Source organism: Rhodococcus sp. USK10 (assembly GCF_019378875.1).
GTDB lineage: Bacteria > Actinomycetota > Actinomycetes > Mycobacteriales > Mycobacteriaceae > Rhodococcus_F > Rhodococcus_F pseudokoreensis.
The window spans coordinates 915,076-962,500 of sequence record NZ_CP076048.1 but is presented as its reverse complement, the minus strand read 5'-3'; the positions used below and the strand labels follow the sequence as shown (position 1 = coordinate 962,500).

Here is a 47,425-nt window from a genome sequence, read left to right as displayed (position 1 = left end):
GTTACCCGCACCTGAATATATAGGGTGTGTGGAGGGAACGTGGGGAAGTGAAACATCTCAGTACCCACAGGAAGAGAAAACAATAGTGATTCCGTGAGTAGTGGCGAGCGAAAGCGGAAGAGGCTAAACCATGGATGTGTGATAGCCGGCAGGTGTTGCATTCGTGGGGTTGTGGGGTTCATCTTGTCAATGCTGCCGTGTTGGCCGACAGTAAGAAATCATTGTGTTAGTGGAAGTGGTCTGGAACGGCCTGTCGTAGAGGGTGAGAATCCCGTACACGAAAACATGATGACTGTCGTGATGGAAACCCAAGTAGCACCGGGCCCGTGAAATCTGGTGTGAATCTGTCGGGACCACCCGATAAGCCTGAATACTCCCTGGTGACCGATAGCGGACTAGTACCGTGAGGGAAAGGTGAAAAGTACCCCGGGAGGGGAGTGAAATAGTACCTGAAACCGTGCGCTTACAATCCGTCAAAGCCTTTGCACACTTCGGTGTGGGGGGTGATGGCGTGCCTTTTGAAGAATGAGCCTGCGAGTTAGTGGCATGTCGCGAGGTTAACCCGTGTGGGGTAGCCGTAGCGAAAGCGAGTCCGAATAGGGCGTCCGTAGTGGCATGTTCTAGACCCGAAGCGGAGTGATCTACCCATGGCCAGGTTGAAGCGACGGTAAGACGTCGTGGAGGACCGAACCCACTTAGGTTGAAAACTGAGGGGATGAGCTGTGGGTAGGGGTGAAAGGCCAATCAAACTCCGTGATAGCTGGTTCTCCCCGAAATGCATTTAGGTGCAGCGTCGCGTGTTTCTCACCGGAGGTAGAGCTACTGGATGGTCTAGGGGGCCCACAAGCTTACCGAAATCAGCCAAACTCCGAATGCCGGTGAGTGAGAGCGCGGCAGTGAGACTGCGGGCGATAAGGTTCGTAGTCGAGAGGGAAACAGCCCAGATCGCCAGCTAAGGTCCCTAAGCGTGTACTAAGTGGAAAAGGATGTGGGGTCGCGAAGACAACCAGGAGGTTGGCTTAGAAGCAGCCACCCTTGAAAGAGTGCGTAATAGCTCACTGGTCAAGTGATCCTGCGCCGACAATGTAGCGGGGCTCAAGTACACCACCGAAGCTGCGGCACTCACACAATGCACCCCTTGATTCTGCGGAGTCTTGGGCAGTGGTGTGGGTGGGTAGGGGAGCGTCGTGTGGCCATGGAAGCGGCGGGGTGACCCAGCCGTGGAGGCCACACGAGTGAGAATGCAGGCATGAGTAGCGAAAGACGAGTGAGAAACTCGTCCGCCGAATGACCAAGGGTTCCTGGGCCAGGTTAATCCGCCCAGGGTGAGTCGGGACCTAAGACGAGGCCGACAGGCGTAGCCGATGGACAACGGGTTGATATTCCCGTACCCGTGTGAACGCGCCCCTGGTGAATCAGTGATACTAACCATCCTGAAGCGTCCTTACGTCCCTTCGGGGGCCCTGGATGTGGATGCATGGGACCTGATCTGGTAGTAGCCAAGCGATGGGGTGACGCAGGAAGGTAGCTGAGCCAGTCAGTGGTAATACTGGTGTAAGCCTGTAGGGCGAACGGTAGGCAAATCCGCCGTTCACACAGCCTGAGAGGTGACGCATAGCCGAATGAGGCGAATTCAGTGATCCTATGCTGCCGAGAAAAGCCTCTAGCGAGCTTTCACACGGCCCGTACCCCAAACCGACACAGGTGGTCAGGTAGAGAATACTAAGGCGATCGAGATAACTATGGTTAAGGAACTCGGCAAAATGCCCCCGTAACTTCGGGAGAAGGGGGGCCTCGTCCGGTGATGGAACTTGCTTCCTGAGCTGGGTGGGGCCGCAGAGACCAGTGAGAAGCGACTGTTTACTAAAAACACAGGTCCGTGCGAAGTCGTAAGACGATGTATACGGACTGACGCCTGCCCGGTGCTGGAAGGTTAAGAGGACCGGTTAGCCACTTGTGGCGAAGCTGAGAATTTAAGCCCCAGTAAACGGCGGTGGTAACTATAACCATCCTAAGGTAGCGAAATTCCTTGTCGGGTAAGTTCCGACCTGCACGAATGGCGTAACGACTTCTCAGCTGTCTCAACCATAGACTCGGCGAAATTGCATTACGAGTAAAGATGCTCGTTACGCGCGGCAGGACGAAAAGACCCCGGGACCTTCACTACAGCTTGGTATTGGTGTTCGGTTCGGTTTGTGTAGGATAGGTGGGAGACTGTGAAGCGCTCACGCCAGTGAGTGTGGAGTCGTTGTTGAAATACCACTCTGATCGTATTGGACCTCTAACCTCGGACCATGATCTGGTTCAGGGACAGTGCCTGGTGGGTAGTTTAACTGGGGCGGTTGCCTCCCAAAATGTAACGGAGGCGCCCAAAGGTTCCCTCAGCCTGGTTGGCAATCAGGTGTCGAGTGCAAGTGCACAAGGGAGCTTGACTGTGAGACTGACAGGTCGAGCAGGGACGAAAGTCGGGACTAGTGATCCGGCACCGGCAAGTGGAAGCGGTGTCGCTCAACGGATAAAAGGTACCCCGGGGATAACAGGCTGATCTTCCCCAAGAGTCCATATCGACGGGATGGTTTGGCACCTCGATGTCGGCTCGTCGCATCCTGGGGCTGGAGTAGGTCCCAAGGGTTGGGCTGTTCGCCCATTAAAGCGGCACGCGAGCTGGGTTTAGAACGTCGTGAGACAGTTCGGTCTCTATCCGCCGCGCGCGTTAGAAACTTGAGGAAGGCTGTCCCTAGTACGAGAGGACCGGGACGGACGAACCTCTGGTGTGCCAGTTGTTCCACCAGGAGCACCGCTGGTTAGCTACGTTCGGAAGGGATAACCGCTGAAAGCATCTAAGCGGGAAGCCTGTTCCAAGATGAGGTTTCTCACCCCTCGAGGGGTAAGGCCCCGGCAGACCACCGGGTTGATAGGCCAGAACTGGAAGCCCGGTAACGGGTGCAGGTGACTGGTACTAATAGGCCGAGGACTTACCACAAAGAAGCTACGCGTCCACTGTGCAGTATCTGAAACAACACACACGTTTCGGAACTGAAGAAGAAGAACCACCACCACCATCGGTCCAACGATGTGTGGGTTGTGTCTTCGCTGATGTTCCGTGTGACAGTTTCATAGAGTTACGGCGGCCATAGCGGAGGGGAAACGCCCGGTCCCATTCCGAACCCGGAAGCTAAGCCCTCCAGCGCCGATGGTACTGCACCCGACAGGGTGTGGGAGAGTAGGACACCGCCGAACATCCGTTACCGAAAGGGGACCCAATATACTGGGTCCCCTTTCGTGGTTTGTGTGAAAGGAATGACTGTGTCGGAGAGTGACGACGGACGTCGGTCCTTCCGCGGAGGCGGTGCCTCCCACAACGATCGAGGCGGTGCCTCCCACAACGATCGTGGCGGTGCCTCCGGTGCTAACCGTGGCGGCGCCGGCGGTTCGGGTCGTGGTGGCTCGTCCGGTGGTCCCCGTCGCGATTCGCGCGACAACCGTGGCGGCGCAGGGGGCGATCGTCGCGGTGGCGGACCCCGTCGCGGCGGTGAGGGAGGCTTCGCGCCTCGCGGACGTGAAGGTGACCGTCCGCAGCGGCAGCAGGCCCGTCCGGACGAACCGGATCTGCCCGAGAACGTCGAGGCAGGCGAACTCGATCCGGCCGTCCGCCGAGACCTGCTGAGCTTGGACAAAACGAACGCGAACACGGTTGCGCGTCACCTGGTGATGGCCGGCAAGCTCGTCGACGACGATCCGCGCCTCGCACTCGCACATGCCCGGGCCGCGCGTCAGCGTGCGGGTCGCATTGCCATCGTCCGTGAGGCCGCGGGTATCACCGCGTACCACGCCGGCGAATGGGCGGAGGCGTTGTCGGAGTTGCGCGCTGCTCGTCGCATGGCGGGCGGTCCCGGACTGCTCGCGGTGATGGCGGACTGCGAGCGTGGACTCGGTCGCCCGGAGCGTGCGATCGAACTCGGACGAAGCGAGGAAGCCGCTGCACTCTCGGGTGACGAGGCTGCCGAGCTGCGCATGGTGGTCGCTGGAGCGCGCATGGACCTCGGACAATTCGATCAGGCCGTCGTCACGCTGCAGACTCCCGATCTCGATGCCGCGCGGACCGGTCCCGGTGCCGCTCGCCTGTTCTACGCGTACGCGGATGCCCTGGTTGCGGCCGGTCGTATCGAGGATGGACTCAAGTGGTTCCTCAACTCCGCTGCGGCGGATCTCGAGGGTGACACCGACGCGGAGGAGCGTGTGGCCGAGCTGACCGGAGACGATCAGTGACGACCCTGCGGGCGAATTACGACGCACTGCTGCTCGACCTGGACGGGACCCTGTACCAGGGTCCGCAGGAAATCCCCGGTGCGCGTGAGGCTTTGGCGGCCGGGACACAGTCCTGCTACTACGTGACCAACAACGCCAGTCGCAGTCCCGGCGACGTCGCGGAACACCTGACCGAACTCGGTTTCGACGCCGACGAGTCGACGGTGGTGACGAGTTCGCAGTCCGCGGCAAGGCTGCTCGCGGAGAACGTCGCACCCGACTCACCGGTGCTCGTCGTGGGCACGGAAGCGCTCGCCGACGAGGTCCGGAACGTCGGACTGCGTCCGGTGCGTTCGTTCGAGGATGCACCCGCTGCTGTCGTACAGGGACATTCGCCGACCACGGACTGGGCGATCCTCGCCGAGGCGACCCTTGCGATCCGTGCGGGTGCCGTCTGGGTGGCGGCGAACCTGGACTCGACCCTCCCCACCGAGCGTGGCCTCGTCCTCGGCAACGGTTCGATGGTCGCGGCCCTGCGCGCGGCGACGTCCCGCGAACCACTCGTGGCGGGCAAGCCAGCCGCGCCTCTGATGGAAGATGCGATGCGCCGCAGCGGTTGTGTGCGGCCCCTTGTCATCGGCGACAGGCTGGACACCGACATCGAAGGCGCCAGCAACGTCGGTCTCGACTCGCTGCTGGTGCTCACCGGAGTGAGCACTGCGATCGACGTGCTGCGTGCCGTCCCGGAGCAGCGCCCCACGTACCTGGCATCCGAACTGGACGCGCTCAACCAGCCCGCCGACGAGTCGCTCGTCGGGGAGGACAGCCGGTGGTCCGTCGAGTTCGACGGCACCGATCTGGTGATCGAACCAGCCGCGGATTCGGCCGAACCGGTGGATTCGGCTGCGTTGCTGCGGGCCGTGGCCGTCGGTGCATGGAAATTCCCCGACTTCGCGCGGATCACGTCGACGACGCCCGCGGTGAGCGCGGTCGTGTCCGGCTGGGGTGTCTGAACCCCTGCCGGACCCGCGTTGTTCGTCACGCGATTCGCTGTATGCGTATCGGAACGCGATGGACTAGCGTTGTGCCCGATGAGCACGCCAATACCGCGCCCGGGAGCCCATCTACCTGGGCCTCCTCAGAGTGTCGACCCCGAGAAGATCCACACGGAGGTCGACGGATTGTTGTCGCGGCTCGGAGCCGTCGAACCTGATCCCGACGACGAGCACGGCGTCGGGGTCATCCCACGCAAGGCCCACCTTCTCGAGAAGGCGCACGACGTGCTGGTGGAGGCCCTGGCCACCGTGGACAAGATCTGACGTGGCCCGTCGAGCACGGGTGGATGCCGAACTCGTTCGGCGGGGGCTGGCCCGGTCCCGAGAACATGCGCAAGAACTCATCGCCTCCGGCCGAGTGCTGATCTCGGGTGCGGCAGCGACCAAACCGGCCACCGCCATCGAAGCGGGAACGCCGCTGCGGGTGGTCGAGGTCGACAACGAAGTGTCCTGGGCATCCCGCGGCGCGCATAAACTCCTCGGTGCGCTCGAGGCGTTCGGCCCCCGCGGACTCGAAGTCGACGGCAAGCGTTGCCTCGACGCCGGCGCATCGACCGGCGGCTTCACCGACGTGCTCCTGCACCACGGCGCGCGGGAGGTCGTGGCGGTGGACGTCGGATACGGCCAGTTGGTGTGGCGGCTGCAGTCCGACGACCGCGTCCACGTCGTGGACCGCACCAACGTGCGATCCATCGATGCCGAACAGATCGGCGGCCATGTCGAACTGGTGGTCGCGGACCTGTCGTTCATCTCCCTGAAGCTCGTGCTCCCGGCGTTCGTCGCCTGCGTGGCCGCTGGCGCAGATCTGATACCGATGGTGAAGCCGCAGTTCGAGGTCGGCAAGGATCACGTGGGCTCCGGTGGGGTGGTGCGTGACCCGGAGTTGCGTGTCGCCGCGGTACTGGACGTCGCGGAGACGGCGGCGTCGCTGGGACTGCGTACCGTCGGTGCGGTGGCCAGTCCGCTGCCAGGACCGTCGGGAAACGTCGAATACTTCCTGTGGCTCCGCGCGGATGTCACACCCGGGACGGATGATGTACCGGTCGAGTCGGTAGAAGAGTTGATCCGCACCGCGGTGCAGGAGGGACCACAGTGAGCGGGGGAAGCAGCGGCGCCCAGCAACGCGAGCGGGAGATCCTGCTCGTGGCGCACCCGGGTCGCGCCGAGATCACGGAGACCGCGCGACGCGTCGGCAAGATCTTCGAGCGGGCCGGGATCGGACTGCGTGTGCTCGTCGACGAGGTCGACAGCACCCGCATCGAACCGATGGACGGCATGGCGGCCGACGAATTCCTGGTTCCCGGGCTGGAAGTCACCATCGTGCAGGCGGGCCCCGACGCCGCCCTCGGGTGCGAGATGGTGCTCGTCCTCGGCGGGGACGGCACCTTCCTCCGGGCGGCGGAACTCGCCCAGGCCGCATCCATTCCGGTCCTCGGCATCAACCTGGGCCGGATCGGGTTCCTCGCGGAAACGGAGGCCGAGCACCTCGACGAGGCGCTCGGCCAGGTGGTGCGCCGGGAATACCGCATCGAACACCGCATGACGCTGGACGTGCTGGTCCGTGTCGACGACGAGATCATCGAACGAGGCTGGGCGCTCAACGAGGCGAGCATCGAGAACCGGTCCCGGCTCGGTGTGCTCGAGGTGGTGCTCGAGGTGGACGGGCGGCCGGTGTCGGCGTTCGGCTGCGACGGCGTCCTCATCTCCACACCCACCGGATCGACGGCATACGCGTTCTCCGCGGGCGGCCCCGTGGTGTGGCCGGAGCTCGAGGCGCTGCTGGTGGTCCCGAGCAACGCGCACGCATTGTTCGCGCGCCCCCTCGTGACGAGCCCGGAATCGCTGATCGCGGTGGAGACGGTGGCAGGCAGCCATGACGGCCTGGTGTTCTGCGACGGTCGCCGGACCCTCGAATTGCCCGCGGGCGCCCGCGTCGAAGTGGTGCGTGGCAAGGAACCCGTTCGTTGGGTACGACTGGATTCGGCGCCGTTCGCGGACCGGATGGTGCGAAAGTTCGAGCTGCCCGTCACCGGGTGGCGAGGAAGGAAGCCCTAGACGTGCTGGCAGAGATCAGGATCGACAACCTCGGTGTGATCTCCGAGGCATCGGCGCAATTCCACGAAGGTTTGACGGTGCTCACCGGCGAGACCGGCGCGGGCAAGACGATGGTCGTGACGAGCCTGCACCTGCTCAGCGGTGCGCGGGCAGACGCGGGCCGGGTGCGCCTCGGTGCGCCGCGCGCCGTCGTCGAGGGCCGGTTCATGACGGACGAGGGCTCGGAGCACGTCGAACGCGCCGTGTCCCGGCTGCTCGAATCGACCGGGGCGGAGCGGGACGAGGACGGCACCATCATCGCGGTCCGCACCGTCGGCAGCGACGGTCGGTCCCGCGCCCACCTGGGTGGTCGCAGCGTTCCGGCAGGTGTGCTGTCCGAGTTCACCGATCCGCTGCTCACCGTGCACGGGCAGAACGATCAGCTGCGGTTGCTTCGCCCGGACCAGCAGTGCGCCGCGCTCGACCGATTCGCGGACAAGGCGGTCGGGCCGCTGGTCGCGCGGTACCGCAAGCACCGCGACGAGTGGATGACCGCGCGATCCGAACTGATCGAAAGGACCGGTCGTACCCGGGAACTCGCGCAGGAAGCCGACCAACTGACGTTCGCCCTCAACGAGATCGACGGCGTCGCCCCGACCCCGGGCGAGGACGAGTCGATCGTGTCGGAGGTGCGCAGGCTCAGCGAACTCGACTCGCTGCGGTCGGCGGCGGAGGAAGCACACGCTGCGCTCGCCGGCGGCGACGACATGGACGGCGACGGTGTGGCCGCGCCGGCGCTGGACCTGCTGTCCGAGGCTCGGGCTCGGATCGAATCGGCCACCGACCCCGAACTCGACGGGCTCGGACCCCGCCTCGCCGACGCGATCGCGGTGGTCACCGACGTCTCCGCCGACCTCACCACGTACCTCGCCGGGCTGCCGGCGGACCCCGGGGCGCTGGACTCCCTGCTGTCCCGGCAGGCGGAGCTGAAGAACCTCATCCGCAAGTACGCTGCCGATGTCGACGGCGTCCTGGAATGGGCCGACAACGCCCGTGCGCGGCTCGAGAAGATCGACGTCTCCTCCGATGCGCTGGCCGCCCTGACGAAGCAGGTGGAGGAGTCGGCGGCGTCGACGGCGGAGGCCGCGTCGAAACTGACCGCGGCCCGCGTCAAGGCCGCGACCAAGCTCGCCAAGGCTGTCAGCGCCGAACTCGCGGGTCTGGCAATGGGCCGGGCGGCGCTCGAGGTGACGGTCCGGCCCCGGATCGCCGGACCACAGGACACGGCCCCGCTCACGGTTGACGGTACCGAACTGCACGCGGGATCGTCCGGCGTCGACGAAGTGGAGTTCCGGCTGTCGGCGCACAGCGGCGCGCAGTCGCTGCCGATCAGCAAGAGCGCGTCCGGCGGTGAACTCTCGCGCGTGATGCTCGCCCTCGAGGTGGTGCTCGCCGGGTCCGACTCCGGTGCGACGATGGTGTTCGACGAGGTCGACGCCGGCGTCGGCGGACGGGCCGCGGTCGAGATCGGCCGACGACTGGCCCGGCTGGCCCGCACGCACCAGGTCATCGTCGTCACGCACCTGCCGCAGGTTGCGGCGTTCGCGGACACCCACCTGGTGGTCGACAAGGTCGACGACGAGGACGGCGTCGTCAGCAGTGGCGTGCACACACTCACCGACGACGAACGGGTCGTGGAACTGGCCCGGATGCTCGCCGGCCTCGACGACACGGAGACCGGCCGTGCCCACGCGGAGGAGCTGCTGGCGACTGCCAACGCCGAGCGTTCCGCCTGACCCGGCCCGGCGAGCTTTCGACCGCCGTGGTAATGGTGTGACTGATGTGGTAAACGGTTCGGCGCGCCTCCACAGGTCGGTCCTGCTTCCGGTCCATCATCGAATTCATGAAGATGCCGGCACTGCTGTCACGTAACACCGAAACTTTGCCTGGGGTCAGCGGCATCGCCAGGGTGGATCGCAACACGGCCAAGTTGCTGCGCCGCGTCGGACCCGGTGACATCGTCGTTCTCGACGAGCTCGACCTCGATCGCGGAACCGCGGACGCCCTGGTGAAGGCCGGCGTTCTCGCTGTGATCAACGCGTCGCCCTCGATCTCGGGGCGGTATCCCAACCTCGGCCCGGAGGTGATCGTCGCCAACGGGATCCTCCTGGTGGATTCGGCGGGCGCCGAGGTCTTCAAGAGCATCAAGGACGGCAGCAAGGTCCGGGTGAACGGGGGAGGTGTCTACTCCGGGGAACGGCGCATCGCGAAGGGCGACGAACAGACCGAGGCGGAGATCTCCGACCGGATGATCGAGGCGAAGACCGGACTGGTCGACCACCTCGAGGCATTCTCCGGCAACACCATCGAGTTCATCCGCACCGAGAGCCCGTTGCTGATCGACGGGGTCGGGGTCCCCGACGTCGACGTCGACATGAAGGACCGGCACGTCGTCATCGTGTCCGACGGCCCGGACCACGCGTCCGACCTGAAGAACCTCAAGCCGTTCATCAAGGAGTACTCACCGATCCTCATCGGCGTCGGGGCAGGCGCCGACGTGCTGAAGTCGGCGGGCTATCGCCCGGACCTCATCGTCGGCGACCCCGAGGACATCACGAGCGCGACGTTGAAGTCGGGCGCCGAGGTGGTCCTGCCCGCCGACCAGGACGGCCACGCACCCGGTCTGTCGCGCATCCAGGACCTCGGGATCGGAGCGATGACGTTCCCCGCGTCCGGGTCCCCGTCCGACCTGGCCCTGCTACTGGCCGACCACCACGGCGCGTCGCTGATCGTCACGGTCGGGAGCACCGTCTCCCTCGACGAGTTCTTCGACCGCGGCCGCCGCGACAGCAACCCGTCGGCGTTCATGACTCGCCTGAAGGTCGGGCCGAAACTGGTGGACGCGAAGGCCGTGGCGACCCTGTACCGCAGCCGGGTGTCGGGCGGCGCGATCGCGCTGCTCGTCCTCGCCGCTCTCGTGGCCGTGATCGTGGCCCTGGTCGTGTCCAACGTCGGCGGTGAAGCACTCGACTGGGCAGTCGCGACATGGAACAGCTTCGCGTTGTGGGTCCAGGGGTTCTTCAAGTGATTTCTTTGCGTCAACATGCCATTTCCATAGCGGCGATCTTTCTGGCTCTGGCAATCGGCGTGGTCATGGGCTCCGGCCTGTTGTCGAGCGGTCTCGTATCGGGGCTGCGCGACGACAAGGCCGACCTGCAGACCGACATGGAGAACGCGACCGAACGCAACAACCAACTGACCGAGCAGCTGAACTCGGCCGACGGCTTCGATTCCGCGGTGGGCGGCCGCGTGGTCGCAGGCTCGCTCGCGCAGCGCACCGTGATGGTCGTGACGACCCCCGATGCTGACCCCGCCGACCTCGACGGGGTCAACCGGATGATCGCGCAAGCCGGCGGTTCGGTGACCGGGCGGGTGTCGTTGACCGACTCGTTCGTCGACGCCACGGGCGGCGACCGGTTGCGGACGGTCGTCAACAATGTGATCCCCGCGGGCGTCACGTTGAAGACCGGGGCCGTCGACCAGGGCAGCCTCGCCGGTGACCTGCTGGGCTCGGTCCTCATGCTCGGCAAGGAGACGGGTCAGCCGCAGAGTTCCGCCCAGGAGATGGCGCTTGCCCTCGAGACCCTTCGTGGCGCCGGATTCGTCAGCTACGACGACGGGGCCGTCCAGCCTGCGCAGGTCGCGGTGGTGCTGACCGGCGACCGGGACGTCGAGGACGGCGTCAGCGGCAACCGCGGTGCGGTCGTGGCCCGGTTCGCGGGCGCGCTGGACTCGCGCGGCGCCGGTGCGGTGCTCGCCGGACGTCCGGCTTCCGCCCAGGGCAACGGCGCCGTCGCCGTGGCACGGGCCGACGCCGCCCTCTCGGCGGCCCTCACGACGATCGACAACATCGACCGGGAAGCGGGCAAGATCACCGTTCCGCTCGCACTGCAGGAGCAACTGAACGGCGGCGCAGGCCGGTACGGCACGGGACCCGGCACCACCGGAGTCACCGTGGGGGCCACCCCGGCGTAGCGCGCGTCACATCGGGGCGGGCAATCCCGGCGCGTTGTTTCCGGGACGTCCGCCGAGGTGTTACCGTGAAGTCCCGTGGGTCGGCAGGCCCCAGCATTGCTCGAACAGACCAAGCCCTGCACAGTCGTCACGGGAGCCCCTTTGCCACAGTCACGCACTCATTCGCGTACCGCCACCAAGCACATCTTCGTGAGCGGCGGCGTCGCCTCCTCACTCGGCAAGGGCCTCACAGCCTCGAGCCTCGGGCAATTGCTGACCGCGCGGGGAATGCGCGTGACCATGCAGAAACTGGATCCGTACCTCAACGTCGATCCGGGCACGATGAACCCCTTCCAGCACGGTGAGGTCTTCGTCACCGAGGACGGTGCCGAGACCGACCTCGACGTCGGCCACTACGAGCGCTTCCTCGACCGCGACCTGTCCGGTCAGGCGAATGTGACCACCGGGCAAGTGTATTCGACGGTCATCGCAAAGGAGCGGCGCGGCGAATACCTCGGCGACACCGTCCAGGTCATTCCGCACATCACGGACGAGATCAAGAGCCGCATCCTCGCGATGAGCGGGCCGGATCTGCAGGGGCACCGCCCCGACGTCGTCATCACGGAGATCGGCGGCACCGTGGGCGACATCGAGTCGCAGCCGTTCCTCGAGGCCGCCCGTCAGGTGCGCCACGACGTCGGCCGGGACAACGTCTTCTTCCTCCACGTCTCCCTGGTCCCGTACCTGGCGCCGTCGGGTGAGCTCAAGACGAAGCCCACCCAGCACTCGGTTGCCGCACTGCGGAACATCGGTATCCAGCCCGACGCGCTGATCCTGCGCTGCGACCGCGAGGTTCCCCCGGCGCTGAAAAACAAGATCGCGCTCATGTGCGACGTCGACGTCGACGGCTGCATCTCGACCCCCGACGCGCCGTCGATCTACGACATCCCGAAGGTGCTGCACAGCGAGGGCCTCGACGCGTACGTCGTCCGCCAGCTGGGACTGCCGTTCCGCGACGTGGACTGGACCGTGTGGGGAAACCTGCTCGAGCGTGTCCACCAGCCGCGCGAGACCGTGCGGATCGCCCTCGTCGGGAAATACGTCGACCTGCCGGACGCGTACCTGTCCGTCACCGAGGCGCTGCGTGCCGGCGGGTTCGCGAACCGCTCGAAGGTGGAGATCTCGTGGGTGCCGTCGGACGCGTGTGAGACGGAAGCGGGCGCGCAGGCCGCGCTCGGCGACGTCGACGGCGTGCTGATTCCTGGTGGCTTCGGAATCCGCGGCATCGAGGGCAAGCTCGGCGCGATCCGGTACGCCCGCCACCGGAAGATCCCCCTTCTCGGACTGTGCCTGGGTCTGCAGTGCGTCGTGATCGAGGCCGCGCGCAGCGTGGGTCTGGACGACGCCAACTCCGCCGAGTTCGAGCCCGAGACCACGCACCCTGTGATCTCTACGATGGCCGATCAGGAAGACGTCATCGCCGGCGAGGCCGACCTCGGTGGCACGATGCGCCTCGGCGCGTACCCCGCCGTCCTGGCGAAGGGATCCGTCGTCGCCCGGGCGTACGGCAGCGAAGAGGTGTCCGAACGTCACCGTCACCGCTACGAGGTCAACAACGCGTACCGGGACCGGATCGCCAAGAGCGGACTCCGGTTCAGCGGCACCTCTCCCGACGGTCACCTCGTCGAGTTCGTCGAGTACCCGGCCGACCAGCACCCCTTCTTCGTCGCCACGCAGGCCCACCCTGAGCTGAAGAGCCGTCCGACGCGTCCGCATCCTCTGTTCGCGGCGTTCGTCGACGCGGCGCTGCGGCACAAGCTCGAGGAGCGCCTCCCCGTCGACGTGCACGGTGAGGAGCGTGCGGCCGCCGAGAACGAGATCGCCGATTCCGCCGACCGCGACGAGGTCGCGTCGGTCGACAGCGCAGGATAGGGCGACACAGACCATGCCCGACATCGGCCGGCACGAATTCGAGACTCTCGATTCGCGCGCCGTCTACAGCGGCGCGATCCTCGCGCTGCGCGTGGATCACGTCGCGATGCCGGACGGCAGGACCGCTGAGCGTGAGGTCGTCGAGCACCACGGCGCCGTCGCCGTCGTGGTGCTCGACGACGAAGACCGGGTCGTCCTGATCCACCAGTACCGGCACCCGGTCGGGCGTCGGTTGTGGGAGATCCCGGCGGGCCTGCTGGACGAGCCCGGGGAGGACCCCGTCGACGCCGCCGGACGCGAACTGGCGGAAGAGACCGGCCTCGCGGCCCGGCGCTGGTCCGTCCTGGTGGATGTCGTTCTCTCACCGGGGTTCACGGACGAGTCGGTGCGCGTGTTCCTCGCCGAGGACCTGTACGAGGTGGACCGGCCCGACCCGGAGGACGAGGAAGCCGACCTCGAGATCGAGCGGATTCCGTTCGACGACGTCGTGTCGATGGTGCTGAACGGGACCATCGTCAACGCCACGGCCGCGTCCGGGCTGATGGCGCTCGCCGCCGCCCGGTCCCGGCCGGGCGGTGTCGGCGAACTCCGCGACGTGAGCGCCCCCTGGGTCGATCGTCCCGAGCGGTTCAGCGAGCGGAAGCGCGCACGTGCCGCCGGGGACGAAGCCGCGCGGGCCTGACCGCACACACTCCGCCACTCGTTCGCGACCCACCTGCTCGACGGCGGCGCCGACGTCCGCGTCGTCGAGGAGTTGCTGGGACACGCGTCTGTGACGACCACCAAAATATATACGCTGGTGACAGTGGGTGCGTTGCGCGAAGTGTGGGCGGGAGCGCACCCCCGGGCGCGGTAGCGGAAAGCGTGTCGAGGGGAAAATTCACGGTACGAGGCGGTAGCGTTCGTATAACGATGTGGGATCGGCAGCGATCATCGAGAGAACAGGGGATCATCGGACCGTGGTGACACCGCAGCCGCCAGCGGCGGAGTCAGAGCACTCGCAACCGGAGGGCGACATGTTCGACGTGCGGCAAACTGAAACCGCAGACTTGTTCGAGGACGCTGCCGTGGTGGTGGAGGAGGAACTCGGCCCCACGGGACGGCCGACGCGTGACGTGCCGGAACCCGCCCCGTTGCCCTCGCACGGACCGGCCAAGATCGTCGCGATGTGCAACCAGAAGGGCGGCGTCGGCAAGACGACGTCGACGATCAACCTGGGTGCGTCGCTGGCCGAGTACGGCAGGCGGGTCCTGCTCGTCGACCTCGATCCCCAGGGGGCGCTGTCCGCAGGCCTCGGCGTCGCGCACAACGACCTCGAACTGACCGTCCACAATCTGCTCGTCGAACCGCGCGTCTCGATCGACGACGTCCTGATGCGGACACGTGTCGAGGGCCTCGACCTGTTGCCGAGCAACATCGACCTGTCGGCGGCGGAGATCCAGCTCGTCACCGAGGTGGGGCGGGAGCAGACGCTCGGACGTGTGCTGCATCCCGTGCTCGACCGCTACGACTACGTCCTCATCGACTGCCAGCCGTCCCTCGGTCTGCTCACGGTCAACGCGCTGGCCTGCGCGGACTCGGTGATCATCCCGATGGAGTGCGAGTACTTCAGCCTGCGCGGCCTGGCGCTGCTCAACGACACGGTCGAGAAGGTCCACGACAGGCTCAACCCGCGGCTGGTACTCGCCGGCATCGTCGTGACGATGTTCGACTCGCGGACCCTGCACGCGCGCGAGGTGATGGCCCGCGTGGTGGAGGTGTTCGGGGATCTGGTCTACGACACCGTGATCAACCGGACCGTGCGATTCCCCGAGACCTCCGTCGCCGGGGAACCGATCACCACGTGGGCGCCCAAATCGACCGGCGCCGAGGCGTACCGTGCGCTGGCACGCGAGGTCATCCACCGGTCCGGCCGGTAAGTGGTGGATACGCAAGACATTCCGGCACCACCGCAGACCGAGGGTTCGAACAGCGAGGACCCGCAGGCGCCCGCCGTCAAGCCCGGCTTCCGGGTGACGCTGCGGAACTTCGAGGGTCCGTTCGATCTGCTGCTCACCCTGATCAACCAGCGACAGCTGGACGTGACGGAAGTCGCGTTGCACCAGGTGACGGACGACTTCATCGCCTACATGCGCACGCTCGGCGCGGAGATGGGACTCGACCAGACCACCGAGTTCCTGGTGGTCGCGGCGACGCTGCTCGATCTGAAGGCGGCGCGTCTGCTCCCCGCGGGGCAGGTGGAGGACGCCGAGGACCTCGCGCTCCTCGAAGCACGCGACCTACTGTTCGCCCGGCTGCTGCAGTACCGCGCGTACAAGCAGGTGGCGCAACTGTTCGGTGAGCTCGAGGCGGCTGCGCTGCGCCGATACCCGCGGTCGGCGGCACTGGAGGACCAGTTCACCCAGTTGCTGCCGGAAGTGCTGCTCGGCGTCGACCCGCAGCGGTTCGCGGAAATCGCCGCGACCGTGTTCACACCCCGCCCGAAGCCCACCGTCGGACTCGACCACCTGCACGACATGCACGCGGTGTCGGTTCCCGAACAGGCGGCGCGGATGCTGGAACTGCTCCGCGAACGAGGAGCCGGGGAGTGGGCGAGCTTCGGCGACCTCGTCTCGGAGTGCGAGGTTACCGTCGAAATCGTGGCAAGATTCCTCGCGCTGCTCGAGCTGTACCGCGAGCAGTCGGTGTTGTTCGAACAGCCCGAGCCGCTCGGGGACCTACTGGTGAGCTGGACCGGGGAAGGATCACACGCCCCCGTGACCGAGGAGGATTACGGATGAGTTCGGCCCCGTTCGACGAGCCGGACGAGCCCGGCGCCGTCGACAGAGAACCCGAGCTGTCGGACGCGGAACCCGAGTTGTCGGACGCAGAACCCGAGCTGTCGGACACCGAACTCGCGGCGGTTCTCGAGTCGTTGCTGCTGATCGTCGACTCTCCGGCCGGCGCGGAGCAGCTCGCGTCCGCGACCGGTGCTTCTGTGAATCGCATCACGGAGGCCCTGAACCGCATGTCGGCCGAGCTCACCGCCCGGGAAAGCGGGATGGACCTCCGATATGCCGGTGACGGTTGGCGTCTCTACACCCGCACCGCGTACGCGCCCTACGTGGAACGGCTCCTGCTCGACGGAGCGCGCTCCAAACTGACGAGGGCGGCATTGGAAACTCTGGCCGTGGTGGCATACCGTCAACCGTTGACCCGCGCACGGATCAGTGCGGTGCGCGGCGTCAACGTGGATGGTGTGGTGCGCACACTTCTCGCTCGCGGGTTGATCGCCGAAGCCGGCGTCGACCCCGATACCAACGCCACGCAGTACTCGACGACGGAACTCTTCCTGGAACGGCTCGGCCTGGCGTCTCTGGCCGATCTTCCCGCCTTGGCTCCGTTGTTGCCGGATGTAGACCTGATAGATGACATCAGTGACAGTCTGGAATCTGACCCACGATTTGCGAGAATGAATAAAGCTACGGCTTCCACAGAAGAGTTGGACACCGGGCTGGACACCGAAGACTGACAGGGATAGTACAAAAGTGAAGAAACCCGCTCGCCGAGATGGCACACCGGATCGCAACAACAAGAAGCAGCGCCCCACCAGGTCGGAGACCGGAGGGCGCACCAGGTCGGAGGCCGGAGGGCGTCCGGACAGGGCCGAGGCCGGTCATCGATCAGGCCGGCCCGACGCCGCGAAGGGCAAGCCCGGCAGGCCCGATCCTGCCGCGAAGAACAAGCGCGGCAAGCCCAAGTCGGCCAAGCCGCAGCGCGCGCAGGCCCAGGCCCCCAAGATCAGCAACGCCAAGCCGGCCCGGCACCAGTACGCCGACGCCGATCGGCCCGTCGGCCCGCCGCAGGGCGACGGCATGCGCCTGCAGAAGGTTCTCGCTCAGGCCGGCGTCGCGTCGCGTCGTGCGGCCGAGGAACTGATCTCGCAGGGTCGTGTCGAGGTCGACGGCCGCATCGTCATCGAACAGGGACTGCGCATCGACCCCGAGAACGCGGTGGTGCGCGTGGACGGTGTCCGCGTCGTCGTCCAGAAGGACCTGGTTCACCTCGCCCTCAACAAGCCCCGCGGCTGGCAGTCGACGATGTCGGACGACCTGGGTCGCCCGTGTGTCGGCGACATCGTCTCCGAGCGGGTCGCCGCCGGTCAGCGGTTGTTCCACGTCGGCCGGCTCGACGCCGACACAGAGGGACTGCTGCTGCTCACCAACGACGGTGATCTGGCTCATCGGCTGATGCACCCGTCGTTCGAGGTGTCGAAGACGTACCTGGCGACCGTGTCGGGTGCTCTCGAGCGCGGCGTCGGTAAGAAGCTGAAGGAGGGTGTCGAGCTCGAGGACGGACCGGCGAAGGTCGACACGTTCACGCTCCTCGACATCAACGAGGGCAAGTCGTTGGTCCGGGTCACGCTGCACGAAGGCCGCAAGCACATCGTGCGCCGCCTGTTCGATGCCGTGGGACATCCCGTCATCCGACTGGTCCGGACGGACATCGGCGCGGTCGCTCTCGGCGACCAGCGGCCCGGGACGCTCCGCGTCCTGGGTCGAGGCGAGGTCGGCGGTCTCTACGGGGCGGTGGGCCTGTGAGCGCCTCGTCGCTGGTCGTCGCGATGGACGGCCCGTCCGGAACCGGGAAGTCGAGCGTCTCACGGATGCTGGCGCAGCGCCTCGACGCCCGCTACCTCGACACCGGCGCAATGTACCGCATCGCGACGCTGCATGTGCTGCGCAAGGGCGTGGACCTCACCGATCCCGACGCGATCGCCGACGCGACCGCGGGTCTGCCGTGGTCGATCGGCACCGATCCGGCGGGCGAGCAGGTCCTGCTCGACGGCGAGGACGTGGGGGAGGAGATCCGCGGCGACGCGGTGACCAAGGCCGTCTCGGCCGTCTCCGCCGTTCCCGCGGTGCGTGAACTGCTCGTCGCCGCGCAGCGTCGAATCACGGGCGAGACCGAACGGATCGTCGTCGAGGGCCGGGACATCGGCACCGTCGTGCTTCCCGACGCCGACGTGAAGATCTACCTGACCGCCTCGGCGGAAGCCCGGGCCCAGCGCAGGAATGCGCAGAATCTCGCGGAGGGACGAGGCGACGACTACGCGGCCGTACTGGCCGACGTGCAGCGTCGTGACCACCTCGACTCCACGCGCGCCGTGTCGCCGCTGCGGCCGGCCGACGATTCCGTGCTGGTCGACACCAGCGAACTGGGAATCGACGACGTGATCGGCAGGTTGCTGCTGGTGGTAAGCGACAGAAGTGGAGCAGTGCAGTGACCGAACAATTCACCACCGAGTTCGCCGGCGACGGCACCTGGAGTGAGGAATCCGACTGGGAGGTCCTCGACCTCGAAGACGGCGGTGACGGGGAGGCCCACATCCCGGTTCCGACCCTCGCCGTGGTCGGGCGCCCGAACGTCGGTAAATCGACGCTCGTCAACCGGATCATCGGCCGCCGCGAAGCCGTCGTCGAGGACATTCCCGGTGTGACCCGGGACCGTGTCTCGTACGAGGCGAACTGGAGCGGCCGCCGGTTCATGGTGCAGGACACCGGCGGCTGGGAGCCCGACGCCAAGGGCCTGCAGCAGTCCGTGGCCCGGCAGGCGGAACTGGCGATGCAGACCGCGGACGCGATCCTGCTCGTCGTCGACGCCGTCGTCGGCGCCACCGCGACCGACGAGGCCGTGGCCAAGGTGCTGCGCCGGTCCAAGACGCCGGTTCTGCTGGTCGCCAACAAGGTGGACGACGGCCGCACCGAATCCGAGGTGGCCGCACTCTGGTCGCTCGGGCTCGGACAGCCGCACTCGGTGAGTGCGACGCACGGCCGCGGCACGGGCGATCTCCTCGACGAGGTGCTCGCCGCCCTGCCGGAGACCCCGCGTGAAGGCATCCCCGGCGGCGGACCGCGGCGTGTGGCTCTGGTCGGGAAGCCGAACGTCGGGAAGTCGAGCCTGCTGAACAAGCTGTCGGGCGACGAGCGTTCGGTGGTCCACAACGTCGCCGGCACCACCGTCGACCCGGTCGACTCGATCGTGGAACTCGGCGGCAGGCCGTGGCGTTTCGTCGACACCGCCGGTCTGCGCAAGCGGGTCAGCCACGCCAGCGGCGCCGAGTTCTACGCGTCGCTGCGGACAAAGAGCGCCATCGAGGCCGCCGAGGTCGCGATCCTGCTGATCGACGCGTCCGAGCCGATCTCCGAGCAGGACCTGCGCGTGCTGAGCATGGTCGCCGACGCGGGCCGGGCCCTCGTCATCGCGTTCAACAAGTGGGATCTGGTCGACGAGGACCGGCGACTGCAGCTCGATCGCGAAGTCGATCGGGACCTGGTGCGGGTGCCGTGGGCGCAGCGCGTCAACATCTCGGCGCAGACGGGGCGCGCGGTGCAGAAACTGGTGCCCGCCCTCGACACGGCGCTGGAATCGTGGGACAAGCGCATTCCGACGGGCCGGCTCAACACGTGGCTCAAGGAAGTCGTCGCCGCGACGCCGCCGCCGATGCGCGGTGGCCGGCTGCCTCGCGTGATGTTCGCCACGCAGGCCGGAACGCGTCCGCCGACGTTCGTGCTGTTCACGACCGGGTTCCTCGAGGCAGGCTACCGCCGGTTCCTGGAGCGGCGTCTGCGTGAGGAGTTCAATTTCGACGGCAGTCCCGTCCGCATCTCGGTGCGAGTGCGGGAAAAGCGTGAGCGACGGAGTCGTTGATCCGACAGAATGCGCTCTGACCAGGCGATTAGCGTTACGGACTGCCGCTGATGTAATCTCATCGAGCACCTGAACGAGGGTGTGGACGGGCTGTGGCGCAGCTTGGTAGCGCACTTGACTGGGGGTCAAGTGGTCGCAGGTTCAAATCCTGTCAGCCCGACCAGATGATCAGCGAAGGCGGTTTCCCGGAAACGGGGAGCCGCCTTTTCTGTGTCTCGGGGCCGGTGCTTACGCCGTGACGATGACGGGGTCGCCGACCTTGGCGTTGTCGTAGAACCACTGGGCGTTCTCGGTGCTGAGATTGATGCAGCCGTGGCTGACGTTCTCGAACCCCTGCGAACCCACCGACCACGGTGCGGCGTGCACGAAGATTCCACCCCACGTGATGCGGGTGGCGTATTCGACGTAGAGGCGGTAGCCCTCCTCGTCGTCGATCGGGACACCGTACGTCGACGAGTCCATGATCATGTCGCGGAACTGCTCGATGACGGGGAAGGTCCCGAGCGGTGTCTCGTAGCCGGGTTTGCCCATCGACGCGGGCATGGTTTGCACGACCTGGTCGTTGATGCTGACCGTGAACTGGTGCGTCGTCGTGTTCGCGACGGCGACGAGTGCGTCACCGACCTGGAATTGCGACCTCGCACCCGCCGCCTCGACGGTCACCGCGGTGTGCGCAGGCCAGAAGTGATCTGGGCTCCACTGCAGGGTGCGGTCGTCGATCCAGGAGAACTGCCCGGGCACCGGTGTCGACGGGGTGATCCGGACACCACGCTCGGCGAGTGCGCGATCGGGCACCGGAGACGTGAACCTGACGACGACAGGATGCGCGACGCCGACGACCTGACCGCTCGCGGGGGAGAGTGCCGGCGCGAGGATCTTCCCGGTGACGGCCGGGGGCGCCGCCGACGCGGCGGCGCTCACTCCGCACACGGCGAGTGCCGCGAGTACCGAGACGAGGAACAGACGTCCGACCTGCTGCGATTTCCACATGCCGTCCAGCCCTTCAGAGACTGTGAGCGTCATTTCAGTTAACCACGGCGATATCCGACAGCGGAACCAGGGAAACTTGATGCATTACGCGCATCAGAGGGCCACGGGCGACGCGCCGTCGTCACATCGGCCGCGTTGCGCCGGTCACATAGGTGACAGACGGCGACGGAGGGATGTGACCGATGAACGAGAACGATGTGCTGGCGCAGCAGTTCGAGACGCATCGCCGGCACCTGCGGGCGGTGGCCTACCGGATGCTCGGCTCGCTCACCGAGGCCGAGGACGCGGTGCAGGAATCCTGGCTGCGGCTGAGCCGCACGGACACCGATTCGGTGGAGAACCTGGGCGGCTGGCTGACGACGGTGGTGGCCCGCGTGTGCCTGAACATGCTGCAGTCCCGCAGGTCGCGGCGGGAAGAGCCCCTGGACGTGCAGGTGCCGGATCCGATAGTCACGCTCTCGGACGGCAGCTACCCCGAACAGGAGGCGGTGCTCGCCGATTCGGTGGGTCTTGCACTGCTCGTGGTCCTGGGCACGCTCACCCCGTCGGAGCGGCTGGCGTTCGTGCTGCACGACATGTTCGCCGTGCCGTTCGAGGACATCGCCCCCATAGTCGAGCGATCCCCGGCGGCCGCCCGGCAGCTGGCGAGCCGCGCACGCCGCCGACTGCAGGGAGCACCCGTTCCCGACACCGATCCCGTCCGGCAGCGCGCAGTGGTCGACGCGTTCCTGGCGGCGGCGAGGGGCGGCGACTTCGACGCCCTCGTGGCGGTATTGGATCCGGATGTCGTGCTCCGAGCCGACACGGGCGCGTTGCCCCCGGGCGCCTCCACTATGGTGCGCGGTGCGGAGACGGTCGCGGGCCGTGTGCTCGGGTACGCGCGGCTGGCCCGGTTCGCGCAACCGGCACTCGTCAACGGTGCCGCCGGCGTGGTCGCGATTTCCGAGGGACAGCTGCTGTCCGTCATGGGCGTCACGATCCGGCAGGGGACGATTGTGGAGATCGACATCCTCGCCGACCGCGAGCGCCTCGCCGGGCTCGTCGTCGAGAATCTCGACTGACGGGCCCACCGGGGTCATTCCGCGCGGTGCCCGCCGTCTCCGTGGGCGTTGCCGGTGCGCAGGGCGATCAGCGCTGCGGCGGCAAGGAAGATGCTGCCGGTCAGCAGCGCTCGCTGGAAGCCGGAGGTGAGTGCCTCGGGCACAGGCGAATTCGTTGCGAGCAGGTGCTGGGTTCGGGAGGTGGCGATCGCGGCGAAGATCGCCAGACCGAGCGCGCTGCCGACTTGCTGCGAGGCGTTCAGCAACGCCGCCGCGAGCCCTGCCTCCTCGGCAGGCACACCCGCGTTGGCTGCGGTGGTGACGCCGACGAAAACGGCACCGAGGCCCAGCGACACGATCATCAGTCCCGGGAACAGATCGGCGAGATAGGCGCCGTCGACCGGGATCCGGGACAGGTAGAACAGGCCCGCCGCCGCCACCATCGCGCCCACGACGGTAACCGGGCGGGTTCCGATGCGTGTGAGCAACTGGGAGGAGATTCCGGCTGCGACGCCGACGCCCAGACAGAGCGGAAGGTACGCCGCCCCCGTCTGCATGGGGGAATAGCCCAGAACGTTCTGCATGTAGAGGGTGAGGAAGAAGAACATCGCGAGCAGACCGGCGAACGCGATCAGCCCCGTGACATTTGCCGCCGCCAGGCCCTTGATGCGGAAGATCGACAGCGGCAGCAGTGGATCGGGGCTGCGCTGCTCGTTCACCAGGAACGCGACGATCAGGACGAATGCTCCGGCGAACGCGCCGATCGTGCGGGCCGACCCCCACCCGTGGTCGGGCGCCTCGACCAGTGCGTAGACGAACATCAGCATCCCGCCGGTACCGAGCACGCCGCCCACCAGGTCGAAGTCCGCGAACCTGGCGCGGCGGCGGTCGTCGGGAATCAGCGCGTAGACCGCGGGCAGCACGAGAACGCACGCCACCGGGTTGACGAACAACACCCATCGCCAGCCCGGGCCCTCGGTGAGCACACCACCGAGAAACACCCCGACCGCCGACGCGAGACCGCCCACGCCGGCCCAGACACCGAGCGCGGTATGGCGTTCGGACCCTTCCTCGAATGTCGTCGTCAGGATCGACAGCGCGGCCGGAAGCATCAGCGCCGCACCGACACCCTGCGCCAGCCGGGCACCGACAAGGATCTCGGCGTTGCCGGCGAAACCACCGACCAGCGAGGACAATCCGATGACGACGGTGCCGGTGACGAGGACGCGACGGCGGCCGAGGAGGTCGGCGAGGCGACCGCCGAGCAGCATGAACCCGCCGTAGGTGATGAGATAGCCGCTGGGCACCCACTGCAGTTGCTGCACCGAGAAGTTCAGGTCGCTGCGTATGTCGGGCAGCGCGATGTTGACGATGGACGCGTCGACGAAGTCGAGAAAAGCCACGGCGCACAACAACGTCAGGGTGAGTCTGCCGCGGGCGGTGGAAAGAAACTGCGGTGTCGTAGCCGATTGTCGCGATCCGGACGTGCCGGTGATCGAGGTGTCCATGATGGAAGCCTTCCTGTGTTCTTCGGTCGTCACTTCTATGACCGACGGCCCGGCGGCGATGTGACCGCGCGCAGGCCGCGGCGCGAGTAGTGTCGGAACCCGGCAGGTCACGGAAACGGGAGGCTGGCATGGCTGGACGGTTCGAAGGCACTGCGGTGATCGATCGCCCCATCGAGGAAGTGTTCGAGTACCTCGCCGCCGGGGTCAACGACCGGGAGTTCAGCCCGCGGGTCCAGGAGATCGTGAAGAAGACGGACGGTCCTCCCGGAGTCGGCACCGTCTTCGTCAGCACTGTCAAGGATGCGGGAATGACCACGAAGCGGGAATTCGAGATCACCGAATTCGAGGCACCGCGGAAGATTCGCTGGGCGGAGCGATCGACGAACTCCGTGACCGCGAAAGAGGGCGGTTACGACCTCGAACCGTCGGGCGCAGGCACCAGGGTGACGATCTTCAACGTGCTGGAGGGGCACGGGATCGGAAAACTGATCGCGCCCCTCGCGCTGCGGGCGGCCCGCAAGGACGCGCCCGCTTTCGCGCAGCGAATCAAGGCTGCCGCGGAGAAGTGACCGGCGCTACGGCGCCGGAATGACGAGCGCCAGTATCTGATCGACGCCCTCGGCGAGGGCGTCCGCCGCCGTGTCGTCGCCCGACAGATACCGGGCGAGACTCTGCTGGAACAGCCCGTCGAACACGGCGTACATGGTGGGCGGGGCGATCGTGATCGTGCGTCCCGCCAGTTCCGCGTACCGGGACACGATGCGCCAGATCATGTTTTCGAGACTCTGGTCGATCGCGGCGACGTCGGCGCGGAACGACTCCTCGAACAGCGACTGCGAGCGGAGGTCGTACCAGAGGCGATGCATCGAGGCCTCGCCGCGGAGCGAATCCATCAGCACCCGGCCGAATCCCGCCTTCAACTCCTCGGGCGTCTGCGCCGTGGCGACCACGCCGTCGTAGCGCGTGACGCAGCGCGCCTTGTAGTGCTTTACGCAGTGCGTGATCAGATCGACCTTGTCGCTGAAGTAGTAGTGCAGAACGCCGTGGGAGAACTCGGAGTTCTGGGCGATCTCCCGGAGGCTGGTGCGGGCGTATCCGAGTTCCGAGAGGGTCTGCAACGCGGCCTCGGCGAGTTGATCCCGGCGCTCGGCGAATTTGTCGACCTGGCGGCGCGAGACCCGGTCGGCGTTCTTCTCGGCGACGGGTGTCACGGCATTCTTCCTGTTCGGCTCGCGGAGTCCAGCACGGTGAGCATCAGTCTAGCCCGCGTTCCTTGACGACTGTGTAACAAAATCTTGACAGTCGTAAAGGGAATTCTTGACAGTCGTCCAAAGTCGAATACGCTGTGATCCACACCACAATGCGAACAGTTACTCGTGACGTGGTTTCCGCGAAACGTCTCGGTGCGAAGGCAGGTCGGAATGAGTGTGCGTGATCTTGCAGGACGAAAAGCGCTGGTCACCGGTGGTGCGAAGGGGCTGGGGGCCGGAATGGCCGCCGCCCTCGCCGACGCCGGTGCGGCGGTCGTGATCGGCGACGTCCTCGAGGAAGAGGGACGCGCGACCGCCGACTCGCTCGGGAAGTCCGGTGTCGACACCGGATTCGTGACCCTCGACGTCACCGACGACGGCAACTGGGAGCGCGCCGTCGCTGCCACCGTGGAGCAACTCGGCGGACTCGACCTCCTCGTCAACAACGCCGGCATCGAGATCTCGTCACTCGTGGTCGACATCGATCCCGCCGACGTCCGCCGGATGTGCGACGTGAACATCCTCGGTGTCGCGCTCGGCTTGAAGCACGGTCTGCGCGCGATGCGTCCCGGCGGTGCCGCGGGCGCGGGAGGGTCGATCGTCAACGTCTCCTCGGTGGCCGCCACCATCCCGTTCCCCGGCATCGCCGGCTATTCCGCCACGAAGTCCGCCGTCGACCGGCTCACCCGGGTCGCGGCGCAGGAAGCGGGAAAACTGGGGTACGGCGTCCGCGTGAACTGTGTGTACCCGGGGCTGGTCGCCACGGAGATGGGACTCGGGCTGGCCGCCGACATGGAGCGGCTCGGATTGTGGCCCAGCGCCGACGCCGCGGTCGCCGACGTGATCGGCCTGACCCCGCTCGGGCGGCTCGGTGAGGTCGCGGACATCGCCGACACCGTCGTCTTCCTGGCTTCCGACGCCGCCCGCTTCGTCACCGGAATCGGCCTGCCGGTCGACGGTGGCATGGGCATGTAATTCGACCGCTCCGGCTCTCCCCGCATTCACCGAAAGGCACGTCATGACCGACAAGAAGCCCGTCATCGTCTACGGAGTCTCCGGTTACACCGGGCGGCTCGTGTGTGAATACCTGCGCGAGTTCAACATTCCGTTCATCGCCGCCGGCCGGGACAAGAAGCGAATTCAGGAAGTGGTCGACCGGATCCCCGGCCTGGACACCGTCGACCACGAGGTCGTCGAGGTGGAACACACCGTTCCGGCGCTGACGGAGCTGTTCAGCGGCGCGCGGGTGGTCAGCAACATGGTCGGCCCGTTCATCAAGCACGGCGCCGTCGTCGTCGAGGCGGCCCTCGCCGCGGGATGCCACTACACCGACACGACCGGGGAGCAGGACTGGGTTCTGGACGTGCAGGCGAAGTTCGGCGACCAGTTCGCGGAGAAGGGGCTGCTGCTGTCTCCCGGCGTCGCCCAGATGTACACCACCGGCGAGATCGCGGCGAACATCGCGCTCGAGACGCCGGGGCTGGACACACTCGACATTCTGGTGCTGTGGAAGGGTTTTCCCACCTACGCGTCCACGCAGACGATCTTCACGATCCTCAAGGCCGACTGGTACTACCTGGAGCAGAACCGGTACGTGAAGTGGGACCCAGGTACCACTTTCGACGTCGTGGTGCCGGGACAGCACCAGATGGCCCTCGCGCTGCCGTGGGGCGGCACCTGCCACCCCGTGTGGTTCAAGGACGATCCGCGGGTGGCGAACGTGAAGGCGGCCGGCGGCGTGTTCGACCGCTCCGTGATGGAGGGCGTCGTCGCGACCCAGAAGATGGTCGAGGAGCAGATCAAGACCCTCCCCGCGGACGAGCAGGACGCGGCGCTCGCGGAGATCGCCGGCTCCGTGCAGGCAGGGATGCCGCCCAGGGAGAACCCCCGCGTCAACACGTCGCTCGACTCCGTGTACGCGTCGGGTCCGCTCGGCCGGGCGCACTGCGTCATCCACGGAAACTGCAACTACAAGCAGACGGGACTCCTGCAGGCGTACGCCGCGCACTCCCTGTTGCAGCAGCCCCCGAAGCGAACCGGCCTCGCATCGGCGTGTCAGGCATTCGGGCATCGCGAACTCCTCGGAGCCCTGCGCAGTTTCGGCCTCGTGATGGAGCCGGTGCTCACCGTGCAGAGCTGATCGTCCCGGCCGCGACCGTCAGGAGGACAGCACCATGCGATTGACCGACTACCTCGACAAGGGCGCCTCGCTCGGACCGTCGTCGCCGTGCCTGACGATGGGCGAGCGGACGCTGACGTACGCGGACGTCCAGGACCTCAGCCGGCGGGTCGCCGCGGCGCTGGCACGGTCGGGGATCGCCGCGGGCGACAAGGTGGCCGTGCTGTCCGGCAACGACCCGACAGCATTCTCCTGCGTGTTCGGGATCAGCCGGGCGGGGGCTGTGTGGTGCCCGATCAACCCGCGGAACGAAGCCGCGGAAAACAGGGACCTGCTCGACCTCTTCGACTGTCGCTGCCTGATCTTCCAGAAAGCGTTCGCGCCCTTGGTCGATCGGATCCGGCAGCAGCTGCCGCTGCTCACGACGCTCGTGTGCCTCGACGGAGACGAGGCGTACGCCGACGCGTTCGACACCTGGCTGGGGACCGAACGCCTCGACGCCGAGCCCGTCGACGACCTCGCGCTGATCGTCGGTACCGGTGGGACGACGGGACGTCCGAAGGGCGTGATGCTCACCGGCCGGAACATCGAGACGATGTCGGCGCTGACCCTGATGAGTTACCCGTTCGACGGCCGACCGGTGTACCTCGCTCTCGCGCCGCTGACCCACGCGGCGGGTGTCCTGTGCTTTCCGATCCTCGCCCTCGGCGGGCAGGTGGTCATCATGCCGGCGCCCGATCTCGGGCAGTTCCTCGCGCACATCGAACGGGACCGCGTCACCCACACCTTCCTCCCGCCGACCCTGATCTACATGCTGCTCGACCACGCCGACCTGGAGACGACGGACCTGAGTTCGCTGCAATGCTTCTGGTACGGCGCGGCGCCGATCTCGCCGACGCGGCTGAGCGAGGCGCTGACCCGGATCGGGCCGGTGATGGCCCAGTTGTTCGGGCAGAGCGAGGCGCCGATGATGATCGCGACGATGGCACCGAAAGACCATTTCCTGGCGGACGGCTCGGTGGCGACCGCCCGATTGAGCTCCGCGGGCCGACCCTCCCCGCTGGTCACGGTCGCGATCATGGACGGGCAGGGGGCGTTGCTGCCGGCCGGACAGCGGGGCGAAGTGGTCGTGCGCAGCTCCCTCGTCATGTCGGGGTACTACAAGAATCCCGTTGCGACGCAGGAGGCGTCGGCACACGGCTGGCATCACACGGGCGACATCGGGTACCTCGACGAGGACAACTTCCTGTACATCGTCGACCGCGCCAAGGACATGATCATCACCGGCGGATTCAACGTCTATTCCGTCGAGGTGGAACAGGCGCTCATGGCGTACCCGGGCATCCAGGACTGCGGGGTGATCGGGCTCCCCGACGAGAAATGGGGCGAACGCGTCGTCGCCGTCGTCCAGACGCGAACCGGAAAGCCTGTCGAGGCCGACGCGCTCACGGCGTTTGTGAAGGCGCGCATCGGCAGCGTGAAGACGCCGAAGGAGATCCTGGTCTGGCCTGATCTGCCTCGTTCGAAACTCGGGAAGGTCCTGAAGAACGAGATCAAACAGCAGTTGCTCGGCTGACGGCGGACGCCCGGCACGCGGGCCTCGAAACGCGGGGGACCGGAACGTGGGATTCGCGGTGAGTGGCGATACTGTCGGGTGATGGTGAATGGGCACGTACTCAGCAGGGAACGGCTCGCCGACGCGCTGGCCCGCTTCGAACCACGGATCGTGGACCCGGCGAACCGGCGGTCCGCGGCGGTCGTGATCGCCGTGATGAACGACGGCGCGGACGGTCAGGCCGTTCCGCTGACCAGGCGCCCGAGCAAGATGCGTGCGCATCCGGGGCAGTTCGCGTTGCCCGGCGGCGGGGTGGATCCGGGGGAGACCGGCGAGGACGCCGCCCGGCGCGAACTGCACGAGGAGCTCGGCCTCGACGTGGAGCCGTCCGCGGTGCTCGGCAGACTCGACGACTACGTCACCCGCTCCGGGTACGTCATCACGCCCTTCGTCGTGTGGTCGGAGCAGTCGATTACCTCGCTCGTCCCCAATCGCGAGGAAGTGGCGGAAGTGTTCTCGGTGGGCGTTGCCGAGATCGATGCCGAGCCGCGATTCGTGGAGATTCCCGAATCGTCGAAGCCGGTGATCCAGTGGCCGTTCCGGCGTCACCTCGTGCACGCCCCGACGGGCGCGGTCGTGTACCAGTTCCGTGAGGTCGCACTGCATGACCGGCACACCCGGATCGACGGTTTCGACCAACCCGTCTTCGCCTGGCGGTAGGTGGCCACGTTCACCGGGATACGCGACTAATCTCACAGTCCGTGACCTTCTTCGAGTCTCTCGCCCGCAAGCTCGACCGCACCGGTGTCGACCCCGTTGTCTGGCACGCCCCGCCGCCCCCTCCGCTCACGGGAGTGCTCGCTCCCAACGGAGTGCTCGACGGCGTGCACCGCTGGGCCCTGCCCAGCGGAGAGGGGCCGGAGGACGTGGCCGTCGATCACGACGGCCGGGTGGTCACCGGAGGAAACGACGGCCGGATCTGGCGGTTCGACAGCCGCGGCGACGCCACCGAACTCGCGAACACGGGTGGGCGGCCCCTCGGGGTCGAGGTCCTCGACGACGGCCGATACCTGATCTGTGACGCCGAGCGCGGCGTGCTGAGGGTGGACGAGAAGGGGCGCGTCGACGTGCTCGCCGACACCGCGGTCGGGCACCCGCTCGTGGCGTGCAACAACTCCGCTGTCGGCCGCGACGGCGTCGTGTACTTTACCGACTCCTCCGCGCACTTCACGATCGCCGACCACCGTTACGATCTCCTCGAACACCGGGGGACCGGCCGCCTGCTGCGTCTCGACCCGCGGACCGGGGAGACCGACCTCCTCGCGGAGGGACTGCAGTTCGCCAACGGCGTGGGACTGGCCTCGGACGAATCGTTCGTCCTCGTCGCCGAGACCGGCTCGTACCAGATCTCCCGCGTCGACCTGACCGGACCGTCGCAGGGCCGGACGTCCGTGTGGGCCGAGAATCTGCCCGGCATCCCGGACAACATGACGTCCGAGACCCGCGACGGGCTGTTCTGGGTGGCGCTCTACAGCCCGCGGATGCGGCTGCTGGATCTGCTCGCGCCGTACCCCGCGCTGCGCATCGTCGCGGCGAACCTGCCCGAAGCCGTCCAGCCGAACCCGGTGCACGCGGGCTGGGTGGTCGCCCTCGATCGGCGTGGCGGGATCGTGCACAGCCTGCGCGGCGGCAAGGGCAGCTACGCACCCGTCACCGGTGTGCGGGAGCACGACGGGTGGCTGTACCTGGGAAGTCTGACCGCGGACGCCGTCGCGCGGGTTCCGCTCCCGCCAGGACCGGACATCGCTGCGGGCGAGTGAGAAGGGTCTGACCTGCTCCGATGGATTCTCCGGGGGACGATCGGCGGACCACCGCCGCGGTTGTGGAAGAGTGGCGAGAGCGGTGCGACGAGCGCCCGAGAACAGGTCCGCACTCGACGCTGGGGAGATATTGGTGAATTCGGTGGACCGGGACACTGTGCGGTCGGACCGGATCGTGACCGTCCCGAATCTCCTGAGCGTGGTGCGCCTCCTCGGAGTGCCGCTGTTCGTGTACCTGCTTCTCGTCACGCACTCCGACGGGTGGGCCCTCGCGATCCTCATGATCAGCGGCTTCACCGACTGGCTCGACGGCAAGCTCGCCCGGATCCTCGACCAGTCGTCGAAGCTGGGTGCGCTGCTCGACCCGTTCGTCGATCGCCTCTACGTCGTCACGACGCTGGTGACGTTCGTCGTGCGCGGATTCATCCCGTGGTGGGTGGCGGCGATCCTGATCGGCCGCGACGTCGTTCTCGCGCTGACACTGCTGATCTACCGGCGACGCGGACTGCCACCCCCCGACGTGATGTACCTCGGCAAGGGGGCCACGTTCCTGCTCATGTTCGCGCTGCCGATCACCCTCGCGGCGCAGGGTGACTGGAGCATCGCCACGGTGGCGGAACCGCTCGGCGCTGCACTCCTGATCTGGGGCACGGTGCTGTACGTGTGGACCGGGCTGCTCTACACCGTCAACGCGCTGACCGTCGCGCGCACCGTTCCCGCGCGAGGATCGGGCGGCGACGAACGCGAGGTCCGCTGATGACGCGAACCGAGTCCGGCGTCCGCAGGAATCCGGTGCCGTCCCTGCTGCAGTCTCTGATGAACGATCATCTGGACCCCGGCTACGAGGGCGCGGCCGAGGATCGCGAGCACGGACATTCGCGGCAGACACGGGTCGGTCGGCAGGTGTGGATCGCGATCGGCGCACTGCTCGTCGGCCTGGTGCTGTCGGTCGCCTACCGGCAGGCCACCGAACGCATCCCGGGCACCGAGCAGGTGCGGTCCGAACTCCTGAGCAAGGTGCAGGACGCGCAGGACCGGGCGGGTGCCCTCGCGGCGACCCGGGACACGTTGACGGCACAGGCGGACGACGCCCGCGCCACCGCGCTGGCCGGCGACGCCCGCGGTGCCGCACTGCTCGACGAGTTACACGGTCTCGAGGGGGACGCCGGGGTCGAGACCGTGCACGGTCCCGGACTGACCGTGACGCTCACCGACCCCGCGGCCAAACCCAACCTGTCCGATTCGTCCCAGCGCAGTGTCGGGGGGAAGGCGGTCGTGCTCGATCGCGACCTGCAGTCGGTGGTCAATTCGCTGTGGGCGGGCGGTGCCGAGGCCATTGCGGTCGGTGACGTGCGAATCGGGCCGTCGGTGACGATCCGGCAGGCGGGCGGCGCGATGCTCGTGGACAATCAGCCGGTGTTCTCGCCGTACGTGGTCTCCGCCATAGGCCCCCAGGGGCCGATGCAGACCGGATTCGTGGTGAGCGACGCCTACCTGCGGATGTCGAGCGTGGCGCAGTTGTACGGCATCGGCTTCGCGGTCGCGGAGGCCGACGATCTCCAGCTGCCCGCCGCCCCGGCGCGGGAAGTGCGGGCGGCCCGGGAAGCAGGAACACGATGACAACGGCGGAGTCGGATGGAGGCGTCACACGAATGAAGGCAGCACTGAAGGGCGGATCCGCGATCTACGGGGTGCTCGCCCTGATCGTGGGAATCGTGCTGGGAGTGGTGTTCAGCCCGCAAGTGCCCGACGCCGTGCAGCCCTACCTGCCCATCGCCGTCGTCGCCGCGCTCGACGCGGTGTTCGGCGGATTGCGCGCATACCTCGACGAGATATTCGACTCGAAGGTGTTCGTCGTCTCGTTCGTGTTCAACGTCCTCGTGGCGGCGCTGATCGTGTGGCTCGGTGACCAACTCGGTGTCGGAACCCAGCTGTCCACCGCGATCGTCGTCGTGCTCGGCATCCGCATCTTCGGCAACGCGGCCGCGCTGCGGCGCCGTCTGTTCGGGGCGTGATCGCGACGTGAGCGGGCACGAGGGCAGACACGAACTGCATGGCAACGAACCCACGACGTCGCGGCGCTCACACGTCGTCTTCGCGCTGCTGGCCGCGCTCCTGCTCGGCGGGCTGGGAATCGCGATCGTGACGCAGGTGAAGAACACCGGGTCCGGCGACACGCTCGACTCGGCGAGCCCCGCGGATCTGCTGGTCGTCCTGGACACGCTGAATCAGCGGGAGGCGGCCCTGCGGCAGGAGATCGCATCGCTGGAACAGACCTTGGCAACCTTGCAACAGAGCGGCAGTTCCGGGGCGGCGCTCGACGAGGCTCAGGCCCGGTTGACGGCCCTGTCGATCCAAGTCGGGAGCGCACCGGCCACCGGCCCCGGCGTGACGCTGCGCATCACCGACCCCAACAAGGGGGTCGGATCCGAGGTCCTGCTCGACCTCGTCCAGGAACTGCGCGCCGCGGGCGCCGAGGCCGTGCAGATCCAGGGTGCCGACGGCCCGCCCATCCGGATCGGCGTCGACTCCTGGGTGTCCGGTTCGGCAGGCGGCGTGTCGGTGGACGGCCGCAAGGTGAACGCCCCCTACGGAGTTGTCGCCATCGGTGATCCGCCGACTCTGGCGGCCGCCCTGAACATTCCCGGCGGGGTGGTCGACACGGTCGCGCGCAGCGGTGGACAGTTGACGATCGAACAATCGCAGCAGGTCACGATCTCCGCCTTGCGGGAGGCGAAACCTCGCCAATACGCTCAGCCCGGAAATTGATCTTCGCATCCGCCCGCGGATTGCCATCGAAAGGAAGCCACTGTGAGTGAGCTCGAAATCCCCGCCGATCGTCGGTACACCGCCGAACACGAGTGGGTCGAGCGGACGGGGCCCACGACGGTACGCGTCGGCATCACCGATTTCGCGCAGTCCCAGCTCGGCGACGTCGTGTTCGTCCAGCTTCCGGCCGTCGACGAGGACGTGACGGCGGGCGAATCGTTCGGCGAGGTGGAATCCACCAAGAGCGTCTCCGACATCTTCGCCCCGCTGACGGCGAAAGTCGTTGCCGCCAACGCTGATCTGGACGGCAACCCGGAACTCGTGAACTCCGCGCCCTACGGGCAGGGGTGGCTGGTGGAACTCGGCGTCGACGACGAGGCGACCCTCGACGCCGCACTGGCCGAAATGCTGGACGCCGCCGGGTATGCAGACATCACGGCAGGATAATTTGCCGCCGAACACGCGAAGCGGTAATCGGATAGTTTCGGAAGGTGCCGACAGCCCGGAAAACGGGGTTGCCGGAGAAATCCGCTGTCGGAATACCGGTTCGTAATGTACTGGCGGCCTGTCTCACTACACGCACCGGCGTGCGCAGGGTACGGTCAATGTTGAACGCATGTGCCGTGTCGGGGCGCAGGTCCGTAGTTTGAATGTGATCGTGGGAGTTTGCACAGAAGTTAATGTGCACGGGAACCGAATTATGTAGTACCGAGTGGCATTGCGTAGTCCAGCGAATCTTGCTGGATGATCGAACTAGGAGGAGAAACGGTGAGCGAGAACGGCAACGACGCGGTCTATGGGGAGACGCCGGCGGAAACCACGTCGGTCTTCCGCGCGGACTTTCTCAATGAGCTCGACAACTCCTCGGCAACCCAGGCTCCGGAGGCTCCGGTGTCGGGTGTGGAGGGACTGCCCGCGGGCTCTGCTCTGCTCGTCGTCAAGCGTGGACCGAACGCAGGGTCGCGCTTCCTGCTCGACCAGCCGACGACGTCCGCAGGACGGCATCCCGACAGCGACATCTTCCTCGACGACGTGACCGTCAGCCGTCGTCATGCGGAGTTCCGCCAGGAGGACGACGAGTTCCAGGTGGTCGACGTCGGCAGCCTCAACGGCACCTATGTCAACCGTGAGCCGGTCGACTCGGCAGTCCTCGCGAACGGCGACGAGGTGCAGATCGGCAAGTTCCGGCTGGTCTTCCTGACCGGACCCCGGACCACGGCCGGTGGGTCGCAGATCGGTGAGACGTCAGCTGGTGCGGGTAGCCAATGACCGCGGTGCGGCAGCAGCAGGCGCATTCGGGGATGTCGATCGGCTCCGTGCTGGATCGACTGCGCCCCGATTTTCCTGATGTGACGATCTCGAAGATCCGATTCCTCGAAGCCGAGGGTCTCATCAGCCCGCAGCGCACTCCCTCGGGGTATCGGCGATTCTCGATTGCCGACACTGAACGACTGCGCTACGTCCTGACGGCGCAGCGCGATCAGTATCTGCCGCTGAAGGTCATCAAGGAGCAGCTCGAGGCCATCGACAGAGGTGTGGCCACGGTCGGCGCAGGCGATTCTTCGCCGCGCCGGCCGCGCGCGCTCACCGTGGCCCCGGGAGAGGTGTCCCCGGAGGAATTCCGCCCCGACCGCGAGGTGCGGATCAGCCGCGACGACCTGATCTCCCGGGCCGGGATCGACGAGAAATTCCTCGTCGAGCTGACCCGGGGCGGCCTGGTGGTTCCCGGGCCCGCGGGGTTCTTCGACGAAGACGCGGTGACCCTGGCGCGCACCGCGAGGGCGATGTCCGAGTTCGGACTCGAGGTGCGGCACCTGCGGGCGTTCAAACTGGCCGCCGACCGCGAGGCCGGGTTGGTCGCGCAGATCGCCGGGCCCGTCGCCAAGGGCCGCGACGCCGGCGCACGGGATCGCGCCGAGGAGATGGTGCGGGAACTGGCCGCGCTGTCTCTGACGTTGCACACATGCCTGGTGAAGTCGGCCGTCCGAGGTGCGCTCGATCGGTGAGGTGAGTTCGCCGGCGGTCCCACCTCGGAACTTCCCAACGACGCTGCGCTCGAACGGCTGTACGGTCGAAGAGCAGACACGAATCGAATAGAATCCTGGTACGGCATTGTGTGCCGCGGACGGACCATTGCAGGGTGGAGGCAGACGCGATGAGCGAAATGCACGTGATCGGAGTTCGTGTCGAGCAGCCCCAGAATCAACCTGTCCTGCTGCTGCGGGAAACCGACGGCGAGCGGTACCTGCCCATCTGGATCGGGCAGACCGAGGCCACCGCCATCGCACTCGAGCAGCAGGGTGTCGAGCCGGCGCGTCCGCTGACCCACGACCTGATCAAGAACCTGATCGAAGCGTTCGGTCGCACTCTGAAGGAAGTCCGCATCGTCGAGCTCCGCGAGGGCACGTTCTACGCCGACCTGGTGTTCGACCAGAACACTCGCGTCTCGGCCCGCCCGTCCGACTCCATCGCCATCGCACTGCGCATCGGGGTCCCGATCTTCGCCGAGGAATCGGTGCTCACGGAGGCCGGTCTGGTCATGCCCGACGAGCGTGAGGACGAGGTCGAGAAGTTCAAGGAATTCCTCGAGTCCGTGTCGCCGGACGATTTCAAGGCCACCGACGGCTAGTTTCTCCAGCGGAAGAGCCGCCGGCGCAGTAACGGTTGAGGTTCTTCCGGCGCGTTGCGTTGACCCGGTCTCCTCGGAGTCATAGCGTTCGGTGCAGTGATTTTCTGCCCTGCAGATTGTATCGGGCGTACGCTGAGTAGGTTCAGGGTACGGACTAGCTCGATGTCACTGGTGGCGCTTGCGCCGCTCGATGTGCTGCGGATTGCCGCGGACACTGGCGACGCGCGTCACAGGCGCACTGATCGTCGGGTTCAGTGCAACATGCGAGAGGGAGTAGTCAGTGGGAGATCGGCCGCAGGAGAATGCGCTGAATCTTGCGCCCGGCGACAACGTTGCCGAGCCCGAGTTCAGCTCCGAGGAGATCCAGCCGGGCCTCTTCCCGGACGATTCCGTGCCCGACGACCTCGTCGGATACCGCGTCCCCATCGCCTGCCAGATCGCGGGAATCACCTACCGCCAGCTCGATTACTGGGCTCGCACATCCCTCGTGGTGCCGTCCATCCGTGGCGCGGCCGGGTCGGGCAGCCAACGGCTGTACTCGTTCAAGGACATCCTCGTCCTCAAGATCGTCAAGCGCCTGCTCGACACCGGAATCTCCTTGCAGAACATTCGCGTGGCCGTCGACCACCTGCGTAAGCGCGGAGTGCGGGACTTGGCCAAGATCACACTTTTCTCGGACGGGACCACGGTCTACGAGTGCACGTCGGCCGAGGAGGTCGTCGACCTGCTCCAGGGTGGGCAGGGTGTGTTCGGTATCGCGGTCAGTGGTGCAATGCGCGAACTGACCGGCACCATCGCCGATTTCCCCGCAGAGCGCGCCGACGGCGGCGAGAGCGAGCAGAGCCCCGAGGACGAGCTGGCGTCGCGGCGCAAGAACCGCGCGAGCCGCAAGACGGGCTAGGCCGCAACCCCTGGAGCGCGGCGCTGGTGGCGCCGCTCTCTGTGCTCGTGACATAGACTGGCGGTGCGTCGACGCCGTGCGGGAGAGTTCCGGGCACTGCATGCACAGCAGCATCGTGTGTGTGGGAGTTCGGGCGCCGAAGGAGCAACACCTCCCCGTCAATCTCTCAGGCAAACAGGACCGTGCGGGCTCCGACGCCTCTGGAAAGCGGTGGGAGCACCCACCCGCCCACGGGGAAAGGGCCGTCTTCACACGTGAACGACGGTACCGAATCTCTCAGGCGCTCGACCCGAGCAGGCGACAGAGGGGGAGGGACGTTCCGCAGAGCGGGGCGTGTCCTGGTCCTCCGAACTGCTTGGGAGTTGTCGTGATCGACGCTGGAAGCCGTACATTCGCCGATCGTCATGTCGGCCCGAACGCTGCGGAACTCGCGCACATTCTCGAACTGGTCGGGGCCGATTCGCTGGACGACCTCGCGTCGAAAGCCGTTCCCGCCGTCATCCTGGACGGGGTCACGAGTGGGATCGCCGACGGCCTCGACGCCCTGCCCGCACCGGTCTCCGAGCACGAGGCGCTCGCCGAACTGTCCGCACTCGCCGCGCAGAACACCGTGGCGACGTCCATGATCGGGCTCGGCTACTACGACACCCTCACCCCGCCGGTTCTGATCCGGAACATCATCGAGAACCCGGCCTGGTACACGGCCTACACGCCGTACCAGCCCGAAATCAGCCAGGGCCGCCTCGAGGCCCTCCTCAACTTCCAGACGATGGTCGCCGACCTGACCGGCATGGAGGTCGCCAACTCGTCGATGCTCGACGAGGCCACCGCCGCCGCCGAGGCGATGACCCTGCTGCGCCGGGCGAGCAAGAGCAAGTCCCCGCGGTTCGTCGTCGACGCCGACCTGTTCCCGCAGACGCTGGCCGTCGTCGAGACCCGGGCCGAGCCGCTCGGCATCGAGATCGTGGTGGCCGACCTGTCCGCAGGCCTGCCGGACGGCGACTTCTTCGGCGTCCTCGGGCAGATGCCCGGCGCGTCCGGCCGCATCGCCGACTACGCCGACGTAATCGCCGCAGCCCACGAGCGCGGCGCACTGGTCGCGGTCGGAGCGGACCTGCTGGCGCTGACTCTCCTCACCCCGCCCGGCGAGATCGGTGCCGACGCCTGCTTCGGCACCACCCAGCGGTTCGGTGTCCCCATGGGCTTCGGTGGCCCGCACGCCGGCTACCTGGCCGTGCACACCAAGCACGCACGCCAGCTCCCCGGCCGCCTGGTGGGCGTCTCCGTCGACGCCGACGGCGACAAGGCCTACCGGCTGGCACTGCAGACCCGCGAGCAGCACATTCGCCGTGAGAAGGCGACCTCGAACATCTGCACCGCGCAGGTGCTCCTCGCGATTCTCGCGGCCATGTACGCCAGCTACCACGGCGCCGAGGGTCTGAAGGCGATCGCGCTGCGCGTCGCGAACACGGCACATTCCCTGGCGGCCGCCCTCCGCAAGACCGGGTCCGTCGTCGTGCACGAGCAGTTCTTCGACACGATCCTCGTGCGCGTCGACGGCCGGGCGGCGGACGTCGTGGCGAAGGCGAAGGACGCCGGCATCAACCTGCGGCTCGTCGACGCCGATCACGTCGCCGTCGCCTGTGACGAGGCCACCACCGACGACGACGTCGCCCACGTGCTGGCGGCGTTCGGCGGCGATGGCGCCGTGGCCCCCGAGGCGGGCACGTCCGTCCCGGACGCGCAGCTCCGCGGATCCGACTACCTGCAGCACGAGGCGTTCACCCGGTACCGCACCGAAACGGCGATGCTGCGCTACCTGCGGGCGTTGTCCGACAAGGACATCGCACTCGACCGCAGCATGATCCCGCTGGGCTCCTGCACGATGAAGCTCAATGCGACCGCCGAGATGGAAGCGATCACCTGGCCCGCATTCGCCGGACTGCACCCGTTCGCGCCCACCGGGGACACCCCGGGAATTCTCCGCATCATCAAGGACCTCGAGAACTGGCTCGTCGCCGTCACCGGCTACGACGCCGTCAGCCTGCAGCCGAATGCCGGCAGCCAGGGCGAGTACGCCGGACTGCTCGCGATCCGCAACTACCACCTCAGCCGCGGCGACGACCACCGCGACACCTGCCTCATCCCGTCGAGCGCCCACGGCACCAACGCCGCCTCGGCGGTCATGGCCGGGATGCGCGTCGAGGTTGTCGCCTGCCGCCCGAACGGTGACGTGGACCTCGACGATCTGCGGGCGAAGATCGCGGACCACGCAGAGCGCCTCGCGGCGATCATGATCACCTACCCGTCCACCCACGGGGTGTACGAGCACGAGATCGCCGACATCTGCGCCGCCGTCCACGACGCAGGCGGCCAGGTGTACGTCGACGGCGCCAACCTCAACGCCCTGGTCGGTCTGGCCAGGCCCGGACGGTTTGGCGGCGACGTCAGCCACCTCAACCTGCACAAGACGTTCTGCATCCCGCACGGCGGCGGCGGCCCCGGTGTCGGTCCGATCGGTGTGCGGTCGCACCTCACACCGTTCCTGCCCGGACATCCGCTCGCACCCGAACTCGGCACCGCAGGCCCGATCTCCGCGGCCCCGTACGGCAGCGCGTCGATCCTGCCCATCACGTGGGCGTACATCCGGATGATGGGCGCCGTCGGACTGCGCCGCGCCAGCCTGACCGCCATCGCGTCGGCCAACTACATCGCGCGCCGCTTGGACGAGTACTTCCCCGTCCTCTACACGGGCGAGGGCGGAATGGTGGCCCACGAGTGCATCCTCGACCTCCGGCCGATCACCAAGGACACCGGTGTGACCGTGGACGACGTCGCAAAGCGTCTCGCCGACTACGGTTTTCACGCACCGACGATGAGCTTCCCGGTGGCGGGCACGCTGATGGTGGAGCCCACCGAGAGCGAGAACCTCGAAGAGATCGACGCCTTCTGTGAGGCGATGATCGCGATCCGCGCCGAGATCGACCGCGTCGGCTCGGGGGAGTGGACGGTGGACGACAACCCGCTGCGCGGCGCCCCGCACACGGCGGGCTGCCTGGCGGCGGAATGGAACCACCCCTACACCCGCGAGACGGCGGTGTTCCCCCGCGGCAAGGCCCGGCCGAAGGTGTGGCCCGCGGTGCGCCGCATCGACGGCGCGCACGGCGACCGCAACCTCGTGTGCTCCTGCCCGCCGATCTCCGCATTCGAAGGCGCCTGACACCGGAGGCCCGTCCCGCTTCGGCGGGACGGGTCCCGCCTCAGTCCGTGCGCAGGTCAGTCCGTGCGCAGGTCAGTCCGCGCGCACCAGTTCGAGGATCGTGATCTCCGGTGGGGCGCCGACCCGCACGGGCGGTCCCCACGCGCCGACGCCGCGGGTCGTGTAGAGGACGGTGTTCCCGATCCGGTCGAGTCCCGCCACCGACGGCTGCTGCAGGGGCACCAGGTAATTCAGCGGCCACATCTGGCCACCGTGCGTGTGCCCCGACAGTTGCAGGTCCACACCGAGATCCGACGCCTCCAGGGCCTGTCGCGGTTCGTGCGCGAGCAGCACGACGAACGTCGACGGATCGCGCCCCGCGAGCGCGGCAGGGAGGTCCGGTTCGTACGGGGCCGGCGACGAGTAGTCGTGGATGCCCGCGATGTCGATGGCGGCGCCGTCCCGCGTGATCGTCGCGTGTTCGTTGCGCAGCGTCCTGATGCCCAGGCGGTCCCACACATCGAGCCACCGGCCACCGTCGTCGGCGTAGAACTCGTGGTTGCCGCTGACCCCGAACACCCCGAGCGGGGCTTCGAGGTCGCCGAGCGGCAGTAGGTCGGGCGCTACCTTCGCGACGGTCCCGTCGACCAAATCGCCCGCGATCGCGACGAGATCCGGCCGCTCCGCGTTCACGAGATCGACCACGCGGCGCGTGAAATCGACTCCTCGCGCCGGGCCGACGTGCAGGTCGGAGACGAGCGCCACGCGCACACCCTCGAACTCGGCGGGGAGGCGCTGCAGCGGTACCCGGACCCGCACGATCCGTGGACGAGCGGCCTCGCGCACCCCGTAACCGGCAGCGGCGACGGCACCCACGACCACGACCGCGGTGGCGACGCGCAGACCTCGCCGACGGGACAGATCGACCTGTTCGTCGCGCCCTCTGCCGCGCAGGCGGGCGAACAGCCGGGTGAGCAGCGACACCAGGGCGACTAGGAGAAGTCCGAGCACCAGATAGAACATCGCGCCGAGCCACACCCAGCCCACCCACCCCGGTGGACGCGCCCATCCCGGGTCGAAGGCTTCGCCGCTGCCCACGCCGATCACGGCGAGAACCCACAGAACGACGAGGGTCACGTCGACGACCATCGACCAGGGGCGCCCCAAACCGGTGGCCCGGACGAGCCGCCGATGAAGGAACCAGGTGACGAGCGCGAGGAAGACCGCGAAGACCAGGAGCCTCGTCACGACAGAAGCTTGCTGATCGCGGTCGGCAATGCCGCCCCGTCCGAGGACGCGACCTTCTCCAGGGACCCGCCGGTGCGATCGGCCAGCGTCTGCAACGTGTTGAGGTCGGGATTCTCGCCGATCGTCACCACGTCGATGCGGACCGGTTTCGACGTACTCGAGGCCGCGGCGACGGCGGACAGCAAATCCGCGCGCGCGACGGAATCGTCGTTGGCGCCGTCGGTGACGAGCAGAACCGAATTGGTGCGGCCCGGCGTGTATCCGTCGACCGCGCTCTTGTAGGCGGCCTCGAGCGACGTGTAAGTCGAGGATCCGGTGGCGGACGTCGCCTTGGCGAGCCGGGCGTCGAGGGCCTGTCGGCGGGTGCCCTCGGTGAATCCGCCCGCCGACAGGGGACCGGTGGCGACGACGGTCGTGTACGGCCGGGACCCGTCGAGGGTGGTGCTGTACTCCCACAACCCGAGGTTCGACGAGTCCGGGGAACGATTCACGTGGGCGGCCAGCGCCGCCGTCGTGTTCGCCAGGCGTGTCGCCGTCCCCTCGCGTTCGCTCATCGAACTGGAGACGTCGAGCAGGATGGTGGACGTGCGCGGCGAGATCGGATTCCGGATCACCTGCATCAGCTCGGCGGCAGCGGCGGCGTCCGCGGGAACCAGGGTGGATTCGAAACCGGGAAAGGCCAGCGTGGTGTCGTCGGGGCGGGCGAGCCCCTCGACCCGGAAACCGGCGTCGGCCAGGACCTGCGCCTGTTCGGGTCGGCGGACGAATTCCGCGAACTGCGCGGCGGCGCGGCTCTGCGTCTCGTCGACGGACGGGCCCGCCAAGACGGCCGCCGGGTGATCTGCTACGGGCGTCGGGCCTTTCGGCATCGTTGCGGTGATGTCTGCTCCGGGTGCGTCGCGCAGGGCCTGATAGACCTGCTGTTCTGTGGTCGCGACCGCATGGATGGCGGAGGTGGCGGGGTCGCCCTGCTCGGCCAGCGCGGTGAGCGCCTCCCGCGTCGTCGCGGGTTTCGTCCCCGTCGACGCCTCGTATCCGAGCGCCAGATCGGTGAGTGCCGACGTGACAGGCATGGAACGCGCCTGCTCTTCCGTCACCGGGCCGGTGCTGCTTCCGGTGACGGCGGCAGCGACCGCTTCGACGGCCATCTCCGTACTTTCGGCGCCGGCGCCGACGGGGAGCGCCAAGCCCAGGCTGCCCCAGCCCGGTAGACCGAGAGTCGCGAGGGAATCGCGTCCTGTTTGCAGTGACGGCAAGTCCTTCCAGTCGAGCGCCGCCGTGCCCGGTGCGTTCGCGAATGCCGTCCGGACGGCGAGGACCACCGGGCTGGTCGCCAGCGGACGTGCCTCACCGCTGATGACACCGGTCGCCGACACCTGCTTGACGGAATGCGAGCTGGACGGAATCCACAGGGCGGGGCGGGGGCCGAATGCCGCTGCGTCCCACGGGCCGTCGGGGCCCGCGGACAGGGCGTTCCGCACGGTGTCGGACGCGACGGCAGTGACCGTCACCGACACGCACTGGTCGCGTATCACCGGCGCCGTCGCCGTGTACTTGTCGGCGAGAGTCTGCAGCTGGGGTGCGATGTCGGGATCCGCCGCGACCGCGAGCACCGATTCGCCTTCGACGCAGGCGCCGGCGGCCGCCACTCCCTGATCGTTGATCCGGTCACGCAGTTGGATCCAGCCCAGCACGCCGAGCACGAGCACGACGACGAGACCGAGCACGATCAAAGGCCCCTTGCTGATACCCCTGGCGCGCGATTCGCCGCGATGCTGCCCCACGTGCCTTCCAGCCCCTGTCCGACGAGTTCGACGTTGACCCTCGCAGTGTAGTGATGCGTGGTGTCGACCCCCTGATACGTGAGTGGCAAAGTGTGCTCCCGCACGCTTTGCCACTCACGTGGGGGTCAGGCGTTGGCGGCTTTGTATTCGCGGCGGCGGTGGTGCAGGATCGGTTCGGTGTAGCCGGAGGGCTGGTTGGTGCCGTCGAGGATGAGTTCCTTGGCGGCCTGGAACGCGATGTTGGTGTCGAAGTCCGGGGCCAGCGGCCGATAGGTGGGGTCACCCTCGTTCTGCCGGTCCACCACCGGCGCCATCCGCTGCAGGGAGGCGACGACCTGGTCGGCGGTCACCACACCGTGCCGGATCCAGTTCGCCAGCAGCTGGGAGGAGATGCGGAGGGTGGCGCGGTCCTCCATCAGGGCGACGTCGTGGATGTCGGGGACCTTGGAGCAGCCGACGCCGGCGTCGATCCACCGGACCACGTAGCCGAGGATGGACTGGCAGTTGTTGTCGAGTTCCTGCTGCTTCTGCTCCGCGGTCCAGTCGGTGTTCGGGGCGAGGGGGATGGTGAGGATCTGCTCGAGGGTGGCCCGCGGCGCCCCCTTGAGTCGGTCCTGGACGGCGAACACGTCGACCTGGTGGTAGTGGGTGGCGTGCAGGGTGGCCCCGGTCGGCGACGGCACCCACGCGGTGTTCGCGCCGGCCTTCGGGTGGCCGATCTTCTGCTCGAGCATCTCGGCCATCAGTTCGGTCATCGCCCACATGCCCTTGCCGATCTGCGCCCGCCCCTGCAGGCCGGCGGCCAGGCCGACATCGACGTTCCAGTCCTCGTAGGCGGTGATCCAGGTCTGCTGTTTCATTTCGGCCTTGCGGATCATCGGCCCGGCCTCCATCGAGGTGTGGATCTCGTCGCCGGTGCGGTCGAGGAACCCGGTGTTGATGAACACCACCCGCTCACGGGCCTCGTGGATGCAGGCGGCGAGGTTGACGGTGGTGCGCCGTTCCTCGTCCATGATCCCGACCTTCAACGTGTTGGCGGGCAGGTTCAGGACCTGTTCGACGCGGCCGAACAGTTCGGTGGTGAACGCGACCTCGTCGGGGCCGTGCTGTTTGGGTTTGACGATGTAGATCGACCCGGTGCGGGAGTTGACCAGCGGCCCCGACGCCTCCGACCGGGTGAGGCCGTGGATGGCGCACAGGGAGGTGAGGAGGGCGTCGAGGATGCCCTCGGGGACCTCGGTGCCGTCCGGGTGCAGGATCGCCGGGGTGGTCATCAGGTGCCCGACGTTGCGGACGAACAGCAGCGACCGCCCGTGCAACGTGAGGTCGGTGCCGTCGGGGGCGGTGTAGGTGCGGTCCGGGTTCAGCCGGCGGGTGAAGGCCTTCCCGCCCTTGGTCATCTCCTCGGTCAGGTCACCGCGGTTCAAACCGAGCCAGTTGCGGTAGCCGATGACCTTGTCGTCGGCGTCGACGGCGGCGACGGAGTCCTCGAAGTCCATGATGGTGGTGACCGCGGATTCGAGGACGACGTCCTTGATCCCGGCCCGGTCCGTCTGGCCGATCGGGGAGGTGGGGTCGATCTGGATGTCGGCGTGCAGGCCGTGGTTGCGCAGCAACACCGACGACGGCGCATCCGGGTCGCCGAGGTAGCCGACGAACTTGCCGGGGTCGGTGAGGGCGGTGACGGTGCCGTCGGCCAACTCCACCCGCAGGGTGTCCCCGTCGACGGTGTACCGGACCGCGTCGGCGTGGGAGCCGCCGGTGAGGGGGGCGGCGGTGTCGAGGAACCGGCGGGCCCAGGCGATGACCCGGTCGCCGCGGACCGTGTTGTAGGAGGTGCCCGGCTCGGCGCCGCCGTCCGCGGGGATGGCGTTGGTGCCGTACAGGGCGTCGTACAGCGACCCCCAGCGGGCGTTGGACGCGTTCAGGGCGAAGCGGGCGTTGAGGACCGGGACCACCAGCTGCGGGCCGGCGGTCGAGGCGATCTCGGTGTCCACGTTCGCCGTGGACACCTCGAACGGGGCCGGTGCGGGCACCAGGTAGCCGATCGAGGTCAGGAACTGCCGGTACTCGGCCGGGTCGGGGGTGCCGGTGTGGTCGCGGTGCCACCGGTCGATCTGCGCCTGCAGCTCGTCGCGGGTGGCGAGCAGGGCCCGGTTCTTCGGGGCCAGGTCCTCGAACACCTTCACCGCACCCGACCAGAAACCGTCGACGTCGATCCCGGTGCCCGGCAACGCCTCCTCGTTCACGAAGTCGTAGAGCACCTTCGCGACCTGCAGACCGCCGACCTCAACACGCTCAGTCATGAAAAGCCTCACTGTTCCGCTATCGGAGCACCGGACGGGTGCCATGAACCGCGACCAATGTTACCCGCTGGTAGGGATGCGGTGTGGCAGATGTCCGGCGGCTTCTCGATCCGGGCGGAGGTGTGAGGTGAGCTCAGGCTTTCTCGCCGGTGGACGGCTCCAGGGACTGCGCGTCCGCCTCGTTGGGCGCGTCGATCTCGGCGTCGATCCGGTGCAGATCGCCCGCGGCCTCTGCGGCGCTGAGACGCGAACGGCGCCACGCGACGACCAGCAGTCCGGCCCACACCGCCACGAGCGCGACGTAGCCGAGGGCGGCGACGGCCCCCGTCACGTCGAATGTCTTGAACAGCTTCTGCGCGTTGGTGATGATGATGATGCCGCCGACACCGGTGCCCAGAAGGGTCGCAGGCACCCGGCTGACGAGCCACGCGGCGACCGGTGCGGCGATGATTCCGCCGAGCGCCAGACCCGCGATGATCGGGATGTTGTCGAAGAAGTCGCTGCCGAGCCCGAAGATGAATCCGATGCTGGCCGCGGCGGATACCAGGAACTCCGACGCGCTGACCGAGCCGATGACGGTGCGCGGTGCGGTCTTGCCTCGCGAGAGCAGCGTGCTGGTGGTGATCGGTCCCCAGCCGCCGCCACCGCTCGCGTCGATGAATCCACCGAACAGTCCGAGCGGTGAGAGGAACTTCGCCGTGTGCGGCGACGTCCGGGCGTCGTTGACGGCGGGAGGACGGATCGAGAAGCGCAGGAGGACGTAGACGCCGATCGCCAGCAGGATCGTGGACGTCACGGGGACGGCGGCGGCCGTCGACAACTGCGACAGCACCGTCGCGCCGAGGAACGCGCCGATCGCGCCGGGGACGCCCAGGCGCAGCACGAGGGACCAATCGATGTTGCGGAACCGCCAGTGCGACGCGCCGGAGGCGAGCGTGGTGCCGACCTCGGCGAAGTGCACCGCTGCGCTGGCGTGGGCAGGTCCGACGCCGCTGAACACGAGCAGGGTGGTCGCAGTCACACCGAACGCCATGCCGAGGGCGCCGTCGACCAGCTGGGCACCCACGCCGACCAGCGTGAAAATCAAGAGCTTGAACATCGAGACTCCGACCGAGAGAGCGAACCGTCAGGGCAGCAAAGACCAGCGAGCAGGCTGGTCAGCAACATCCCTGGTCGAAGGCATGGCCTCGGCGGGAGGGCCAGAAGGGCATGAGGGCGAGCGAGGCCGCGGGGCCTGCCTGCGCGCTCGTGCCGTTCACTCGAACTCCCGAATTTCTCGTCGTGTGCACGGCCGTCCGCGCACAGGGTTCGACATTAGCGGCAGGAGTGGGCGCGTGTCATCTTCACACGCGCCCAACCGCTCACAGTTTTCGCGCAGAGATCTCGAAGTCCGCGTCGCGCAGCCGTGAAACCAGCACGTCGCCGAGCGCTGTCGCCGGAGTGAGAACGCCCGCCGCGTCCGGCAGCGCGTCGCCGCCGAGGACGAGACTCAACGCGGACTCGCCGAGCATCACCGCGGTGGCGCGGTAGCCGGGGTCACCCTTCGCCTTCACCCGCGACGTGTAGTGGGCGCCCGTGGTCGTGGTCGTGTACAGGTCGACGGTGAAGTGCCCGTTGCGTTGCGCCTCCTCGCTGGGACCGTCGCCCGGTGAGGGCAGCACGCGGTCGAGGACGTAGCGGGTGGGCGGGAGGGCCATGCCGCCGATCAGCGCGCCGAGGCCGACCGTCACCGCGCCCGCGATCACCGGCGTGATCGGGGAACTGCCGACGCTCATGACCTCGCAGTACTTGAATTCCCGGCCGTACGCCCAGTCTCGGAGCGCGTTGCTGCGCCGCACGACCCGCGTGTTGTAAGGGCCCATGAAGAACGGCGCCTTCCAGCCCTTGACGCCGGGCGCGATGGTCTTGCCGTCGACCACGCCCATGTCGGTCTGCTTGCCGAGATCGGGTTCTTTCGACCGGTCGGGGCTCAGCGAGTACGGAGAGGCCGCGAGACGGCGCGACGCCGCATCCTTCTTGGACACATCGACCTGAGTGCGGAGCGAATCGATCGTGCCGCCGCTGACGCCGCCGCGCAGCGACGTGACCACGAGGGTGGTGTCGGTGAGTTCGCCGGCGCCGTCCTCCCGGACCTTCGCGTGCAGGACGTGCACCCCGAGGTCGGACGGAATGGAGTCGAATCCGCAGGAGTGGACGATCCGGGCGCCGGTCTCGCGGGCCCGTTCGTGGTTGGCGTCGATGCTCTCGCGGGCGAACAGCACCTCTCCGGTGAGGTCGACGTAGTCGGTGCCCGCCTCGGCGCAGGCCGCGGCCAGTGCGTGTCCGTACTTGGCG

40 protein-coding genes, 1 tRNA gene, 2 rRNA genes, 2 pseudogenes and 1 riboswitch (2 of these 46 running past the window's edge) are annotated in these 47,425 nt (G+C 67.4%); of the genes and pseudogenes, 37 read left to right on the top strand and 8 right to left on the bottom strand.

Translation table 11 applies throughout. The annotated features are described in order from the left end of the window. From I1A62_RS11310 to I1A62_RS11215, 20 genes and pseudogenes are all read left to right on the top strand, one after another. A 23S ribosomal RNA gene (locus tag I1A62_RS11310) occupies positions 1–2,983 on the top strand; it begins 147 nt to the left of the window's first position. Positions 2,984–3,123: 140 nt separating this feature from the next. Beyond that, positions 3,124–3,240: ribosomal RNA gene (gene rrf / locus I1A62_RS11305) — 5S ribosomal RNA — on the top strand. Positions 3,241–3,300: 60 nt separating this feature from the next. Next, positions 3,301–4,269: a M48 family metallopeptidase gene (locus I1A62_RS11300; protein WP_124394302.1), complete on the top strand. Its 969-nt coding sequence runs from the start codon at positions 3,301–3,303 to the stop codon at positions 4,267–4,269. Continuing rightward, positions 4,266–5,261: an HAD-IIA family hydrolase gene (locus tag I1A62_RS11295; RefSeq protein WP_124394303.1), complete on the top strand. Its 996-nt coding sequence runs from the start codon at positions 4,266–4,268 to the stop codon at positions 5,259–5,261. Before I1A62_RS11300 ends, I1A62_RS11295 begins: the two co-directional genes overlap by 4 nt. A gap of 78 nt (positions 5,262–5,339) precedes the next feature. Continuing rightward, positions 5,340–5,567 (top strand): hypothetical protein, encoded by a 228-nt coding sequence (locus I1A62_RS11290; RefSeq protein ID WP_043943807.1) that lies wholly within the window; start codon positions 5,340–5,342, stop codon positions 5,565–5,567. A gap of 1 nt (position 5,568) precedes the next feature. Further along, on the top strand, positions 5,569–6,399 hold the full coding sequence (locus tag I1A62_RS11285; RefSeq protein WP_219458727.1) for a TlyA family RNA methyltransferase: 831 nt from the start codon (positions 5,569–5,571) through the stop codon (positions 6,397–6,399). Further along, complete coding sequence (locus I1A62_RS11280) at positions 6,396–7,358, top strand: NAD kinase (RefSeq protein ID WP_072941897.1); 963 nt, start codon at positions 6,396–6,398, stop codon at positions 7,356–7,358. Before I1A62_RS11285 ends, I1A62_RS11280 begins: the two co-directional genes overlap by 4 nt. A 2-nt stretch (positions 7,359–7,360) precedes the next feature. Further along, positions 7,361–9,133, top strand: a complete 1,773-nt coding sequence (gene recN, locus I1A62_RS11275; RefSeq protein ID WP_219458726.1) for a DNA repair protein RecN — start codon at positions 7,361–7,363, stop codon at positions 9,131–9,133. A gap of 107 nt (positions 9,134–9,240) precedes the next feature. Continuing rightward, positions 9,241–10,425 (top strand): putative cytokinetic ring protein SteA, encoded by a 1,185-nt coding sequence (gene steA, locus I1A62_RS11270; RefSeq protein WP_124394306.1) that lies wholly within the window; start codon positions 9,241–9,243, stop codon positions 10,423–10,425. After that, entirely contained in the window at positions 10,422–11,372 is a 951-nt protein-coding gene (locus I1A62_RS11265; protein ID WP_087562119.1) for a copper transporter, read from the top strand. Before steA ends, I1A62_RS11265 begins: the two co-directional genes overlap by 4 nt. 141 nt (positions 11,373–11,513) lie before the next feature. Then, positions 11,514–13,283, top strand: a complete 1,770-nt coding sequence (locus tag I1A62_RS11260; protein ID WP_124394308.1) for a CTP synthase — start codon at positions 11,514–11,516, stop codon at positions 13,281–13,283. Between the two features lie 13 nt (positions 13,284–13,296). Next, positions 13,297–13,965, top strand: coding sequence for an NUDIX hydrolase (locus I1A62_RS11255; RefSeq protein ID WP_124394309.1), 669 nt, complete (start codon positions 13,297–13,299; stop codon positions 13,963–13,965). Beyond that, a pseudogene (locus tag I1A62_RS11250) lies at positions 13,966–14,139 on the top strand (tyrosine-type recombinase/integrase); the annotation flags it as partial. A 58-nt stretch (positions 14,140–14,197) separates the two neighbouring features. Further along, positions 14,198–15,202, top strand: coding sequence for a ParA family protein (locus I1A62_RS11245; RefSeq protein ID WP_124394310.1), 1,005 nt, complete (start codon positions 14,198–14,200; stop codon positions 15,200–15,202). Beyond that, entirely contained in the window at positions 15,203–16,063 is an 861-nt protein-coding gene (locus tag I1A62_RS11240; protein WP_124394311.1) for a ScpA family protein, read from the top strand. Next, positions 16,060–16,794, top strand: a complete 735-nt coding sequence (scpB, locus tag I1A62_RS11235) for an SMC-Scp complex subunit ScpB (RefSeq protein ID WP_124394312.1) — start codon at positions 16,060–16,062, stop codon at positions 16,792–16,794. Before I1A62_RS11240 ends, scpB begins: the two co-directional genes overlap by 4 nt. A gap of 16 nt (positions 16,795–16,810) precedes the next feature. Further along, positions 16,811–17,863 carry a pseudouridine synthase gene (locus tag I1A62_RS11230; protein ID WP_087562125.1) on the top strand — a complete coding sequence of 351 codons (1,053 nt, stop codon included), beginning with the start codon at positions 16,811–16,813 and terminating at the stop codon, positions 17,861–17,863. Next, a complete protein-coding gene (cmk, locus tag I1A62_RS11225) occupies positions 17,860–18,549 on the top strand; it encodes a (d)CMP kinase (protein WP_219458725.1) in 690 nt (229 codons plus the stop codon). The genes I1A62_RS11230 and cmk overlap by 4 nt, the downstream gene beginning before the upstream one ends. Then, positions 18,546–19,973: a ribosome biogenesis GTPase Der gene (gene der / locus I1A62_RS11220; protein WP_087562127.1), complete on the top strand. Its 1,428-nt coding sequence runs from the start codon at positions 18,546–18,548 to the stop codon at positions 19,971–19,973. The genes cmk and der overlap by 4 nt, the downstream gene beginning before the upstream one ends. Before the next feature lie 86 nt (positions 19,974–20,059). Further along, a tRNA-Pro gene (locus tag I1A62_RS11215) sits at positions 20,060–20,136 on the top strand. A gap of 65 nt (positions 20,137–20,201) precedes the next feature. Here I1A62_RS11215 and I1A62_RS11210 read toward each other — a convergent pair. Further along, the gene (locus tag I1A62_RS11210) at positions 20,202–20,963 is read right to left on the bottom strand and encodes a L,D-transpeptidase family protein (protein WP_219461178.1); all 762 of its coding nucleotides are present in this window, start codon (positions 20,961–20,963) and stop codon (positions 20,202–20,204) included. Positions 20,964–21,145: 182 nt separating this feature from the next. On the opposite strand from I1A62_RS11210, the gene I1A62_RS11205 reads away from it, so the two are divergent. After that, a complete protein-coding gene (locus I1A62_RS11205; RefSeq protein WP_124394314.1) occupies positions 21,146–22,024 on the top strand; it encodes a sigma-70 family RNA polymerase sigma factor in 879 nt (292 codons plus the stop codon). 224 nt (positions 22,025–22,248) lie between these two features. On the opposite strand, the pseudogene I1A62_RS11200 reads toward I1A62_RS11205, so the two are convergent. Next, a pseudogene (locus tag I1A62_RS11200) lies at positions 22,249–23,511 on the bottom strand (MFS transporter); the annotation flags it as partial. A 128-nt stretch (positions 23,512–23,639) separates the two neighbouring features. Between I1A62_RS11200 and I1A62_RS11195 the strand changes: the two are divergent. Then, positions 23,640–24,080, top strand: a complete 441-nt coding sequence (locus I1A62_RS11195) for an SRPBCC family protein (protein WP_219458723.1) — start codon at positions 23,640–23,642, stop codon at positions 24,078–24,080. 6 nt (positions 24,081–24,086) lie between these two features. On the opposite strand, the gene I1A62_RS11190 is transcribed toward I1A62_RS11195, so the two are convergent. After that, positions 24,087–24,722 (bottom strand): TetR/AcrR family transcriptional regulator, encoded by a 636-nt coding sequence (locus I1A62_RS11190; protein WP_124394317.1) that lies wholly within the window; start codon positions 24,720–24,722, stop codon positions 24,087–24,089. 210 nt (positions 24,723–24,932) lie between these two features. Here I1A62_RS11190 and I1A62_RS11185 point away from each other — a divergent pair, with 210 nt between their 5' ends. From I1A62_RS11185 to gcvP, 15 genes are all read left to right on the top strand, one after another. Then, a complete protein-coding gene (locus tag I1A62_RS11185; RefSeq protein WP_124394318.1) occupies positions 24,933–25,736 on the top strand; it encodes an SDR family NAD(P)-dependent oxidoreductase in 804 nt (267 codons plus the stop codon). A 43-nt stretch (positions 25,737–25,779) separates the two neighbouring features. Then, positions 25,780–26,901 (top strand): DUF5938 domain-containing protein, encoded by a 1,122-nt coding sequence (locus I1A62_RS11180; protein ID WP_072941858.1) that lies wholly within the window; start codon positions 25,780–25,782, stop codon positions 26,899–26,901. A gap of 34 nt (positions 26,902–26,935) precedes the next feature. Further along, complete coding sequence (locus I1A62_RS11175) at positions 26,936–28,456, top strand: long-chain fatty acid--CoA ligase (RefSeq protein WP_219458722.1); 1,521 nt, start codon at positions 26,936–26,938, stop codon at positions 28,454–28,456. Positions 28,457–28,537: 81 nt separating this feature from the next. Then, positions 28,538–29,155, top strand: a complete 618-nt coding sequence (locus I1A62_RS11170; RefSeq protein WP_124394320.1) for a CoA pyrophosphatase — start codon at positions 28,538–28,540, stop codon at positions 29,153–29,155. A 41-nt stretch (positions 29,156–29,196) separates the two neighbouring features. Next, complete coding sequence (locus I1A62_RS11165; protein WP_124394321.1) at positions 29,197–30,255, top strand: SMP-30/gluconolactonase/LRE family protein; 1,059 nt, start codon at positions 29,197–29,199, stop codon at positions 30,253–30,255. 133 nt (positions 30,256–30,388) lie between these two features. After that, positions 30,389–31,012, top strand: a complete 624-nt coding sequence (locus I1A62_RS11160; RefSeq protein ID WP_124394322.1) for a CDP-alcohol phosphatidyltransferase family protein — start codon at positions 30,389–30,391, stop codon at positions 31,010–31,012. Then, entirely contained in the window at positions 31,012–31,875 is an 864-nt protein-coding gene (locus tag I1A62_RS11155; protein WP_124394323.1) for a DUF881 domain-containing protein, read from the top strand. Before I1A62_RS11160 ends, I1A62_RS11155 begins: the two co-directional genes overlap by 1 nt. A 32-nt stretch (positions 31,876–31,907) precedes the next feature. Beyond that, entirely contained in the window at positions 31,908–32,270 is a 363-nt protein-coding gene (locus tag I1A62_RS11150) for a small basic family protein (protein WP_005264197.1), read from the top strand. A gap of 7 nt (positions 32,271–32,277) precedes the next feature. Next, complete coding sequence (locus tag I1A62_RS11145; protein ID WP_124394324.1) at positions 32,278–33,024, top strand: DUF881 domain-containing protein; 747 nt, start codon at positions 32,278–32,280, stop codon at positions 33,022–33,024. 42 nt (positions 33,025–33,066) lie between these two features. Next, complete coding sequence (gene gcvH / locus I1A62_RS11140) at positions 33,067–33,471, top strand: glycine cleavage system protein GcvH (RefSeq protein ID WP_087562140.1); 405 nt, start codon at positions 33,067–33,069, stop codon at positions 33,469–33,471. Between the two features lie 321 nt (positions 33,472–33,792). Continuing rightward, the gene (gene garA, locus I1A62_RS11135; RefSeq protein WP_009473579.1) at positions 33,793–34,293 is read left to right on the top strand and encodes a glycogen accumulation regulator GarA; all 501 of its coding nucleotides are present in this window, start codon (positions 33,793–33,795) and stop codon (positions 34,291–34,293) included. Beyond that, positions 34,290–35,030, top strand: a complete 741-nt coding sequence (locus I1A62_RS11130) for a MerR family transcriptional regulator (RefSeq protein ID WP_124394325.1) — start codon at positions 34,290–34,292, stop codon at positions 35,028–35,030. The genes garA and I1A62_RS11130 overlap by 4 nt, the downstream gene beginning before the upstream one ends. A 149-nt stretch (positions 35,031–35,179) precedes the next feature. After that, positions 35,180–35,653, top strand: coding sequence for a bifunctional nuclease family protein (locus I1A62_RS11125; RefSeq protein WP_124394326.1), 474 nt, complete (start codon positions 35,180–35,182; stop codon positions 35,651–35,653). 280 nt (positions 35,654–35,933) lie between these two features. Further along, the gene (locus tag I1A62_RS11120) at positions 35,934–36,554 is read left to right on the top strand and encodes a MerR family transcriptional regulator (RefSeq protein WP_012687890.1); all 621 of its coding nucleotides are present in this window, start codon (positions 35,934–35,936) and stop codon (positions 36,552–36,554) included. A gap of 69 nt (positions 36,555–36,623) precedes the next feature. Beyond that, positions 36,624–36,747, top strand: a riboswitch (glycine riboswitch). 174 nt (positions 36,748–36,921) lie between these two features. Further along, positions 36,922–39,774, top strand: coding sequence for an aminomethyl-transferring glycine dehydrogenase (gene gcvP / locus I1A62_RS11115; protein ID WP_124394327.1), 2,853 nt, complete (start codon positions 36,922–36,924; stop codon positions 39,772–39,774). Between the two features lie 72 nt (positions 39,775–39,846). Here the strand turns inward: gcvP and I1A62_RS11110 are convergent, their stop codons facing one another. From I1A62_RS11110 to I1A62_RS11090, 5 genes are all read right to left on the bottom strand, one after another. Next, a complete protein-coding gene (locus I1A62_RS11110) occupies positions 39,847–41,001 on the bottom strand; it encodes a metallophosphoesterase (RefSeq protein WP_219458721.1) in 1,155 nt (384 codons plus the stop codon). Then, the gene (locus I1A62_RS11105; protein WP_219458720.1) at positions 40,998–42,785 is read right to left on the bottom strand and encodes a substrate-binding domain-containing protein; all 1,788 of its coding nucleotides are present in this window, start codon (positions 42,783–42,785) and stop codon (positions 40,998–41,000) included. The genes I1A62_RS11110 and I1A62_RS11105 overlap by 4 nt, the downstream gene beginning before the upstream one ends. 125 nt (positions 42,786–42,910) lie before the next feature. Continuing rightward, a complete protein-coding gene (locus I1A62_RS11100; protein ID WP_219458719.1) occupies positions 42,911–45,091 on the bottom strand; it encodes a malate synthase G in 2,181 nt (726 codons plus the stop codon). Positions 45,092–45,224: 133 nt separating this feature from the next. Continuing rightward, on the bottom strand, positions 45,225–46,190 hold the full coding sequence (locus tag I1A62_RS11095) for a sulfite exporter TauE/SafE family protein (protein WP_206010956.1): 966 nt from the start codon (positions 46,188–46,190) through the stop codon (positions 45,225–45,227). A gap of 262 nt (positions 46,191–46,452) precedes the next feature. Then, positions 46,453–47,425: the 3' portion of a trans-acting enoyl reductase family protein gene (locus tag I1A62_RS11090; RefSeq protein ID WP_219458718.1), read on the bottom strand. 272 nt of this gene lie beyond the right edge of the window; the window shows 973 of its 1,245 coding nt (coding positions 273–1,245); the start codon falls outside the window, past its right edge; the stop codon is at positions 46,453–46,455.

Bases quoted from the DNA above. Each gene is read 5' to 3' on its own strand.
- I1A62_RS11125 (WP_124394326.1), top strand. From the start codon at position 35,180: ATGAGCGAAATGCACGTGATCGGAGTTCGTGTCGAGCAGCCCCAGAAT.
- I1A62_RS11300 (WP_124394302.1), top strand. From the start codon at position 3,301: ATGACTGTGTCGGAGAGTGACGACGGACGTCGGTCCTTCCGCGGAGGC.
- I1A62_RS11130 (WP_124394325.1), top strand. From the start codon at position 34,290: ATGACCGCGGTGCGGCAGCAGCAGGCGCATTCGGGGATGTCGATCGGC.
- I1A62_RS11170 (WP_124394320.1), top strand. From the start codon at position 28,538: ATGGTGAATGGGCACGTACTCAGCAGGGAACGGCTCGCCGACGCGCTG.
- I1A62_RS11290 (WP_043943807.1), top strand. From the start codon at position 5,340: ATGAGCACGCCAATACCGCGCCCGGGAGCCCATCTACCTGGGCCTCCT.
- I1A62_RS11255 (WP_124394309.1), top strand. From the start codon at position 13,297: ATGCCCGACATCGGCCGGCACGAATTCGAGACTCTCGATTCGCGCGCC.
- I1A62_RS11205 (WP_124394314.1), top strand. From the start codon at position 21,146: ATGAACGAGAACGATGTGCTGGCGCAGCAGTTCGAGACGCATCGCCGG.
- I1A62_RS11210 (WP_219461178.1), bottom strand. From the start codon at position 20,963: ATGTGGAAATCGCAGCAGGTCGGACGTCTGTTCCTCGTCTCGGTACTC.
- scpB (WP_124394312.1), top strand. From the start codon at position 16,060: ATGAGTTCGGCCCCGTTCGACGAGCCGGACGAGCCCGGCGCCGTCGAC.
- steA (WP_124394306.1), top strand. From the start codon at position 9,241: ATGAAGATGCCGGCACTGCTGTCACGTAACACCGAAACTTTGCCTGGG.
- I1A62_RS11150 (WP_005264197.1), top strand. From the start codon at position 31,908: ATGAAGGCAGCACTGAAGGGCGGATCCGCGATCTACGGGGTGCTCGCC.
- I1A62_RS11155 (WP_124394323.1), top strand. From the start codon at position 31,012: ATGACGCGAACCGAGTCCGGCGTCCGCAGGAATCCGGTGCCGTCCCTG.
- I1A62_RS11175 (WP_219458722.1), top strand. From the start codon at position 26,936: ATGCGATTGACCGACTACCTCGACAAGGGCGCCTCGCTCGGACCGTCG.
- I1A62_RS11195 (WP_219458723.1), top strand. From the start codon at position 23,640: ATGGCTGGACGGTTCGAAGGCACTGCGGTGATCGATCGCCCCATCGAG.
- I1A62_RS11095 (WP_206010956.1), bottom strand. From the start codon at position 46,190: ATGTTCAAGCTCTTGATTTTCACGCTGGTCGGCGTGGGTGCCCAGCTG.
- I1A62_RS11100 (WP_219458719.1), bottom strand. From the start codon at position 45,091: ATGACTGAGCGTGTTGAGGTCGGCGGTCTGCAGGTCGCGAAGGTGCTC.
- I1A62_RS11185 (WP_124394318.1), top strand. From the start codon at position 24,933: ATGAGTGTGCGTGATCTTGCAGGACGAAAAGCGCTGGTCACCGGTGGT.
- I1A62_RS11180 (WP_072941858.1), top strand. From the start codon at position 25,780: ATGACCGACAAGAAGCCCGTCATCGTCTACGGAGTCTCCGGTTACACC.